Here is a 57,671-nt window from a genome sequence, read left to right as displayed (position 1 = left end):
GACTAACACCGATATGCTTCGGGGAGCTGTAAGCAAGCTTTGATCCGGAGATTTCCGAATGGGGGAACCCACTGCTCGTAATGGAGCAGTATCCTTATCTGAATACATAGGATAAGGAAGGCAGACCCGGGGAACTGAAACATCTAAGTACCCGGAGGAAGAGAAAGCAATTGCGATTTCCTGAGTAGCGGCGAGCGAAACGGAAGAAGCCCAAACCAAGAGGCTTGCCTCTTGGGGTTGTAGGACACTCTATACGGAGTTACAAAGGAACGGAGTAGATGAAGAGGTCTGGAAAGGCCCGTCAAAGAAGGTAACAACCCTGTAGTTGAAACTTCGTTCCCTCCAGAGTGGATCCTGAGTACGGCGGGACACGTGAAATCCCGTCGGAAGCAGGGAGGACCATCTCCCAAGGCTAAATACTCCCTAGTGACCGATAGTGAACCAGTACCGTGAGGGAAAGGTGAAAAGCACCCCGGGAGGGGAGTGAAAGAGAACCTGAAACCGTGTGCCTACAAGTAGTTAGAGCCCTGTGCATATTTTCCTTTGGAAAAATGCCGGGTGATAGCGTGCCTTTTGTAGAATGAACCGGCGAGTTACGATTTCATGCAAGGTTAAGCTGATGAGGCGGAGCCGCAGCGAAAGCGAGTCTGAATAGGGCGAACATAGTATGAGGTCGTAGACCCGAAACCAGGTGATCTACCCATGTCCAGGGTGAAGGTAAGGTAACACTTACTGGAGGCCCGAACCCACGCACGTTGAAAAGTGCGGGGATGAGGTGTGGGTAGCGGAGAAATTCCAATCGAACTTGGAGATAGCTGGTTCTCTCCGAAATAGCTTTAGGGCTAGCCTCAAGATGAAGAGTATTGGAGGTAGAGCACTGTTTGGACTAGGGGCCCTCATCGGGTTACCGAATTCAGACAAACTCCGAATGCCAAATACTTATGCTTGGGAGTCAGACTGCGAGTGATAAGATCCGTAGTCAAAAGGGAAACAGCCCAGACCACCAGCTAAGGTCCCAAAGTATACGTTAAGTGGAAAAGGATGTGGAGTTGCTTAGACAACCAGGATGTTGGCTTAGAAGCAGCCACCATTTAAAGAGTGCGTAATAGCTCACTGGTCGAGTGACTCTGCGCCGAAAATGTACCGGGGCTAAACGTATCACCGAAGCTGTGGATGGACACCGTAGGTGTCCGTGGTAGGAGAGCGTTCTAAGGGCGGTGAAGCCAGACCGGAAGGACTGGTGGAGCGCTTAGAAGTGAGAATGCCGGTATGAGTAGCGAAAGAAGGGTGAGAATCCCTTCCACCGAATGCCTAAGGTTTCCTGAGGAAGGCTCGTCCGCTCAGGGTTAGTCGGGACCTAAGCCGAGGCCGAAAGGCGTAGGCGATGGACAACAGGTTGATATTCCTGTACCACCTCTTTACCGTTTGAACGATGGGGGGACGCAGGAGGATAGGGTAAGCGCACTGTTGGATATGTGCGTCCAAGCAGTTAGGCTGGTTACGAGGCAAATCCCGTAACCGTGAAGGCGGAGCTGTGATGGCGAGGGAAATATAGTACCGAAGTTCCTGATTCCACACTGCCAAGAAAATCCTCTAGTGAGGTAAAAGGTGCCCGTACCGCAAACCGACACAGGTAGGCGAGGAGAGAATCCTAAGGTGAGCGAGAGAACTCTCGTTAAGGAACTCGGCAAAATGACCCCGTAACTTCGGGAGAAGGGGTGCTCTGGTAGGGTGCAAGCCCGAGAGAGCCGCAGTGAATAGGCCCAGGCGACTGTTTAGCAAAAACACAGGTCTCTGCGAAGCCGCAAGGCGAAGTATAGGGGCTGACGCCTGCCCGGTGCTGGAAGGTTAAGAGGAGGGGTTAGCGCAAGCGAAGCTCTGAATTGAAGCCCCAGTAAACGGCGGCCGTAACTATAACGGTCCTAAGGTAGCGAAATTCCTTGTCAGGTAAGTTCTGACCCGCACGAAAGGCGTAACGATCTGGGCACTGTCTCAACGAGAGACTCGGTGAAATTATAGTACCTGTGAAGATGCAGGTTACCCGCGACAGGACGGAAAGACCCCGTGGAGCTTTACTGCAGCTTGATATTGAATTTTGGTACAGCTTGTACAGGATAGGTAGGAGCCTTTGAAGCCGGAGCGCCAGCTTCGGTGGAGGCGTCGGTGGGATACTACCCTGGCTGTATTGAAATTCTAACCCGCACCCCTCAATCGGGGTGGGAGACAGTGTCAGGCAGGCAGTTTGACTGGGGCGGTCGCCTCCTAAAGAGTAACGGAGGCGCCCAAAGGTTCCCTCAGAATGGTTGGAAATCATTCGTAGAGTGTAAAGGCACAAGGGAGCTTGACTGCGAGACCTACAAGTCGAGCAGGGACGAAAGTCGGGCTTAGTGATCCGGTGGTTCCGCATGGAAGGGCCATCGCTCAACGGATAAAAGCTACCCCGGGGATAACAGGCTTATCTCCCCCAAGAGTCCACATCGACGGGGAGGTTTGGCACCTCGATGTCGGCTCATCGCATCCTGGGGCTGTAGTCGGTCCCAAGGGTTGGGCTGTTCGCCCATTAAAGCGGTACGCGAGCTGGGTTCAGAACGTCGTGAGACAGTTCGGTCCCTATCCGTCGTGGGCGTAGGAAATTTGAGAGGAGCTGTCCTTAGTACGAGAGGACCGGGATGGACGCACCGCTGGTGTACCAGTTGTCTTGCCAAAGGCATCGCTGGGTAGCTATGTGCGGAAGGGATAAGTGCTGAAAGCATCTAAGCATGAAGCCCCCCTCAAGATGAGATTTCCCATAGCGTCAAGCTAGTAAGATCCCTGAAAGATGATCAGGTTGATAGGTTCGAGGTGGAAGTGTGGCGACACATGGAGCTGACGAATACTAATCGATCGAGGACTTAACCAAAAAAACGATTCTCTTTACTTGATTCTTCTGCAGTATTTAGTTTTGAGGGAACAAACCCTTACAAAAAGAAAGTTATTTTGCTTTCAGCAAAAAACTGAGGTCTGGTAATAATGGCGAGAAGGTCACACCCGTTCCCATCCCGAACACGGAAGTTAAGCTTCTCAGCGCCGATGGTAGTTGGGGGCTCTCCCCCTGCAAGAGTAGGACGTTGCCAGGCAAACAGAAAAAGCCGCAGATTTGATTCTGCGGCTTTTTTATATACTTTTATTAGGTAAAGACCTGATTCGCGAGAATAAGTACAATTTTTGCGAGATTAAGAAAAAAAATTCATGAAATTAGTGTTAAATATAACAATATTAATCACAAAACTAACTTAAATTAGCAATAAAAGAATAATAATTCTATAGACATACACATGGAAACCTTAGAAAACATACAATATTAAATGAACTTTTATTTGTAACGACAATATTTAGAAAATTGTATATTAAAATAATTATTGGAAATAATATTGTGTATGGAGGTGGAGATTATGGGCCATATAGCAGCCGAGAGAACAATAGGGGAAACGTGTATTGTTTGTGAGCAGTTTAAAGAAAAAGGTATCCATCTGTATACATCATTTATATGTGAAGAATGTGAAAAAGATATGGTAATAACGGATACAAATGACCCTAAATATAAATATTATGTTGAACGATTGAAAATAGTCAGCTATAAGCAAAACATTTCTTAACCAAGCTATGGAAAGAGCTTGGTTTTTTGCATGTGTATAAATTCGCTTAAGCGAGCTTACACTTTTTTTATGAAGTTTCACTTTATTGCCCTGTATAGTACAATAAAATAAGATAAGCACTTCTCTTAGTGTTTGAAGTATTTTCGATTTAAAGAGTTTTCTTAAATGAACGAAAGGTAATTGTTAAATTGGATCAAAAATGTATACCCTTATATGAGGAATTAAACAATTTTAAAAGGAGTAATCCTATTTCTTATCATGTCCCAGGACATAAGAATGGTTTACTATATAAGGAATTTAATACTGAGTGGGCAAAGTTTCTTCAATATGATGTAACAGAGCTTAAGGGGCTGGATGATTTGCATGCTCCGGACGGGCCTATTAAGTACGCACAGGAATTATTAAGCTCTTTCTATAAAACTCAAAAAAGCTATTTTCTTGTTAATGGGAGCACTGTAGGAAATGTTGCAAGTATTTTGAGTTCCTTTGATACAAATGATTATGTTTTAGTACAACGAAATTGTCATAAATCCGTTTTAAATGCACTTTCTATAGCAAACGTAAATCCAATTTTTCTTTCACCTAAAGTGGATAAAGATTTAAGTATACCAACAGAAATAGAACCATCAATGGTAAGGAAGGCGTTTGAAAATTTTCCTACTTTAAGGGGTTGCATTCTGACCTATCCTAATTATTACGGATTTACATATAATTTAAAGGAAATTATAGAAATCGTTCACGAAAACAATGGTTTGGTTATTGTGGATGAAGCACATGGGCCTCATTTTCAATTGGGTAATCCATTACCAGATTCAGCTATAAAATTAGGTGCTGATATTATTATTCAATCTGCACATAAAATGCTTCCAGCTATGACAATGGGATCATATTTGCACATTAATAGCCAGCTGGTTTCGACTGAGCGAATGGAGCATTATTTGGGAATGCTTCAATCAAGTAGTCCATCTTATCCGATTATGATGTCTTTAGATATAGCTCGTCATTACATAGCGAACTTTACAAAAGAGGATTTGGAATATACTTTATCAAAGCGTGCTTATTTTATTTCTGAGTTATCAAAAATAGAAGGTTTATCGATACATACCAAATCCGGACAAGACCCACTTAAGATTATTGTATCTTATGATGGATATTCAGGGTTTGAATATCAGGATATATTAAATGAGCAAGGGGTCTATCCTGAGTTTGCGGATCAATACCATGTTGTTTTTGTTTTTCCGTTATTAAAGAAAAATATCCACTACCCTATAGATGATACTGTCGGGCGAATGAAAGCTTCCTGTAAATTAAGGACTCATAAATCCTGTATTAAAAGAAATGGATTTACATATAACCGGGGGTTCACCCAATTATCGCTGTCGTATGAAGAAATGAAGGGAAAACAAACACAATGGGTAGAAATATGTGAAGCACCCAATCGAATTGCTGCCAAAATGATTACCCCATACCCACCAGGTATACCATTGATTTTGCCAGGTGAAAAAATAACAGAGGAACAAATGGAAATGTTAAGTAAATTAATAAAGCTAAATGCAAAAATACAAGGAGATCTTTCCCGAATTAGAGAAGGATTAATTTCCGTATATATAGATTAGGGATTCATCGAAATGATATCGGAGGACATCTTATGAAAGGTTTATTTATTACATTTGAAGGACCAGAGGGCGCTGGAAAAACGACTATTTTACAAATGCTAGGAACAGAATTGCAGCAAAAAGGCTTAGACATTATTATGACTCGTGAACCTGGAGGTATCCGAATCGCAGAGCAAATACGGGAAGTTATATTAAATAAAAGAAATACGGAAATGGACTCTCGTACGGAAGCCTTATTATATGCTGCTGCCAGGAGGCAACATTTAGTGGAAAGAGTTTTACCAGCATTAGCTGAAGGCTCCATTGTATTATGCGACCGATTTATTGATAGTTCATTAGCATACCAAGGATATGCAAGAGGAATAGGAATTGATGAGGTATTTGCCATAAATCAATTTGCTATTCAGAATGTTATGCCGGATTTAACCATTTATTTTAATGTACCTGTAAAAATTGGGTTAAAAAGAATTCAGGAAAACAGTGGGAGAGAAGTAAATAGACTTGATCTAGAAGAGCTGGATTTCCATGAAAGGGTTAGTGAAGGATTTGCATTATTAATGGAAAAATTTCCAGAAAGAATTTATGAAATTGATGCAAGCAAGGATATCAATGAGGTTTATCAAATGGTTAAAGAAAAGGTTAATAATGTTCTAAAAGCAAAATGGAATCAATAATTACCTTGGAGGAAATTATTTCTCCAAGGTTTTTTGTGAATAAAGAGGATTATTAAGGCATTAGCGCAAATACATATATAATAATAAATGGTATAATAGAAAAAAGTTAATGTTCAAAACAAGAAGAAATAAATTTTAGGAGGGGAGTATTATGAAGCTAATATTAGCAGTTGTACAAGACCAAGATAGTTCTCGATTAATGAATGCGATGGTAGAACATAACTTTAGAGTTACGAAACTTGCAAGTACGGGCGGTTTTTTAAAGTCTGGAAATACAACATTTATGATTGGGACAGAAGATATTAGAGTGGAGAAAGCTCTGCAAGTAATTAAGGATAATTGCAAATCACGTGAACAGCTAATGGCACCGGTATCACCAATGGGTGGTAATGCAGATTCATATATCCCGTACCCTGTTGAAGTAGAGGTTGGAGGAGCAACTGTATTTGTTCTTCCTGTTGAACAATTTCATCATTTTTAATAGGTTTCTTTTCTCAGCGTGAGGAAAAATACTAACAAATTACGAATACTGCCTTTAAAGAGGAGAATGACGTGAAAATACATCAAGATTTAAGAGTTGGTCTTGAGAAATCCCGCCAAGATGCTAAACAGGTTGCGGCAGGGGGAACAAAATTTTCTGCTATTGTTCAAAAACAAGAAGAAAAGCTGCAAATGGATCAGCTCAATAAATTATTATCAGAAATTGAAAGTGCCGGTGAAAAATTAGCCAAATCCCGTACTTTTAAAGATTTGGCAAAGTATAAGGCTTTGGTGAAGCGCTTTGTTCGTGAAACCGTGGATTTTGGTATGAATTTAAAACAATCACATACATGGAATCAATATGGAGAAGGACGGAAGCTAAATATTATTGAAACGATTGATAAACAACTAGTCGAACTTACAGATGAACATATTAAAAAGGAAAGTTCTTCGATCGATATATTAGGTAAAATTGGTGAAATAAAAGGATTATTAATTAATTTATATACGTAAGAGAGTGATGCAGTTTGGCAGTAACATGGGATGGACTGGAAAAGGTTCAACCTCTTGCGACAAGGACATTAAAAAACAGTATTCAAAAAAATAGAATTGCACATGCCTACTTGCTCGAGGGTGAGCGTGGAACTGGCAAAAGGGATGTTAGTAATCTAATAGCTAAGACATTGTTGTGTCTGAATTTGCAGGATCAAATAATCCCTTGTGAAGCATGTATAAATTGTAAAAGAATTAATAATGGGAGCCATCCGGATGTCCATATAGTTGAACCAGATGGCTTATCCATTAAAAAGGATCAAATAAAAACTCTTCAGCAGGAATTTAGTAAATCGGCAGTAGAGTCAGAGAAGAAGCTATATACAATCATCCATGCTGATAAAATGACCGTCAATGCGGCAAATAGTTTACTTAAATTTTTGGAAGAGCCAAATGAAGGTACAACTGCGATATTAATAACAGAGCAAATACAGCAAATTTTGCCGACGATTATATCAAGATGCCAGGTCATTACCTTTAGAATGATTCCTACAGATGTATTAGTAAATAAGTTATTGGAAGCAGGCGTATCCTCTTCTAATGCACTAATATTAGCTAGCATTACCAATAATATTCATGAAGCTTTAGAGTTAAATAATGATGAGTGGTTTGCACAAGCTAGAAAATTAGTGTTAAAATTATATGAGGTCTTGAGAAAAAGTGCGGCTTCCGCAATGGTTGCACTTCAAGAAGATTGGTATCCTCATTTTAAAGAAAAAAGTCAAATAGACCGTGGTTTAGATCTATTGCTTTTTGTATATAAAGATCTTATTTCATTACGTTTAGGCAAAGATAAACAACAACTTCTATATCCGGATTTCCGTAATCAGTTAGAGATGGATGTATTGCAAATGTCCACACGTACGTTAACAGATAAAATGTCCTCTATTTTAGAGGCGAAACGCAAGCTAAATGCAAATATGAATCCACAATTATTGATGGAGCAGCTTGTTTTAAAATTGCAGGGGGGATCTACCTTTGTTTGATGTTGTAGGTGTAAGATTTAAAAAGGCCGGAAAAATATATTACTTTGATCCGGATGATCTCATAATTCAAAAAAATGACTCTGTAATTGTAGAAACAGTTCGGGGAATAGAATTTGGAAAAGTGGTTACAGATCGTAAGTCAGTTGATGAGAACGATGTTGTGTTGCCATTAAAGAAGGTCATTCGCATTGCTAATGAAAAAGATCAAATGATAGTAAGTGAAAATAAAGAAGCAGCTAGGGAAGCTTACGAGGTTTGCTCTGAAAAGGTAATAGAACATCAGCTCGATATGAAATTAGTAGACGTCGAGTACACGTTTGATCGGAATAAAGTAATCTTTTATTTTACTGCCGATGGACGCGTTGATTTTCGGGAGCTCGTAAAGGACCTTGCAGCGATTTTTCGTACTAGGATAGAATTAAGGCAAATTGGAGTAAGAGATGAAGCGAAAATGCTCGGCGGAATTGGACCATGCGGACGTATGCTTTGCTGCTCGACATTTCTAGGTGATTTTGAGCCGGTATCGATAAAAATGGCGAAGGACCAAAATTTATCTCTTAATCCTACCAAGATTTCTGGCTTATGTGGTCGGTTAATGTGCTGCTTGAAATACGAAAATGACGAGTACGAAGCAGCGAAGGAAAGCTTACCTGATATTGGTGAGACAATCCAAACCCCACACGGAATGGGGAAAATTATTGGATTGAATATACTTGAAAGAGTTTTGCAAGTAGAATTAGTTGGGCAAGAACGGATATTGGAATTTACGATGGATGAGATCCTGAATGAAGATGCCATATCAATCCAAGCCACGGAATAATGAGGTGGAGTTTATGGATAAAAACGAATTCTTCGATTCAGTCAGCAATATGGAAATACAAATTGGTGATTTGTATCAACAGCTGGGTGAATTAAAAAAATATTTAGCCAAAATGATAGAAGAAAACAATGCTTTAAGATTAGAAAATGAATATTTGCGAAAGCGGCTGGATAACGGAGGAAAATCCATAAACAACGAGACTACCACTTCTTCAACTGGATTGGATGGAAAGGATGACCCTACAAAAGCCGATAAAGAATTAGATATTGGTGAAGGTTACGATAATTTGGCTAGATTATATCAAGAAGGATTTCACATTTGTAATGTACATTTTGGAAGTCCGCGCAAAGATGAAGATTGTTTATTCTGCCTATCATTTTTAAATAAGAAATAAAATGTATATAAAGGTTGTTCCATAAGTATTTTTATTCTACTTTTTTGGGACAACCTTATTTTTAACGGAGGTTGACAGGCTTGTTATCGGGCGATGAGAGACTAGATTATTTACTAGCTGAAAATTTAAGGATTATTCAAAGTCCATCGGTATTTTCCTTTTCTCTAGATGCAGTTTTATTAGCTAGATTTTCCTATCTCCCTATACAAAAGGGAAATATTATTGATTTATGTACAGGTAATGGTGTAATCCCTCTCCTATTAAGCGGGAGAACTAAAGGTAAAATTACGGGAGTAGAAATCCAAGAACGACTTTACGACATGGCAGTTAGAAGCGTGGAATTAAACCAGCTCACAGATCAAATACATATAATACATGCAGACCTCAAGGATATGCCGAAACAACTAGGAACGGGGAAGTTTGATGTAGTAACGTGTAATCCACCCTATTTTGTAACTCCAGAAAAGGGAATTATAAATGAAAATGAACATTTGGCTATTGCTAGGCATGAAATATTATGTACGCTTGAGGATGTCGTGAAAACAAGTAGCTTACTCTTAAAGCAAGGTGGAAAGGCAGCTTTTGTACATAGACCAGGTAGACTGGTTGATATTTTAACATTAATGCAAAAATATCGAATTGAACCGAAGCGCCTTCGATTTGTATATCCGAAGCTGGGGAAAGAAGCCAATACTATACTGGTTGAAGGAATTAAAGATGGAAATCGTGATTTGAAAATACTACCTCCTTTAATTACTTATAAGGAAAATAATCAATATACAGAAGAGGTAGAAGAGATGCTATTTGGAAAGAGCAAATAGTTCTATGTTATTCAAAAAGAACAATCTTTGAAAGAGGCTGGTTTATCTAATGCAGCAGCAAAAAAGCTTTATTAATGAAGATAGTAAGGGTATTTTATATCTTGTCCCTACTCCAATTGGAAATTTAGAAGATATGACATTCAGAGCTATTCGAATGCTAAAGGAGGCTGCATTAATTGCAGCGGAGGACACTAGAAATACAAAAAAGCTATGTAATTATTTTGATATCCATACTCCTATTACAAGCTATCATGAGCATAATAAGGAGACAAGCTCGAAACAATTAATTTCCCGTTTAAAGGAAGGTGCAAAGATTGCGCTTGTTAGTGATGCAGGTATGCCTTCTATTTCGGACCCGGGATTTGAGCTGGTAGTTGCAGCAATCGAAGAGCAAATTAGTGTTGTTCCATTGCCTGGAGCGAATGCTGCGCTAACGGCATTAATTGCTTCAGGAATAAAGCCGCAGCCATTTTATTTTTATGGTTTTTTGACGCGAGGAAAGAAGGAAAGAATAGAGGAATTGGAGATATTAAAAAAACAGTCTTCCACTTTTATTTTATATGAAGCACCCCATCGTTTGAAGGATACGCTGTCTGCAATGAAAACAGTGCTGGGGAACCGTAATATTACATTGTGCCGAGAATTAACAAAAAAATATGAGGAGTTTATCCGAGGTACAATAGAAGAGGTATTCCATTGGGCTGAAAGTAATGAGATACGTGGAGAGTTCTGTATCATTGTTCAAGGAAATGAAAATGATGAATTGGAAGAGGAACTAAAATGGTGGGAGTCTCTTTCTGTTGTTGATCACGTTAATGCTTATATTCAAAAAGAAGGCTTTACCTCTAAAGATGCAATAAAACAAACCGCTAAAGATCGTGGAGTTCCAAAAAGAGATGTTTATCAAGAATATCATATCGAATAAGAAAACGGCATGCGTGGCTGCTTGCGGTAAACTTAATAAGTAAAACTGAAAACAATACAAAAATAAAAAAAGCATGACTGCTTGTAAATCTAAAGTGTACCCTTTGTAAAGGACATTTTAAAAAAGAGTTAAGCAATCTTAAGAAGATGATTCCTGTATTGAACAGGGGTCATCTTCTTTAAATTCCATTGGTATCTGAAGTTGTTATAATAAATCATATAAGAATTAATTTCTTTCTTCAGTTCCTCAAGTGTGTTACAAGGTTTGATAAAGGCTTCATCCTTAAAGTGGCCAAAAAATGATTCCTGGGGGGCATTATCCCAACAATTTCCTCTCCTTGACATTGACTGTCCAAGCTTATATTTTCTCACTCTTTTTTGATATAGGGGGCTGGTATAGTGAACGCCTTGGTCAGAGTGTATAAAAGCATCGGGTGCTAACTTAACCTTTCGATTTTGCTTTAGTTTACAAAGTGTGTCCATTGCTATATCTAAAGTGATACGATCAGAAACATTGTAAGCCAGGATTTCATTGGTTGATCCGTCTTTAATGGTCGATAGATAGGCTTTCTTTCCTTGTCCATACAATAAATAGGTAATGTCAGTAAGAAGGACTTTTCCAGGTGTTCCTTGCTTAAACTGTCGTTGTAACAAGTTAGGCAGAACCCTGTGTTCTTGCGTTGCTTTCATCATTTTTCGATAAGGATTCGATTTTCTAATCGGGCAGACTATACCATACTTCTTCATAATACGCCGTATACGTTTCAAATTGAAAACAACCTTAAATTGATCAGCCAATGTCATTTTAATCTGGCGAGCCCCTTTTTTGCGATTCTTAAATTTATATGCCTTTATGATAACGTCTCTTAGCTTCTCGTCCTTTTTTTCCCGTTCTTCTCTATTCTTGTGTGAGGATACAGTAAAGTAATTATAATATCCCGAACGGGATACGCCTGAGATGTCACACAAATAACGAAGCTTATTTTTAAGCTTATACTTTTCAATTATGGAGTGGATTAATAAGTACCTTTGTTCAGCTGAAAGTTTTATTTCTTCCCCTTTAGCCTCCTTTCGGCTAATTCTATCTTTTTTAACAATTCATTTTCAGCTTTCAATAAATTATTTTGAGCTTCTAGCCTTGCATATCTTTCTTCTAATTTAAGTTCACGTTCACTAGGTCTGCCAGTATTCTCTTTTCGGGTATCTGTTAAACCAGTGATACCATTCTTTCGATAAGCAGCACACCATCTACTAGTTGATGATCGAACCCTTCTTTCTCCAATTATTTCTATGTCAAACCCACATTCTTCAAAAATTTGTTTAGGCAGTTTACCATTCTCATATTCGGCAATAAAATAACGTTTGAATTCATCTCTATAAGTAATCCCTTTTGAGCTTACTGACTTTACATAGAAATTATTTGATAACTTCGAAATTTCTCCCTGTGTGAATGTTTTTTTACTCATATTTGATCCCCAATCCCCATTTTTCCTCATTATACATAAAAGTACCCTATAGGGCAGACTCTTTTTTTAAAGTGTCTACTCTATAGGGTACATTTTAATCAGTCATGCTTTTTTTATTTCTTTACTTTGCAGATTGGAAAGCATTTTGAATTTCTTGTAGTAATTGCTCTGCACCTTCACGGCTTAGAACTAATTTTCCGCCTGCTAATTGAACGTTATTATCAGATACTTCACCAGTAATATGGCAAGTCATGCTTGGCTTATATTTTTTTAAGATAATTTTCTCATCATCTACATAAATTTCTAATGCATCTTTTTCAGCAATTCCAAGTGTGCGACGAAGTTCAATAGGAATAACAACGCGACCTAATTCATCAACCTTACGAACAATACCAGTAGATTTCATTTTCTTTTCTCCTCTCGTTTACTCCGAATTATTTGTCGTCAATTTTCGACATTTTTTTTATAACTGTTTATATCATACCAAGCATTCCCATATCCGTCAATAATTATTTTGTATAAAATAGGAATTTATAAAACTCGTAAAATCATTGATATATAAGTAATTTTCAAAGAAAATATTGTTTCATTTAGAAGCAAAAATGTTTAAATAGTATAGTATTCGTAAAAAAATGTAAAATGATTCTCAACTAAATTTCGACAAAATTTGTATCACTAAATAAATTAAAAGTGGAGGAAGTCTATACTAGATAGTCAAAAGTTGCAGGTTGTTTCATTTTTATGTATATTTTGATGATATAAGAGGTTATCCTGTGATATAGAAGTTATATAAGAATTGCCCAAAATGGCATTTAGTAGCTCTCGTCCTTTGGGTGAGAGTTTTTACATGTTAGAAGGCAGTGATGGCAAGAATATTATTATTAAAAGGGTGGGATATATGTTGAGTGAACAGGCAAAAACATTTTATATTACGACTCCTATTTATTATCCTAGTGGGAATTTACATATAGGACATGCGTATACAACAGTCGCAGGCGATGCAATGGCACGATACAAAAGAATGCGTGGCTTTGATGTAATGTATTTAACTGGTACAGATGAGCATGGACAAAAAATTCAGCGTAAGGCTGAAGAGCAAAAGATTACACCACAAGCATACGTAGATAATATTGTGAATGGTATTCGCGTTTTATGGGACAAATTAGATATCTCTTACAATGATTTTATTCGAACAACAGAAGAAAGACATAAAAAAGTTGTGGAAAAGATTTTTAAAAGGCTGCTAGATCAAGGAGATATTTATTTGGATCAATATGAAGGCTGGTACTCTGTTCCGGATGAAACCTTTTATACGGAACATCAATTAGTTGATCCTATTATAGAAGATGGCAAGGTAGTTGGTGGAAAAAGTCCTGACAGCGGCCATCCTGTAGAATTAGTAAAGGAAGAATCCTATTTCTTTAAAATGGGTAAATATGTCGATCGTCTTTTACAATATTATGAAGAAAATCCGGAATTTATACAACCAGAGTCAAGAAAGAATGAAATGATTAACAATTTTATCAAACCTGGGCTTGAGGATTTAGCTGTTTCTAGAACAACATTTGACTGGGGGGTAAAAGTTCCCGGAAATCCGAAGCATGTTATATATGTTTGGATAGATGCTCTTTCCAATTATATTACTGCTCTTGGCTATGGCACGGAAGATAACTCAAAATATTTGAAATACTGGCCGGCGGATGTTCACTTAGTAGGGAAAGAGATTGTTCGATTCCATACTATCTATTGGCCAATTATGTTAATGGCACTGGATTTGCCGCTTCCAAAGAAGGTTTTTGCACATGGCTGGTTATTAATGAAAGATGGTAAAATGTCAAAATCAAAAGGAAATGTAGTAGATCCAGTTACATTAATCGATCGTTATGGCCTTGACGCCCTAAGATATTATTTATTACGCGAGGTGCCATTCGGCTCTGATGGAGTATTTACACCAGAAGGTTTTGTAGAAAGAATTAACTTTGATTTAGCGAATGACCTTGGGAACTTATTAAATCGTACAATTGCAATGATTAATAAGTACTTTGATGGGATTATTCCTAACTACAAAGGATCGAATAGTGATTTTGATAAGCAGCTTCTTCAAGTGAATCAAGCAACGGTCAAAAAGTATGAAGAAGCGATGGAAAAAATGGAATTTTCTGTTGCTTTGTCTTCCATATGGGAATTAATTAGTCGTTCAAACAAATATATTGATGAAACAACTCCATGGTCTTTAGCAAAAGACGAAGGTAGAAAAGAAGAATTGGCAACTGTAATGGTTCATTTGGCTGAATCTCTAAGAAGAATTGCAGTGTTATTACAACCATTTTTAACTAAAACACCTATGAAAATTTTTGAACAATTAATGATTCAAGACAGCAAAATTAGAAATTGGGATAGTCTCGACACATTTGGGTTAATTCCTGAGGGAACAAAAGTAGTTGAAAAAGGTGAGCCTATCTTTCCAAGATTAGAAATAGAAGAAGAAGTAAACTTTATTAAGCAAAAAATGGCAGGGTCAACTCCTAAAGAGGAAGAGCCATCGACAAAGAATGTGGATACTGAGGCAGATAAAAAGGAAGAAATCACTATTGATGATTTTATGAAAGTAGAACTCCGAGTAGCTCAAGTTCTTCATGCAGAGCCAGTGAAAAAAGCAGATAAGCTGTTAAAGCTGCAATTAGATCTTGGATATGAAAAAAGACAAGTTGTATCGGGTATTGCGGAATTTTACAAGCCAGAAGAATTAATAGGCCGCAAACTAATTTGTGTTGCAAATCTAAAACCTGTAAAACTCCGAGGAGAATTATCACAAGGTATGATTTTAGCGGGCAAACAAGACGGAGTTCTTTCCTTAGCTAGCGTAGATGAAAGCCTACCGAATGGAGCTATTGTAAAGTAATTGTAATATTAAATCAGCTTCAATTTCCAATAATCTTGACCAAAATAGTATAGGGGTGTTTCACGTGAAACATTTTTCGACGTGATTCCCTATGCTATTTTTATGTAGGCTCCATTTTTAAAATATTGCTGGTTATTTGCTTTTTATGAATTTGGTAAAAATAATGTTTTTTGACGCTGTCGAAATAAGTAAGGAATTAATACATAAAATATATACTGTTAATTTCCATTTTTGAGTTATTTTTGGCCTGGAAATGTGTAAAGCAAATGTTAAGTGAATGCAAAGCTTGTGTAGAATTTATATATTACAATACAAAGGAGAATCAATATGTTATTCGATACACATGTTCATCTTAATGATGAACAGTATGATCAAGATTTAGAGAAGGTTATAGAAAATGCATTAGCTGCTGATGTTGAAAAAATGATTGTGGTCGGATTTGACAGACCGACGATAACTAAAGCGATGGATTTAATTGAAAAATACGATTTCTTATACGCCAGTATCGGATGGCATCCAGTTGATGCAATCGATATGACAGAGAAGGATTTAAAATGGATTGAAGAATTATCATCTCATCCAAAAGTTGTAGCCTTAGGAGAAATGGGTCTTGATTATCATTGGGATAAATCTCCCGAGGACATTCAGAAGGAAGTGTTTCGTAAACAAATTCGTTTAGCCAAGAAAGTAAACTTACCAATTATTATACATAATCGTGAAGCTACCCAAGACATCGTAGAGATTCTAAAAGAAGAGAAGGCAAGCGAAGTGGGAGGAATTATGCATTGCTTTAGCGGTAGCGTTGATACTGCAAAAGAATGCATTAACATGAACTTTTTAATATCCCTCGGTGGACCTGTTACCTTTAAAAATGCTAAAAAACCAAAAGAAGTTGCTAAAGAAATACCACTAAGTCATTTATTAATTGAAACAGATTGTCCTTATCTTGCACCGCATCCATATCGCGGAAAAAGAAATGAACCTGCATATGTAAAGCTTGTTGCTGAGCAAATTGCGGAAATAAAAGGGGTGTCTTACGATGAAATAGCGACACAAACTAATCAAAATGCTAAAAGATTATTCGGCATAAATTGATAGAAGTAAGTGTCGAAATATTAGGGAGCTTGTCTTTATTTTATAAAATACCAAAAGGTTCTACATGTCTTTCCTCCTACATAGGATATTCATGTCGATAAGTCTCCCTTTTAATATTTTCGATAGTTTTGCATAATAAAAACTAATTTACATGGAAACATCAAGGGAAGACAGCGGCGTGATAGTCTATGTGATCTCACCAATGAGAAGGAGGCGAGTTACTTTCATGCTAGTGAATAACATGAAAAACCTGTTATCCAGGTCAGTGTGTAAGAAGAAGTGGACTATATTTATTGCTAGTTTCCTAGTCTTTGTGATCACCATTTGCTTAATTACCTTTGAAACTACAAAAAAGACAGTAGCTATGACTATAGACGGGAAAAGAAAGGTGATTAAGACACACGCAAATACGATAGGGGAATTGTTAGACGATCTTAAGATTAATTTAAAGCAACAAGACTACTTATCCCTACCTGTCGAGACAAAGGTTAAAAACCAATTATCTTTTGTATGGGATCCAGCCAAAAAGGTAACTATAACAATGGATGGGAAAAAGAACCAAGTTTGGACGACTGCCGATACTGTTCAGGAATTATTAGAGGATAAAAATATCGGTCTCCGTCTGGTTGATCAAATTAAACCAAAAAAGAACTCTAAAATCTATGAAAATATGAATATAACCATACAAAAGGCTTTTCCGGTTACATTCAATAATGGTGGTAAGAAGACAAAAGCATGGTCTACTTCGACTACTGTCGGTGACTTTTTAAAGCAGCAAGGCATTATACTACAAGATTTGGATCGGACCAATCCAAATACCAATCAATTAGTAAAGCCCAACGAAGTAATAAAAGTGATTCGAGTTAAAAAAGTCACCGATGTAGTGGAAGAACCAATCGAATTTCCTGTAGTTACCCAAAAAGATGCAAGCCTATCAATGGGTGAAGAAAGAGTTTTACAACAAGGCCAAAACGGTCTCGTTCAAATGTTATATGAGGTCATTATTGAAAATGGCAAAGAAGTGAGCAGAAGCCTGATAAAAAAAGACATATTGAAGGAAAGCAAATCAAAAATAGTTGCGGTAGGATCAAAAATGACCAACCAAGCTTCTAGAGGCAGTATGGAGACCGCCCGCGAGTTTTATGTCAACTCTACTGCGTATACTACCAATTGCAATGGCTGCTCAAGCCGTACTGCAACAGGAATTAATTTGAACGCAAATCCCAATATTAAGCTAATTGCGGTGGATCCGCGAGTCATTCCGCTCGGTTCAAAAGTTTATGTTGAAGGCTATGGATATGCAATTGCAGGTGATACAGGCGGTGCAATTAGAGGAAATACGATTGACGTATACTTCTCAAGCAAATCAGATGCGTATCGCTGGGGAAGACGGTCTGTAAAAATTCGTATATTAAAATAGTATGACAGAGGGCTATCCCTCTGTTTTTGTTATTTTTAAGGGATAATACATTTAAACAGTAAGTATTTTATGGGAAATTGTCTACATCAAGCTTCAGCGTCCCGTGTATTTGTTCATTTAATTAAACATGTTATATAATATGAAGGTGAATTCATACAATTAGACGATTCTGAATGAAGAATGTTTCAATAATTTGGAGGAAAGATGAAAATAAAAGAAATAATTGTTGTGGAAGGCCGTGACGATACAACTGCTATTAAAAGGGCAATTGATGCAGATACAATAGAAACGAATGGTTCGGCTATTTCGCAAGAAGTTATCGAAAAAATACGATTGGCTCAAGAAAAAAGGGGAGTAATTATTTTTACGGACCCTGATTTCCCTGGGGAAAAAATTCGAAAAACCATTGAAAATAAAGTTCCTGGATGCAAACATGCATTTTTAAAAAAGCAGGATGCAAAGCCTTCTTCCGGCAAAGGGATTGGCGTAGAGTACGCTAGTCCTGAAGCAATAAGGCAAGCATTAAGGGATGCCCATACAATGGAGACAGAAATAGTAGAATTAATTACACAAGAGGACCTGCTTACAGCTGGGTTAATTGGCGGAATAAGAGCTAAGGGAAGAAGAGAACGTTTAGGTGAATTGTTAAAAATCGGTTACACAAATGGTAAACAGCTTCACAAAAGGCTAATGATGTTTCAAATTAAAAAAGAAGAATTTGCTGCAGCCTTAACAAAAGTTTTGCAGGAGGAGCATAATGCATAAAGATATTGCAACACCACTAAGAACGAAGGAAATCCTTCATAAATACGGGTTTTCTTTTAAGAAAAGTTTAGGACAAAACTTTCTTGTTGATTCCAATATATTAAGAAAAATTACAGAGTTTGCTCATTTAACGAATGAAACAGGTGTCATTGAAATTGGCCCGGGAATTGGTGCTTTAACAGAGCATTTAGCAAGGACAAGCAAAAAAGTGGTGGCATTTGAAATAGACCAAAGGCTTTTACCAATATTAGAGGATACGCTATCACCATATAACAATGTAAAGATTATTCATCAAGATATCTTAAAAGCAGATGTACAAGAGGTTATCGCTGCAGAATTTGGTGATACAAAGGATATTATGGTAGTGGCAAACCTACCGTATTATGTGACTACCCCGATATTATTAAAATTACTTAATGAGCAATTACCGTTGCGAGGAATAGTGGTAATGCTGCAGAAGGAAGTTGCAGACCGTATCTCGGCAAGTCCGGGAACAAAGGAATATGGTTCGCTGTCGATTGCTATCCAGTATTATACACAAGCAGAAACAGTGATGATTGTACCTAAATCTGTTTTTACTCCGCAACCAAATGTTGATTCAGCGGTTATTCAACTCCTTAAACGCGATAAGCCTGTTGTAGAATTAGAAAACGAGGAATTTTTCTTTCATGTTACTCGCACTTCCTTTGCACAACGAAGAAAGACGATAATAAATAATCTAACAAGCGGATTGCAAAATGGAAAAGAAAATAAAGCAAAGATAATATCAGCTCTTGAAAAGGCAAACATCGATCCTACAAGGAGAGGTGAAACTTTGTCTATCCAGGAATTTGCCACATTAAGTAATATATTACTTGAAACCCTTCCTATTAATGAGAAATAAATCCTCTTTACATCAGTGGTCTTTATAAAGAAGACCACTGATGTAAAGCCCCTAATCTAAAATCCAAAGAATTGAAAAGCACAACTTTCCCAACTTCGCATAGCCTATATAGAAGTATCAACGAGTAATCTGACCAAGTGGAGTTGAAGACGGTGAATGTTCAAATAAATTCAATTGTTGGGCGCCAGTCTTATGAATGTGATCTTCTATTTAAAGTAATTGATATAAAAGTAATAGATGGAAAAAAAACAGCCGTTCTTTATGGAGAAGACTTTCGCTTGATTGCAGATGCCCCTATCGACGATTTAGTTTTAATTAATCGGGATGAACGCTCAAAAATATCTCGGGAGTATCGAACGCTGGAGGCGCAGTCCTTTGAATTGTTTCAGCAGGAAATGGAGTTAATAAAACAACGACAGGAATATCAAGCAACAAACAGCTACAGTAATGATTATAATTTTTTTCAAATACCTGGGCGTGTTCTTCATATAGACGGAGATCCATCATATTTAAAAAAGTGTTTGGATTTATATGAGAAAATTGGTCTTACCGTTTATGGAGTACATTGTCATGAGAAAGAAATGCCGAATCAGATTTCGTATTTGCTTGACCAATATCGTCCAGATATATTAGTAATAACCGGACATGATGCATATTCAAAGGCAAAGGGAAAAAAGTCGGATATAAACGCTTATCGGCATTCTAAATATTTTGTAAAAACTGTGAGTGAAGCCAGAAGGAAGATTCCGCATTTAGATCAACTCGTGATATTTGCAGGTGCGTGTCAATCTCATTTCGAATCGTTGATTTATGCAGGTGCCAATTTTGCGAGTTCTCCATTAAGAGTCAATATTCATGCACTTGACCCAGTTTATATTGTTGGAAAAATTTGCTATACCCCTTTTATGGATCAAATTAATGTTTGGGATGTATTACGTAATACTTTAACAGGCGAAAAGGGTATTGGGGGTATTGAAACAAAGGGAGTGCTAAGAACTGGGATGCCATACAAACCAGTTGAAGATTGAAACAAAAAGCCACTAATGGAAAAACATTAGGGCTTTTTGTTTTTTGTCTCTCTTTTGCTTTCCTTTATCTTTACATAATATAAAAAGAAATGGAAATACTAGTAAATGTAAAAAAAACAGTCATTTTGTTGATGAAAAAATATTGACACAGACTTTGTTTCATTGATAAAATTAATAATTTATGTTTGACGTATTTTTGATTTTGTGGTACACTAATACATAGTGAGGTGGAGCAAAATGCCAAAAACATTAACTGACATTAAAAAATCCCTTGACTCTAATTTGGGTAAACGATTAATGTTGAAAGCTAATGGTGGACGAAGAAAAACAATTGAGCGTTCTGGTGTTTTGGCAGAAACTTATCCATCAGTTTTTGTCATCGAATTAGATCAAGAGGAAAATGCTTTTGAGCGTGTTTCCTATAGCTATGCAGATGTACTTACTGAAACAGTACAACTTACCTTCATTGATAAACATCAAGAAATTTAAAATAGCTAGCAGTAGACAATTTTGTGTTTACTGCTATTTATTTTGTTTAAAAAACTTTTAACATTTTTCAACAAAATTCGTTCATTATTTACATATATAGCATTTTATTCTTCTTCCATCCAGAAAATAATCGAGGGCTTCTTGCAAATAATAATAATGCGGCATAACAAAGGGGGAAATCGTAATGGGCAGGAGAAGAGGTATTATGTCTCATCAGTTAAAAGAAGAATTAGCAAAGGAACTAGGATTTTATGATGTCGTAAAAGAAGAAGGATGGGGCGGCATCAAGGCAAGGGATGCAGGGAATATGGTTAAAAGAGCCATTGAGCTAGCAGAGAAGCAGCTTGCCAATAAGAATCAAATATAATATTAATAACCTAAAGCTCCATAACGAAATCTAAAACTATGCCGTAGACCGAGGTTATCTCGGTCTTTTTTTTTTAGAGATTATTCAAATTGTAAATAGTAAAGAAAGTAAAGAATCAATTCGAAAAACTGTTTTATTACAGGCTTTTTCATAAACTTTGTTTTTTTAGAAGAAAATCTTAGTTGTAATCTAATTTTTGTAATGAATAATCCTTTTAAGAAAAGATGCTCTAAGCTATGGCTATATTAGGATCTATAGCAATATACGGAAAAAATAATCAATACAAAACAGCATTATAAAAAAAACTTCCGACTTTTAAAGATTAGTGATAAAATACCGTATTTGTGGAGATTGTCATGTACATATCTATTTATGGTAAAATAGGACAAATAATATAGTGCTTAAACTTATGTAGAAATGTGTTTTAAGCTAAAGTAGGTGTAATGATTGAAGCTTTTAGTAAAAGCTCCGGCAAAAATAAATTTATCCCTTGATGTACTAAAAAAACGGGAAGACGGTTACCATGAAGTTGAAATGGTGATGACGACCATTGATTTATCGGACCGGATTGAGCTTACAGAAAGAAGAGACGGGGAAATTTTTATTATTTCACAAAGCCGTTTTGTACCAGATGATCAACGAAATCTGGCATATCAAGCAGCTAGGTTATTAAAGGAGAAATTTCAAATTAAGCAAGGTGTTTCCATAGCTATTGATAAAATGATTCCAGTTGCAGCAGGGCTGGCGGGAGGAAGCAGCGATGCAGCTGCAACACTTAGAGGCTTAAATCAGCTCTGGAATCTAGGGTTAACGATGGACCAATTAGCCGAAATTGGTGCAGAGATAGGTTCGGATGTTTCCTTTTGTGTATATGGAGGTACAGCATTGGCCAAGGGGCGCGGAGAAAGGATTATGGAATTACCCGCACCTCCGAATTGCTGGGTAATTCTTGCTAAGCCATCTATCGGCGTTTCAACAGCAGATGTTTATAATAATTTAGACATAGCGACGGTAAAACACCCAAATACAAAGGCGATGATTCAAGCCATTCAGCAAAAGGACTATGAGGGTGTTTGCAGGGAAACAGGGAATGTTCTTGAAAGTGTAACATTGAAGTTACATCCTGAGGTGTATCAAATCAAGGAACAAATGGAACGGTTTGGCGCCGATACTGTCCTTATGAGTGGAAGCGGTCCAACGGTATTTGGCCTCGTTCAATATGATTCTCGACTGCAAAGAATATATAACGGATTGCGAGGATTTTGTGATCAAGTATTTGCAGTAAGGCTGTTGGGAGAGCGTTTTCCATATTAAAAACAGACAATAGACATATTCCGTATATTAATGATATATTAAACGTATAATATTCGTGTTTAACGGAGGCTTGTTATATGAAGTTTCGTCGCAGTGAGCGTCTTATCGATATGACTCATTATTTATTAGAGCGGCCAAAGGAACTTGTTTCATTGACATTCTTTTCCGAAAGATATGGCTCTGCCAAATCTTCTATTAGTGAGGATTTAGCCATCATCAAGGAAACTTTTGAAAAGCAAGGAATCGGGACACTTCAAACTGTACCAGGAGCTGCAGGGGGAGTGAAATATATTTCAAAAGTAAATATCGGTGAAGCAAAGGAATTTATTAGTCAGCTTTGTAATCTTATTGCCAGTGAGGATCGATTACTTCCTGGAGGATATCTATATTTGACAGATTTGCTTGGAACCCCGCAAATCATGAATAAAGTCGGAAAGATATTAGCAACGGCATTTGCAGCATCTGACATAGATGTTATTATGACAGTTGCTACAAAAGGAATCCCTATTGCACATGCTATCTCGGAACATTTAAATGTGCCTTTTGTCATTGTTAGAGGGGATAGTAAGGTAACGGAGGGCTCAACGGTAAGCATTAATTATGTATCCGGGTCTACTAAACGGATCCAAACGATGGTGCTTTCCAAAAGAAGCCTTAATGAGGGTGCAAAGGTATTAATAGTGGATGATTTTATGAAAGCGGGAGGAACGATAACAGGAATGATGAATCTTTTAGAAGAATTTAAAGCCTCTGTTGCCGGAATCGCCGTTCTAGTCGAATCAGAAGATGCACAAGAGAGATTAGTGGACGACTATGTTTCTTTAGTAAAGCTTATGGATGTAGATATGAAGGAGAAGAAGATCAAGGTAGTTGAAGGAAATTATTTTTCTCAAGGGTCTGTAAAATAGTTAAACTGGAGGAGAAAATTATGAAAGTAGTTGCAACAAAGGAAGCACCTGCCGCTATAGGTCCCTACTCACAAGGAATTGTTGTAAATAATTTATTTTTTAGTTCAGGACAAATTCCTCTTACTGCAGAAGGTGTAGTCGTATCAAATGATATAAAAGAACAAACACATCAGGTATTTCGTAATCTTCAAGCCGTTTTAAAAGAAGCAGGAGCTTCCTTAGAATCGGTTGTTAAAGCAACTGTATTTATTAAAAATATGGATGATTTTGCAATGATAAATGAGGTATACGGGGAGTATTTTTCCTTACATAAGCCTGCCCGTTCATGCGTAGAGGTTGCAAGATTACCTAAAGACGTTTTAATAGAAATTGAAGTAGTAGCACTAGTAAAATAATCTAGCATGAAAACAAACCAATTTTGGTTTGTTTTTTTTTAATTTCAGTGAAACCTTTACGCTAACCATACGTATAAATATTTAGTTTCATGTCCATATTGTCTTAATATATGGGCTCTAAAACTATTAATTTTTTTACAAAACTGGGATTCATTAAATTTTTTAAAAAATTATACAATTAAAGAAGGAGTTTTCTAAAATCTGTTGAATACATTAACTAGATTCTATCTAGGGAAAAAGGTGGTGAACACAGATGGAAGTAACAGACGTTAGATTGCGCAGGGTTAATACGGAAGGAAGAATGAGAGCGATTGCCTCTATTACTTTGGATAATGAATTTGTTGTCCACGATATCCGTGTGATTGATGGAAATAACGGTTTGTTTGTAGCAATGCCAAGCAAACGTACTCCAGATGGAGAATTTCGTGATATTGCACATCCAATTAACTCTAATACGCGAAGCAAAATTCAAGATGCAGTATTAGCGGAATACAATAGATTGGGTGAGTTAGAAGAAGTTGAATTCGAAGAAGCAGGTGCTTCTTAAATAAATTATTACAACTAGAGCCTACTTCCATAGTAAGGCTCTTTTTCTATTAAGGCTCTTTCTTCAACTCTGATACATCCTTAAGAAAATAATAAAATGGAAGAATCGAAATTAAAAAGAGTTCCTTTATTTACCTCTAAAAACCACCTTTAGGAAAAAAAGAATATGTTTTCCTCCACTTTTCCCCATATTTCTTTACAATAATTTGTACTTCATGAAGATTCCTTGAAATAGTACATTATTTAAGATATATTTTTTATGGATAAATAGGTTTATTGGGGGCCCAAATATGACAAAACGATTTGCTGTTATTTTGGCGGCAGGACAAGGAACGCGAATGAAATCAAAGCTTTATAAAGTGCTTCATCCTGTTTGTGGAACACCGATGGTTGAACATGTTGTCGATCAAGTATCAAAGCTTAATATTGATAAGATGGTCACTATAATCGGACACGGAGCAGACCTGGTAAAAGCAAGGCTGGATGGTAAGACTCTTTTTGCTCTTCAAGAGGAACAATTGGGTACAGGACATGCAGTAATGCAGGCAGAGGAAGTCTTATCCTCGGAAGACGGAATTACTCTTGTTGTTTGTGGAGATACACCGCTTATTACAGCGGAGACCATCGAGGCATTATTAAAGCATCATGAGGAACAAAGCGCGAAGGCTACAATTTTAACAGCATATACGGAAAAACCAGATGGTTATGGACGTGTAATTAGGAATAAAGACGGTTTCGTCGAAAAAATTGTCGAGCATAAGGATGCATCTCAGGATGAACGGAAGGTAAATGAAATAAATACAGGTGTTTTTTGCTTTGACAATCAAAAACTGTTTGAGGCGCTTAAACAAGTCAAGAATGATAATGCTCAAAATGAGTATTACTTACCCGATGTGATTGCAATATTAAAGTCACAAGGTGAAATGGTTTCTGCTTATCAAACAAATGATATGGACGAAACGCTTGGAGTAAATGACCGTGTTGCGTTAGCAAGTGCAGAGCGGATCATGAGAAGAAGAATAAACGAAAAACACATGAGAAATGGTGTTACCATTATAGACCCTGATAACACGTATATACAATCAGAAGTGGTAATAGGCTCAGATACGACTATTCTACCAGGTACACAGCTTGCTGGGAAAACAGTAATTGGCGAAGATTGCGTGATAGGACCAAACTCGGAAATTAAAGATTGTCAAGTTGAGAATGGTACGAATATTAAGCAATCCGTAGCGCATCAAAGCTTCATTGGCTCCAATGTAAATATCGGCCCTTTCGCTCATATTCGCCCAGATTCACATATAGAAGAAAATGTAAAGATAGGTAATTTTGTTGAAATTAAAAAGGCTGTATTTGGAAAAGGAAGTAAAGCTTCCCATCTAAGTTATATTGGGGACGCAGAAGTAGGCTCCGACGTAAACATCGGCTGCGGTTCTATTACGGTGAATTATGACGGAAAAAATAAATTTTTGACAAAAATTGAAGATGGTGTATTTGTTGGCTGCAATTCTAATCTGATAGCACCTGTAACAATTGGAAAAAATGCATATATTGCAGCAGGTTCTACCATTACAGATGATATTCCTGCAGAAAGCTTATCCATTGCACGTGCAAGACAAGTGAATAAGGAAAACTATGTTAGTAAACTAAAACACAATCAATAATTGGAGGTCCATCATGTCTAACCAATATTTAGACCCAAATTTGAAGATTTTTACATTAAATTCCAATGTACAATTAGCTGAAGAAATTGCCCAAGTAGTAGGTGTTGAGCTTGGTAAATGTTCTGTAACCCGCTTTAGTGATGGGGAAATTCAAATTAATATTGAAGAAAGTATTCGCGGATGTGACGTTTATGTTGTCCAGGCAACAAGTTCACCTGTTAATGAAAGATTGATGGAACTTCTAATTATGATCGATGCTCTTAAACGAGCATCAGCTAAGACGATAAATATTGTAATGCCATATTACGGATACGCTCGCCAGGACAGAAAAGCTCGTGCACGTGAACCAATTACAGCTAAATTAGTTGCAAATTTAATTGAGACAGCCGGAGCGACGAGAGTAATTACATTGGATTTACATGCACCGCAAATCCAAGGATTCTTCGATATACCTATTGACCATTTGATGGGTGTTCCAATCTTGGCGGATTACTTCAAGAGTAAAAAATTCAATGATGAGATTGTCATAGTCTCTCCAGACCATGGCGGTGTAACACGAGCACGCAAGATGGCTGATCGCTTAAAAGCTCCGATAGCAATCATTGATAAGCGTCGCCCACGTCCAAATGTAGCGGAAGTGATGAATATTGTGGGGAATATCGAAGGCAAAATTGCTATCCTTATTGATGACATTATTGATACTGCAGGTACGATTACACTTGCGGCAAATGCATTAATCGAAAATGGAGCAAAGGAAGTATATGCGAGCTGTACTCATCCGGTATTATCTGGTCCTGCAATTGAAAGAATTGCAAATTCCAAAATTAAAGAATTAGTTGTTACAAATTCAATTACGCTTCCAGAAGAAAAGAAAATTGATAAAGTGGTCGAATTATCGGTTGCGGCATTGCTTGGCGAAGCGATTATTCGCGTCCATGAAAACCAATCTGTAAGTACATTATTTGATTAATATAGAAATAGAGCCCGTGTAAAGCGGGCTCTATTTTTTGTATAGCTAAGGAAAAGGACGGCCTTTTCATATTATTATGTTTAGATTGTACAAATTAAGGGGAATTTATATAGAGAGATTATTTACAAAGGCTATTTTCTTGAACTTTGTTGGTTTTGTAGATGAATACCTATTAGCATCCTTATTTCGGTTATGTTGGTTGTCTTCAAAGAGATGCCTCGAAATAAAAGCTACATTAAGATGTATGAACATTTACGAAAAGCAACAGGTTAGAATCGGTATTTGGATTTTAACAATTTATACGAGAACAGCCTTTATATAAGAATAGGAGGAATAGTTGGATGGTGGCGATATTAGATGCGAAAAGGAGAAATAATAAGCAACATTCGGAGCTCCAGCAGCTACGCAGAAATGGCAATATTCCTGCTGTAGTTTATGGCTATAAGTCGGAAAATACTCCTGTGTATGTAAGTGAGGCTGATTTTACCAGAACTATTAGGGAAGCAGGCAGAAATGGCGTCATATCATTAAATCTAGAGGGACAGAAACAGAATGTAATATTAAATGATTATCAAGAGGATTCTTTAAAGAAAACAATTGTTCATCTTGATTTTCTGGCGGTTGATTTATCTTCCGAAATTGAAGCAAATGTCCGTGTGGAATTAATAGGAGAAAGTTCCGGCGTGAAGGATGGTGGTGTCCTTCAGCAACCGATTCATGAGTTATCTGTGACAGCAAAGCCTAATGATATACCTGATGCGATAAGGGTGGATGTCAGCAATCTGCAAGTTGGTGAAACAGTTTCCATCTCTGATATAAAAGGTAATTATCCTTTCAGTATTAATCATGAAGATACAGAAACCATCGCTTCCATATTGCCTCCAAGACAAGAAGAGGAAATTAGTACAGGGGAGCAACAGGAGTCCGGAATGCCTGATAACCTTGAAGGAAGAGAAACAACGGAAACAGAAGGTGAATAGAATTATAATGGCATGTCTCAAAAAAGAGATATGCCATTTTTTCTTTATTGCCCTTGACCATTTGTTCCCTAAAAAATCCCCATGTATAATATTAAATATAAAATGTAATTGCAAAAAGGTGAGGATCATTTTTTGTGATATAGTTAAGTTGAGGTGTAATGAATGAAATTAATCGTAGGCTTAGGAAATCCCGGGTCACAATTTGATAAAACGAAGCATAATATAGGGTTTGAAGTAATTGATGAGTTAGCCAAGAGATATTCAACTAACTTAAATCAATCAAAATATAATGGTCTATATACAATAATTCATAATAATGGACAAAAATTCATGCTTCTAAAACCTTTGACTTACATGAATTTATCTGGTGAATGTATAAGACCGTTAATGGATTATTATGATATAGCTTTGGATGAATTATTAGTTATTTATGATGATCTTGATCTGCCTGTCGGAAAGATTCGTTTACGGCAAAAAGGCAGTGCTGGCGGACATAACGGTATTAAATCTACTATTGCCCATATAGGGACACAGTCCTTTAATCGCATTAGAATTGGGATAGGGCGTCCGGAAAATGGTATGTCTGTACCGGATTATGTACTTAGCAAGTTCAAAAAAGAGGAGTGGACAACACTTCAAATAGCGATAGGAAATTCGGCAGATGCATGTGAATCTTGGCTGGATAAACCGTTTATCGAGGTTATGAATCAATTTAATTAAGTTCAGAATGAATAACTCCTTATTAGCATGTTCATACTATTAAAAAAGTACTAATAAGGAGGCAAGCCAATGGCGATACACTATTTTTGCCGTCATTGCGGAACCAATATGGGGAGCATAGAAAGCTTGTCTGTTCATGCCGATCATCTTGGATTAAATACATTAACAAATGAGGAACGCCAAGACATGGTTTCTTATGAACAAGATGGAAGTATTCATATAAAAGCGATATGCGAAGATTGCCAAGATGCACTTACAAGGAACCCCGAACTGCATGCACATGATTACTTGATTCACTAATTTAGCTTTGGGAGAATCCAAAGCATTTTTCTATTGCCTTTAAAAATAGTAATTGTTTCATATAGAAATTAATAGTTATTTATTTAGAAGGGAGGGCTATTGATTGAAGGGATTAAAACAAGTTATCCTGCACCAAGATGAAATTCAATCGGTTATCACCGGAATTGAGGGAAACCTAAAAGAGCAACTAGTAGCAGGTTTATCAGGGTCCTCCAGAACGGTGTTTATTTCATCTTTATTCGAGAAATCAAATCAATCCATAGTGATCGTGACGTATAATCTATTACAAGCGCAGAAATTATATGATGATTTGTCACAACTAGTGGATGAGAATGTCGTGTACTTATATGCTGCAAATGAGCTGATTGCTGCGGAAATTGGTATAGCAAGCCCAGAATTAATGGCCCAGCGAATTGAAACATTAAATTTCCTTGTATCTAAACAAAAAGGAATTATCATTGTTCCAATGGCAGGCTTACGGAAAGTGCTGCCTACTCCTGAATTATGGAGAAAATATCAGCTGAATTTTGAGGTTGGAGAGGATATAGATCTCAAACATGTTTTAGATGCTCTTATTGCAATGGGATATAACCGCAATGAAATGGTAGGAACCCCGGGGGATTTTAGCTTACGTGGTGGTATTTTGGATATTTACCCTTTGACAGAGGCAAACCCTATTCGGATTGAATTATTTGATACAGAGATAGATTCGATTAGAACTTTTGCTGTAGAGGATCAGCGATCGGTAGAAAAAAGAAATAATATTTTAATTGGACCAGCAACAGAGTCTCCCGTTGAAGTGGAGATGTTGGGAAAGGTTGCAGAACGGTTGGAGAAGGAGCTCTCCAAAACTCTTAAAAAAGTGAAAACTGCAAAATCAAAGGAACTTTTAACGCAAAATATTGGGTATGCTATTGAAAATTTAAGAAACGGGCAAAAACCGGAGCAGTTTTTTAAGTTTCTATCATTAGCATACGAAACTCCTGCGAGTTTACTAGATTATTTAGATGGAAACGGGCTCGTTGTCTTAGATGAATATAGTCGTATTCAGGAGATGAATGACCGCTTAGAGAATGAAGAGGCAGAATGGTTTACTTCATTACTGGAGGAAGGTCAAATTGTTCATGAATTAGAGGTATCCCATAATTTATCAAAATTATTAATTCAAGCTAATTTACCAAGGCTGTATTTGTCCTTATTCTTGCGTCATATTCCAAATACGAATCCGCAAAATATCGTCAATATAACATGTAAGCAAATGCAAAATTTCCACGGGCAAATGCATGTCCTTAAGACGGAAATGGAGCGATGGAGAAAGGGAAGCTTTACCGTTGTTTTTCTGGCAACTGATGAAGGTCGTATCTCTAAATTACATAGCGTATTAGAGGATTATGAGATTGAGGCGGCAGTAGTGAATGATTCTAATAAGCTATTGCTGAATCATATACAAATAATTCAAGGAAATCTTAATACAGGATTCGAACTTCCAATGCAAAAATTGGCTGTCATTACGGAAGAAGAGCTTTTTAATAAGAAAACGAAAAAGTCTCCACGCAGGCAAAAGCTGTCAAATGCTGAAAGAATCAAAAGCTATTCAGAATTGAAAATTGGGGACTATGTTGTTCATGTTAACCATGGTATCGGTAAATACTTAGGAATCGAAACCTTAGTTATTAATGGGGTTCATAAGGATTATTTACATATAAAATACCAAGGAACCGATAAGCTATATGTCCCTGTAGAACAAATTGAGCTTGTTCAAAAATACGTAGGTTCTGAGGGGAAAGAACCAAAGGTATATAAACTTGGTGGCACTGAGTGGAAAAAAGTCAAGAAGAAGGTTCAATCCTCCGTACAAGATATTGCAGATGACTTAATAAAGCTTTATGCGGAGCGGGAAGCTGCCAAAGGCTATGCTTTTTCACCAGATGGGGATATGCAAAGGGAGTTTGAAGCTACTTTTCCATACGAAGAGACAGATGACCAGCTTCGTTCCATTCAAGAAATTAAACGTGATATGGAAAAAGAAAGACCAATGGACCGTTTATTATGCGGTGATGTAGGTTACGGTAAAACAGAGGTTGCCATCCGTGCGGCATTTAAGGCGATAGTGGATGGCAAACAGGTTGCATTTCTTGTTCCAACCACTATCTTAGCTCAGCAGCATTATGAAACGATGAAGGAACGTTTTCAGGATTATCCGATATCTATTGGGCTATTAAGTCGATTTAGGACTAGAAAGCAACAAACAGAAACGACAAAAGGATTAAAAAATGGAACGGTAGATATTGTTGTGGGAACCCATCGAATCTTATCAAAGGATATACAATTCCATGATCTTGGTCTGTTAATCATTGATGAAGAGCAGCGATTCGGTGTTACCCATAAAGAAAAAATCAAACAAATGAAAACGAACGTGGACGTTCTTACGCTAACAGCCACACCAATTCCAAGAACCTTGCATATGTCCATGCTAGGAGTACGGGATTTGTCTGTTATAGAGACACCGCCTGAGAATCGATTCCCAGTTCAAACTTATGTCATGGAATATAACGGTCATCTTGTACGCGAGGCAATTGAACGCGAATTAGCAAGAAATGGACAGGTATATTTTTTATATAATCGGGTAGAGGACATCGAAAGAAAGGCAGAGGAAATTTCTACACTTGTTCCGGATGCACGTGTAACATTTGCCCATGGGCAAATGACGGAAAGTGAGCTCGAATCTGTTATTTTAGGTTTCCTGGAAGGTGAGTACGATGTCTTAGTGACAACTACTATCATTGAAACAGGTGTCGATATCCCGAATGTGAACACCTTAATTGTATATGATGCGGACCGTATGGGATTATCGCAGCTATATCAGCTGCGTGGCCGAGTTGGGCGATCCAATCGGGTAGCTTATGCATATTTTACTTACCGAAAAGACAAGGTTTTAACGGAAGTTTCGGAGAAAAGACTGCAAGCTATTAAAGAGTTCACAGAGCTTGGATCCGGCTTTAAAATCGCTATGCGTGATTTATCCATAAGAGGTGCCGGGAATATTCTTGGTGCCCAACAGCATGGCTTTATTGACTCAGTTGGATTTGATTTATATTCTCAAATGCTGCAAGAAGCGATAGAAGAAAGAAAAGGCACCAACCACCTGGAAAAACGGCCTTCCTTTGAAATTGATTTTGAGATAGATGCCTATATTCCAGATACCTATATTAAGGATGGCCATCAAAAGATTGAGATGTATAAAAGATTTAGAGCAATTGAATCGATTGATGAAATGGAAGAATTACGGGAAGAAATGATTGATCGCTATGGTGAATATCCAGTACAGGTAGAATATTTATTCACCATAGCTGAAATGAAGTTATTTGCATTGGAGGCTAACCTAGAGTCTGTAAAGCAAATAAAAAATGGTATTTCCATTCTTGTTACAGAAAAAGGAACTCAGAATATTGATGGACCAAGAGTGGTGGAGGTTTGTAATCAATACGGCCGTGCTGTAGGATTTGGCATGGACGGCAATAAATTAAAAATCACATTAAATATAAAAGGGATTACAGAGGAAAGATGGCTCTCCATCATCATGGAAATAATAAAGGAATTGAAAAATGCAAGTAAGCAGCATGTTAGCTAAATGACAAATGGAAAGCGTCACATAAGAAAGATGTGGCGTTTTCCCTTTTTTTAACCATTGCTATGTTTATTTTTTCGTTCCTTGAGGTAAAGATACAATATCATCTTCAAGGATTTTAAGACAGAAATATTAACTCATATGTATAGAACTTCCTAGATGAAAGATACTAATGACAACGTTGGTAAAAGATTCATTCATTTACAAAATAGGCAGTGAGCTGCCGAATCAAATCATCTGATGAAAGTGAGGCAACATAAGATGAAAGCAACTGGAATTGTTCGTCGTATTGATGATTTAGGAAGAGTGGTTATTCCAAAGGAAATTCGCAGAACTTTACGTATCAGGGAAGGAGATCCATTAGAGATCTTCGTCGACCGCGATGGAGAAGTAATTCTAAAGAAGTATTCCCCAATTAGTGAATTAAGCGATTTTGCAAAGGAATACGCGGAGGCATTGTATGACAGTTTAACAAGCCAGGTTTTAATTTGTGACAGAGATGCAGTTATTGCTGTTGCAGGAGGATCGAAAAAGGATTACTTAAATAAAAGCATTGGCAGTGTTATAGAAAAGGTAATGGATGATCGAAATCCTGCACTCGTTACAAACAAAGGACAAGCTCAACTGGTAGATGGATACGAAGAAGAGATTGCCTCCTATGCTATTTCACCTATCGTTGCAAATGGAGATCCAATTGGTGCTGTTGTTATTTTTTCCAAAGACCGTACAATCGGAGAAGTAGAACAAAAAGCCACTGAAACAGCTGCAGGGTTTCTTGCAAGACAAATGGAACAGTAACATATGGAATGAACGGAAGCGGGTGAATATAACCTGCTTCTTTTCTTTGCAAGGAATTTATAAAAATTATCCTTGTGGATAATTTCGGGAAATTTGTCTACGTCTAGCTTTCAATTTCACTCGGTAAAATTACAATGCAAATTTCACTTGGTAAAATTACAATGCAAATTTCACTTGGTAAAATTACAATGCAAATTTCACTCATCTATACGCCGATGGGGAAGGCGCCCCGCGCATTTGTTCTTTATGGCTTTTTTCAAAAAGTCGTAAAGCTTCCCAGAATTTCCACCTTTGAAGGGATATGCTATAATACTAAATATTTTTATTATAGGAAGGTCGAAGTAATTTGACTCATGAGGATTCGAAGAAGATTGTTAAAGGTGCATTTATTTTAACTATTGCAGCTGCCATTACAAAAATATTAAGTGCTGTTTATCGTGTTCCATTTCAAAATATAGTCGGGGATGTTGGCTTTTATATTTATCAGCAAATTTATCCAATTTACGGGATAGCCATAGCATTAGCCACGTATGGATTTCCAGTAATCATTTCAAAGCTGGTTGCTGAGGGTGAAGCGGGTAATGATATAAATATAAGGCAAATGATGAAATCAATCTTTATTTTGTTAAGTATGTTGGGGATCTTCTTATTTTTGATTGTTTTCATTGGTTCTCCATTTATTGCTAAATTAATGGGCGATCAGAGATTAGAGCCTTTAATAAAAACGATTTCCTTTTCATTTTTACTCGTTCCTTTTGTTTCTATTATCAGAGGCTATTTCCAAGGGAAAGGTATGATGCTTCCCACAGGAATATCTCAGGTAACGGAACAATTTATTAGAGTTGCCTCAATATTAATTTTGACCTTTTTTTTAGTGAGAAAGGGCTATTCCCTTTATATCACTGGAGAAGGTGCCTTGATTGGGTCAATAGCGGGTGGAGTGGTATCTTTATTCGTTTTGATTTCCTTTTTTTGGAGGTTTAGAAGGAAGGGAAATCCAACGGCAATGGGAGGCACGCGAGTAAAGCTTGGGAAGACTTTCTTGCTTCATGGTATGGCCATTTGTATAAGTGGAATGCTTCTAGTTTTATTTCAATTAGTGGATTCCTTAAATATTTATGCCTTATTAACTAAATCAGGCGTATCTTTAGACGAAGCGAAGAAGCTAAAAGGCATATATGACCGAGGGCAGCCCCTGCTACAGTTAGGAACCATAGTTGCCACCTCTCTTTCCCTAACATTAGTGCCTGTTATATCCTCAGCATTTAAAATGGGTAATGACGCTATATTAAAGGAAAAAGTGCTAGGTGCCATGAAAATTAGCATTATTGTTGGGATGGGAGCTACGGTTGGATTAATAAATATTATGGAGCCTACGAATATGATGCTATTTAAAAATGATCAGGGCTCCATTGTTTTGGCTGTATTCTCCATATCTATATTATTTAGCTCTATTATTTTAACTATTACTGGGATTTTACAGGGAATTGGACGGGTATATACTCCTGCATTATATATGATAATTGGGGTTTTGATTAAATTTATCGCTAATCAATGGTTCGTTCCAATATTTGGAACCTTAGGCGCAGCGATAGCGACGGTTATCGCTTTAGGAATTGTTTCTGTATGCTGCATAGCAAGGCTTTCTGCCATTAATTTAGGAAAATTATCTTTTCAATATTATATTAAAGTTATTGCTGCCGCTTTTATCATGACAGCCGTCTTGCAGGGGTGGATAATATTTTGGAAAAACATCATCCCCTTACATCGTTCATCGAGTATTTTCTTTGCCCTTTCAGGCGTTATAGTGGGAGGAATTGCTTATTTGCTTTCTATTCTAGGATTAAAGCTTTTTAAAGGACACGAAATAGAAATGATACCTTTTGGAAATAAGCTATTCAAAAGGCATCAAAATTAGGAGTGATCAATCAGATGAGTAATTGTATTACTATAATTGGTTTAGGTGCAGGGGATCTTGACCAGCTGCCATTAGGAGTCTATAAATTATTAAAAAATGCCAGTACCGTTTTTTTAAGAACAAAGGAACATCCCGTTGTTAAGGATTTAGAAGCGGAAGGTCTAAACTTTATAAGCTTTGATGATATTTATGAACAGTATGACCGATTTGAAGAGGTGTATGAGGAAATTGTAAATCGTTTATTTATTGCCGCAAAACAGAAGGATATCATATATGCAGTTCCCGGACACCCTCTTGTAGCAGAGCGTACGGTTCAATTACTTCTCGAAGAAAGTGGGCAACATGGTTTACAAGTCCATATTGCCGGGGGACAAAGCTTCATTGATCCTTTATTTACTGCAGTGAAGGCAGATCCGATAGAAGGGTTTCAATTATTAGACGGAACCGACTTAAAGAGAGATGATATTCAAACCAATCAGCATCTTATCATTGGGCAAGTTTACGATGCTTTTGTAGCATCCAATGTAAAATTAACACTAATGGAAAAGTATCCGGATGATTATTCGATTATGATTGTTACGGCAGCCGGTACTACCGAGGAAAGAATAGAGCAGGTTCTCCTGTATGAATTAGATCGACAATTAGAAATGAATAACCTTACAAGTGTGTATGTACCGCCTATGAAGAAGCCTTCACTTACAGAATTTTCTTCATTGCGGTCGATTATTGCTGATTTAAGAGGTCCAAATGGCTGCCCTTGGGATAAAGAACAGACACATCTCACCTTGAAAAAATATTTAATCGAAGAATCATATGAACTATTGGAAGCAATTGACGAAGATGATATCGATCATATCATCGAGGAACTAGGAGATGTTCTTCTCCAGGTAATGCTGCATGCTCAGATTGGCGAAGATGAGGGCATGTTTACTATTGATGATGTGATTGAAAGAATTTCTGATAAAATGATACGCCGACACCCTCATGTGTTTGGAGATGTTGATGTAAATGATGTCGATGACGTCATAAAAAATTGGAGCGAAATAAAGGAACAGGAAAAAGGCAGAGAAAAGAAACAATCTATTTTGGATGAAGTAGCAAAGGGCTTTCCTGCTATTATGAAAGCTTACGAATATCAGAAAAAGGCTTCCAAGCTTGGCTTTGATTGGAATCAGCCAGATGAGGCATGGAAAAAAGTACTTGAAGAAATGAAGGAATTTCAAACGGAAATCACGAAGAATGATAGAGAGAAGCAGCTTTCCGAATACGGAGATCTCCTTTTTGCTATGGTGAATGTCGGGCGGTTGCTTTCCATTTATCCTGAAGAGGCACTTGAAATGACCAATCAAAAATTCAGGAGAAGATTTCGTTACATGGAAGAAGCAGTTGAAAATAGTGAACGGCCTTTCTCCCAATATACTTTAGCTGAATTAGATGAGCTCTGGGATAAAGCAAAAAAAGCGGGATTATAGAGGTGAAAGATAATGAGTACAATGCGATTGGATAAATTTTTAAAGGTTTCAAGATTAATTAAAAGAAGAACACTTGCGAAGGAAGTAGCAGATCAAGGACGAATTACAATAAACGGGATGCAAGCGAAAGCTAGCTCTAATGTAAAAATTGGTGATGAGCTAGTGGTACGTTTTGGACAGAGACTTGTAACAGTCAAAGTAGAAAATTTGCAGGAAAATACCCGAAAAGAGGACGCTGCAAATATGTATAGTGTTATCAAAGAAGAACGTATAAATCAAGAATAACCACTCCTTTTTATGGAGTGGTTATTTTTTTAATGATAAAAAGGTATTGCTTCACAATTTGAATCGTTGTCTAGCGCATCCGTTTGCCGTTTATCAAAACGTTTCCGCTTTTCTTAATAGGCTTGTTCTTTTTTAATAATCCCCATCATACACATGAATATATAGCATGGACTAGCCAATGATTAGTGAGAAATCTATGTGTGGAAGGAATATGGAAAGCGGGGGATTATGTTGAGTCAATATTATGATACACCTTCTAGTGGAAAAAATGTAAATCAAGAGCATGATGTGATTATGCGAGGGCGAAAACTTCTTGACATTACCGGTGTAAAACAGGTGGATAGCTTTGATAATGAGGAGTTCTTGTTGGAAACGGTTATGGGATTCCTTGCTATTCGAGGGCAAAATCTGCAAATGAAAAACCTTGATGTTGAAAAAGGGATTGTTTCCATTAAGGGGAAGGTATTTGATTTAGTTTACTTAGATGAACATCATGGGGAGAAGGCTAAAGGCTTCTTTAGCAAGCTATTTCGATGAGCCTAACCACGCAATTTTACACAATGCTTGCCATGATCGCAATGGGAAGCATTTTTGGTGCCTCCCTTGATACGTATAACCGTTTCCTTCAAAGGGGTAAAAGAAAAAGATGGATTGTGTTCGTCAATGATGTGATGTTCTGGATTATACAAGGACTAGCCATCTTTTATATTTTATTTTTAGTCAACTATGGCGAGATTCGCTTTTATATATTCATTGCTCTTGTTTGCGGTTTTGCTGCCTATCAAGCTTTAATGAAAAATATATACTTGAATTTACTAGAAATACTGATAAACACGATTATTGCAATCTATCAATTTTTGGTAAAATTATTCATGTCTTTAATTTATAATCCTATTAAATGGATCATTTTAGCCCTCATTACCATTTCCGTTGCTTTAGGAAAAGTTTTATTGTCCCTTGTGCAACTATTTGCAAAGATGTTATTATGGACTCTAAAGGTAATCTTTTATCCAATAAAATGGATTGGAACATTATTATGGAAACTAGTTCCTGTTGCTTTTAGAAAATTTATCGAAAAAATATTTCAAAGATTAGCAGGGATTTTAAAAAAAGCTAAGAATAAAATTATATATATATTTAAATGGATTCGGAGAATTTTTAACAAATAATATTTAGTTTTAGTTTTTTTAGAAGCGAAGAAGGAGGTTTAAGGGATGGGTGCCAGAATACAGAAAAATATTACACCGATGCAAAATGCATATACAAAACAACAAATGATGAAGGAAAAAGTATTAGCTCGAAGAAAAAAGCTGCTTTTTCGGAGATTAATTGCATTTAGTTTTATTGCATTGGCATCCGTATACTTACTGGTTTCTACACTCATCACTAGAAACCACCAATTGGCAGTTAAGCAGGAAGAAAAGGCTAAGCTTACAAAGTCTCTTGCGGAGCTTAGGAAAGAAAAGTCTTATCTTCAAGATGAAGTGGTTAAATTGAACGATGATAACTATATTGCGAAATTAGCCAGAAGTGAATATTTTCTTTCTGAAAAGGGAGAAATTATTTTTAATATCCCTGAGGATAAGAAGAAGGATGACGATAAAGACGTGTCTTATTGACACTCTTTTTTAACGTCCGATATAATATATAATAAGCTTTATCTTTTTAAGGAGGAAATTATTTTTTATGTCGATCGAAGTAGGCAGCAAGTTACAAGGGAAAGTAACAGGGATCACAAATTTTGGAGCGTTTGTTGAATTGCCTGAAGGCTCAACAGGTTTGGTTCATATTAGTGAAGTAGCAGATAACTATGTGAAGGATATTAATGAGCATTTGAAGGTTGGCGATGAAGTCCAAGTCAAGGTCATTAATGTTGAGAAAGATGGCAAAATTGGTTTATCTATTCGAAAAGCAAAGGAACAGGCACCACCATCACAGAAACCTCGTCATAATAAACCAAGTCATAACCAACGTCCAAAAGAAAATTTCGAGCAAAAAATGGCTCGTTTTTTAAAGGATAGTGAAGATCGTCTATCTTCATTAAAACGCCATACTGAATCAAAACGCGGTGGTCGAGGAGCAAGACGAGGCTAACTTGCTGTCTATTCAAATATAGCAGGTAGAAGGGAACCTTCATAAGAAAAGCATTCTTTTTGAAAAAGAATGCTTTTTTGTTTTTTAAAATAAAAAAATGGCTAGCAATTCTGCTAACCATCTGTGTCTGCTTGTTTCATATGACCCGTACGGGATTCGAACCCGTGTTACCGCCGTGAAAGGGCGGTGTCTTAACCGCTTGACCAACGGGCCAACTTAATATGGTAGCGGCGGAGGGGATCGAACCCACGACCTCACGGGTATGAACCGTACGCTCTAGCCAGCTGAGCTACGCCGCCATTTTATAAAAAGTTGCTTTAAAAGCACAAGTTCAATAATACATACGGATTAAATTTTTGTCAATATGTTTTTTGTGTTTTTTTAAACAGGAAAGCTAATTAATTATTTTGCTGTAAAAAATACTGTCGAAACCTTACTTTCTCTATAAAAATATGCTAATTACCTCTTTATCTGTATAGAAAATCCTTCGTATATTCCACTTTGGACAAAAAACATGGAGGTCCTTCCATAATTTCGCTGAAAGAAGTCGAACTTTTCTTTTAATTCACCTCTCAATTTTGACAAACTTTTAAACCTGTCCAATATATAATGGTTTGCAACTACAACGCCAAAGGAGTGTATAAATAATGGAAAAGGCGGATAGCTTTATGAATCAAGGAAGTAACTTAGAGGAAACAAAGCTTGAGGTTTCCAAAAGATTGACAAGACTTCAGGTAAAGCTAGATCAATTCTTTCTCCAGAAAGGTGTAGCTCTCATATTAATAGGTTTTTTACTTGGACGGGCTTTAATTTTATCTCATTTATCACCATTTGCATTACCATTTTTTGTTGCTGTTTACATGATGAGAAGAAAAAAGGCACCTTTAGTATTACTTGGGCTGCTTGCAGGGGCGTTAACACTATCCATTGCAAATGTTGTATATACCTTTTCATGTGCAGTTATTTTTTTAGTTGTATTTCGAATAATTGCCAGGGTTCATCATGATGAGATAAAAGCACTGCCTTATTATGTGTTTTTTACTTCTTTTATAGCCAGATGTGTTTTTTTGTACATTCAAAATCACGACAACATCACATTATATGATGGAATGATGGCGGGAGTAGAGGCGAGTCTTACTTTTATTCTTACCCTAATCTTTATGCAAAGTATTCCACTTTTATCACTAAAAAAAAGAAAAAAAAGCTTAAAAACAGAAGAGGTCGTCAGTCTTATCATTATGCTTGCTTCTGTTTTGACAGGGACTATTGGGTGGTCCATCTATAATTTGACGGTTGAGCATATTTTATCCAGATACTTGGTATTGTTATTTGCATTTGTTGGAGGAGCCACTGTGGGTTCCACCGTAGGAGTTGTAACGGGTCTTATTTTCAGTTTAGCTAATGTATCCAGCTTCTATCAAATGAGCTTGTTAGCATTTTCAGGGCTACTGGGAGGACTTTTAAAAGAAGGGAAAAAGATTGGTACCTCAATTGGCCTGTTAATCGCCACATTACTAATTGGAATGTATGGGGATGCACAAACATCTTTAATTCAAAATATTTACGAATCCTGCATTGCTATTTTGCTGTTATTTATAACTCCTCAACAATTAACCAATAAAATGGCAAGGCATATTCCAGGAACGTCGGAATTTGCCCAAGAGCAGCAGCAATATATGAGGAAAATCAGAGATATTACGGTTCACCGTGTAGAACAATTTTCCTCCGTTTTTCAAGCTTTATCCAATAGCTTCTCACAGTATGACGAATGGCGGGACGGAGATTATGAAGATCAGGAGTTTGATTATTTTCTAAGTAATGTTACAGAAAAGACTTGTCAATCTTGCTTTAAGAAAGAGCAATGCTGGGCAAAAAACTTTGATAAAACGTATGAGTTAATGAAAAAGGTAATGAATGAATATGATCTGGGTGAGGGAGTACTCTCACAACGTATGCATCGGGAGCTGGACAAGCATTGTGTTAAATCAAAAAAAGTGGAGGATGCTATATATCAGGAATTAACGTTCTTTCATGCTAACCAAAAATTGAAACAGCAAGTAAAGGAAAGCAGAAAGCTCGTTGCAGAACAATTATTGGGTGTTTCAGAGGTAATGGGGGATTTTGCAAATGAAATCAAAAGAGAAAGAGAAAATCATCAAAAACAAGAGGAAATGATATTAGACGCACTACAAGATTTTGGATTGGAAATAGAGCAGGTTGAAATTTATAGTCTTGAAGAAGGAAATATTGATATAGATATGACCATACCAACAAATAATAGTCATGGGGAATGTGAAAAAATAATCGCCCCATTACTTTCTGATATATTAGGAGAAACCATCGTTGTAAAGAAGGCGGAATATGTCAAATATCCAAATTGTTTTACCTACGTAACATTTAGGTCAGATAAGGCCTATGTCGTTAAAACAGGTGTTGCACATGCTGCCAAAGGTGGGGGCTTTGTATCAGGAGACAGTTACTCAATGATTGAATTAGGGGCAAGGAAATATGCTATTGCAATCAGTGATGGTATGGGAAACGGTGAAAGAGCTCATCACGAAAGTAATGAGACTCTTAAGTTATTACAAAAAATACTACAGTCTGGAATAGAAGAGAAAGTAGCAATCAAATCAGTAAATTCCATTCTTTCATTAAGAACGACGGATGAAATATTTTCAACATTAGACCTAGCAATGATTGATTTACAAGATGCTAGTGCGAGGTTTTTGAAGATAGGCTCCACTCCAAGCTTTATCAAAAGAGGCGACAAGGTACTAAAGGTTGAATCTAGTAATTTACCAATGGGAATCATTCAGGAATTTGACGTGGAAGTTGTTTCCGATCAACTGAAGGCAGGAGATCTGCTTATCATGATGAGCGACGGTATTTTCGAGGGTCCTAAACATGTTGAGAATTATGATTTATGGATGAAACGAAAAATACGAGAATTGCAAACAGAAGACCCACAAGAAATTGCGGATTTAATTATGGAAGAGGTGATTAGGACAAGGTCGGGATTAATTGAAGATGATATGACCATTGTTGTTGCCAAAATTGAACATAATACTCCGAAGTGGGCAGCGATACCGTTGAACAAGCGAAAGGCGCTAATATCCTAATAACAATTCGAATTTCCTAATAGACATTGCAAAGTAAACTAAAAAAATAGTAATCATTGAAAGTATAAAACCCCTTCAAATCGTCGAAGATGGTTAGTAACTATAGATTCTTTCACCTTTTGAAAGAAGGACTATTTGGAGGGGAAAAACTTTGAAAACAGGAACATTGAAGCAAATACTATTGATTACAGATGGTTGTTCAAATCAAGGAGATGATCCAGTTGCCATTGCTGCCTTGGCAAGAGAACAAGGAATTACGATTAATGTAATTGGAGTTATGGAAAATGATGTGATTGATGAAAAGGGTATGAAGGAAATTGAAGGAATCTCCATGTCGGGTGGGGGAGTAAGTCAAATTGTTTATGCCAAGAGCTTGTCGCAAACTGTTCAAATGGTAACTAGAAAAGCTATGACCCAAACTCTGCAAAGTGTTGTGAACCAAGAATTAAAACATATTTTAGGAAGAAATACCTCTATGGAGGAGCTTCCTCCTGACCAAAGGGGAGAGGTAATGGAGGTAGTAGACGAACTTGGTGAAACGGTAGACCTAGAGGTGTTGATTCTTGTCGATACGAGTGCCAGTATGAAGCACAAGCTTCCAACAGTGAAAGAAGCGTTGCTGGACCTATCATTGAGCTTAAATGCAAGAATGGGAAATAATCAATTTTCTGTTTTTGTATTTCCCGGGAAAAAGAAAGATGTCGAAAAATTGCTGGATTGGACACCTCGTTTGGAATCATTAGCCACGATATTTTCTAAATTAAGTGTAGGTGGTATTACTCCAACCGGCCCGGCTTTAAAAGAAGCGCTGGCATATTTCAATAAAAAACGTTCTTTAAGGGGATTTCTATCTCGTGATGATGAACAATACTTTGAAGAATCAATATAGGTTTCAATCAGGCACTGTTATAACCGGTAAATGGAATAAAAACCATTACACCTTAATTCGGGAGTTGGGATCCGGCGCAAATGGAGTTGTCTACTTAGCAGAAGGAAGACAAGGGTATATTGCATTAAAAATGAGTAATGATACTATGTCTATTACCTCAGAGGTAAATGTCCTTAAATCATTTTCAAAGGTCCAAGGGAGTACCCTCGGGCCTTCTTTGCTAGAAATAGATGATTGGGAAAAACAAGGAAAACGAGTTCCATTTTATGTTATGGAATATATCCATGGTCCTGATCTTTTAACATTTATTCAAAAGAAAGGTCATGCATGGACCGGTGTTTTAATGCTTCAACTTTTAAAAGATCTAGAAAGTCTGCATCGAGAAGGATGGGTGTTTGGAGATTTGAAACCCGAAAATCTAATTGTGACCGGTCCACCGACAAGAATACGCTGTATTGATGTAGGAGGAACTACTTTATTAGGAAGAGCTATTAAAGAGTATACAGAATTTTTTGATAGGGGTTATTGGCAGGCAGGTTCAAGAAAGGCAGAGCCAAGTTATGATTTATTTGCTGTAGCGATGGTAATGATCAATTTATATTATCCAAGACGGTTTTCTAAACAGGGTACTGGGCTTGGGCAGTTGAAAAAAGTCATAAGGGAAAAACCAGAATTAGCGAAATACCAGGATATTTTGTGTAAGGCTATTTCAAGTAAGTATAAATCTGCTATAGAAATGCGAGAGGATCTATTGAAAATATTGTCCAGTAGTGATGGAGATACGCAAAGAAATCATTACGTAAACCTAAGCACTTCCAAAACAAGAAAGCCGGTTTCAAGGGTGAAGAGAAGGAAATATAACAAAATTGCTGGTCTTTTAGAAACGATTATGATTATATTAGTCATTTCATTTTTGTATATACTATATGTATACGGTCATTTAATGTAAGGGAGTCAAACAATGTCTCCCTTTTCTGACGACCTTCAATTTAAAAAATAATGCTTAATTTTCGATGTGTATACAATTAAATGGTACTATATTTTTAATATTAGATATTTAAAGGAACGAATACATATGCTTTCATTTGAAGTAAAGGTAGCAGAATTTATAAAAAAACATGAACTGCTAAAAAAGGGAGACGCCCTTTTGATTGGAGTTTCAGGTGGACCAGACTCTTTAGCATTAGCCGATTTTTTATCCCGAAAGAAGGAATATTATTCTATTTCTATAACTGTTGCACATGTTGACCATATGCTGCGAGGAGAAGAGTCTTATAATGATTTGAAATTTGTACAAGAATTTTGCCGTGACCGTGGAATACATATTGCAACCGGGCAAATTAATATAAATGAATTAGCACATACAGAAGGAAAAGGAATAGAGGAAACTGCAAGAAAGTATCGATATCTATTCTTTGAAAAGACAATGGAAAAGTATAAGCTGAACAAGCTTGTCCTCGGTCATCATGGTGATGATCAAGTTGAAACCATTATGATGAGATTAACACGCGGGAGTTCAGGGAAGGGACGTGCAGGAATTCCACTTCGTAGAAAATTAGAATACGGAGAGCTTATTAGGCCGTTTCTTTGTATAACAAAAGAAGAAATAGAAGAATATTGTCATTTTTATGAACTAAGTCCTCGCAGGGACCCTAGTAATCAGTCAGAAGAATATACTAGAAATCGTTTTCGAAGGAGGGTGCTCCCATTCTTAAAAAAAGAAAATGGTCATGTGCATGAACATTTTCAACGATTCAGTGAGGAAATATTGGAAGATGAATCATTTTTGCAGGAATTAACAGTACGGGAAATGAATAAAGTATGGAATAAAACGGATGAAGAAATCTCCATTCATATTGGGTCCTTTTCAACAATGCCTTTGCCTTTACAAAGGAGAGGGATTCAACTAATATTAAACTATCTCTATAAAGAAAATCCTGGTACTTTTACAGCCGTTCATATGGAAGCGATTCTTAAATTATTGAAGAATCCCCATCAGCCTTCTGGAAAACTGCATTTACCATTAGGTTTAAAGGTAACCCGGTCTTATGAAACATGCCGTTTTTTATTTGAAAAGCAAGAAGAGAATGTTCCGTATGAATTCAGGATAAATGATGGTGATATCGTGAATCTCCCAAATGGATTCATGATTCATATGATCAAAGGGAAGCATCCGGAAAAGAATCAAGGGAATGATACGATTTGTATAGAAGTGAATGATATTGAACTTCCTCTTGTTGTTCGAACAAAACGGATTGGAGACCGAATGAAAGTAAAAGGATTAAATGGAACGAAAAAAGTGAAGGATATATTTATTGATAAAAAAGTTCCGATAGATGAACGGGAAAAATGGCCAATTGTAACAGACCGGAAAGGAAATATATTGTGGCTACCACAATTGAAAAAATCCTGTTACGACAAGCCACCTGTACCAAATAGGGTTTATTACATTTTAAAATACAGTAAACAATCATCTTCTAGGGGGCTGCCAAATTAATGAAAAAGGATATTGAAAAGGTATTAATATCAGAAGAAGAAATACAACATAAGACAAAAGAATTAGCTGCACAACTTACAAAAGAATACGAAGGACGTTTCCCATTAGCAATTGGTGTTTTAAAAGGTGCGACCTTGTTTATGGCTGACTTATTGAAGCAGGTTGATACTTACCTCGAAATGGACTTTATGGACGTATCAAGCTATGGGAAATCTACAGTATCATCAGGGGAAGTCAAGATTCTAAAGGATCTTGATACATCCGTTGAGGGGCGTGATATCCTTATTATTGAGGATATCATCGACAGTGGGCTGACTTTAAGTTATTTAGTTGAATTATTTCGTTACAGAAAAGCAAAATCCATTAAAATTGTAACATTGCTTGATAAACCAACCGGACGAAAGGCAAATATTGAAGCTGACTATGTTGGATTTATTGTTCCTGATGCCTTTGTAGTCGGATATGGTTTAGATTACGCTGAACGGTATCGAAACCTCCCATATATCGGGGTGTTAAAACCGGAAGTGTATACCAAGAATGAATAGGTTTACAATAGCTATATAAAGGAAATATTAATACGGTTTAGAAATGAGACTTTCCAAAAGTGTAAATTGTTGAAAAGTCAAGATTCTCTATGATACTATTTATTATAGTTTTCTGAACGTGGGAGGAGGTAAGGAATGAGTAGAATATTTAGAAATACCATTTTTTATGTATTATTATTCCTCGTTCTTATTGGTATCGTTAGTTACTTTAACAATAACAATGAGCCTACGAAGAATATATCATATGATCAATTTGTTTCTTCCTTAGAAAAGGGGGATGTCAAAAACTTCTCCATGCAGCCTGAGAGAGGCGTGTATGAAGTTAGAGGAGAGCTGAATAACAAAGAACAATTCCTTACATATGTAATGAATAGTCAAGCAGCGCTTGATCGCATCGATAAGGCAACTGCGAAAACAAAAGTGAATGTCATGATGGCAAAAGAAACCAGCGGTTGGGTATCCTTTTTCACTTCCATCATACCGTTTGTTATTATCTTTATTCTCTTCTTCTTCTTGCTAAACCAAGCTCAAGGCGGCGGTGGCCGTGTCATGAATTTTGGTAAAAGTAAAGCGAAACTGTACAATGATGATAAGAAAAAGGTACGTTTTCGTGATGTAGCTGGTGCAGATGAAGAAAAGCAAGAGCTTGTTGAAGTAGTCGAATTCTTAAAAGACCCTAGAAAATTTGCCGAGTTAGGCGCAAGAATTCCAAAAGGGGTACTGCTTGTCGGACCTCCTGGAACTGGTAAAACTCTTTTAGCTCGAGCAGTGGCTGGAGAAGCAGGTGTACCGTTTTTCTCCATAAGCGGTTCTGATTTCGTTGAAATGTTTGTCGGTGTTGGTGCTTCCCGTGTCCGTGATTTATTTGAAAATGCGAAGAAAAATGCACCATGTATTATTTTTATTGATGAGATTGATGCAGTTGGTCGTCAACGTGGTGCCGGTTTAGGTGGAGGACATGACGAACGTGAACAAACCTTGAACCAGTTACTGGTTGAAATGGACGGGTTTGGTGCTAACGAAGGAATTATTATCATTGCTGCAACAAACCGCCCAGACATTCTCGATCCAGCGTTATTACGTCCTGGTCGATTTGACAGACAGATTACAGTGGATCGTCCGGATGTTAATGGACGTGAAGCAGTACTGCGAGTTCATGCACGTAATAAGCCATTAGATCCAATGGTAGACTTGAAAGCAATTGCTGCCAGAACACCTGGGTTTTCAGGTGCAGACCTCGAAAACTTACTGAATGAAGCTGCTCTTGTTGCAGCTAGACAAGACAAGAAAAAAATCGATATGGAAGATGTAGATGAAGCTACAGACCGTGTAATTGCAGGTCCAGCTAAGAAAAGCCGTGTAATTTCTGAAAAGGAAAGAAATATCGTTGCTTACCATGAAGGTGGCCACACGGTTATCGGTTTAGTTTTAGATGAAGCGGAAATGGTTCATAAGGTTACGATTGTCCCTCGTGGTCAAGCAGGCGGTTATGCCGTGATGCTTCCAAAGGAAGACCGTTATTTTATGACGAAGCCCGAACTGCTTGATAAAATTACCGGGTTACTAGGCGGACGTGTCGCAGAAGAAATTACCTTTGGTGAAGTTTCAACAGGAGCTTCAAATGACTTCCAGCGAGCAACTAATATTGCTCGTAAAATGGTAACAGAATTTGGAATGAGTGATAAGCTAGGTCCATTACAATTTGGTCAAGCTCAAGGTGGTCAAGTATTTTTGGGCAGGGATTTGAATAATGAGCAAAACTATTCAGATGAAATTGCCTTTGAAATCGATCGGGAAATCCAAAGAATAATTAAAGAAAGCTATGAACGTGCGAAGAAAATTCTTACGGAAAACCGTGATAAGCTTGAACTTATTGCACAGACCTTACTAAAAGTAGAAACATTGGATGCGGAACAAATCCGTTCTTTATATGATCACGGAACATTACCTGATAGAAGTAGTTCCGTTTTATTAGAAAAAAAATCGGATACAGAATCTGATTCTTTAAAAGTAAATTTCCAAAAGAAACCTGAGGAGATTACGGAGAAAAAGGACGAAGTTGCAAAACCTGAAAAATTTGGACCAACCAAAACAAATAATCAGGATAACCCTGAAGAACCAAAAGAATAAAGGCGAATATACAAGGGGACATCGAATTCCTAGTGAACCGATGTCCCTTTTGCTTTCTTTATAAATGATTCCATTTCTAAATGTTTTTCAGTATAATCGTTTTTACGAAAGGTTGTTTCGTTTAGATTGTTAAAATCCAAAAGCTGATTTTAACTTGTTGCATTTTGCGAATTATACCAAATCCAAATTAGACGTGGTTCCGGGACATATTTTTATAAAAGTGTTTTTCTTCTTATCATATATGAATGATATAAAGCTTTTGTCTACTAATATTAACGAAGTTTATGGATAGAGCATTACGAAACAAAACCGTTCCAAATTTTTGATCGAAATATGGTATGATGTTGGCATGCAATGATACTAATTAAAGTGGTGATAGGATGTTATTTGTTTTAGATGTCGGAAATACAAATATTGTTTTAGGAATATATGATGACGAAAAACTTAAGCATCATTGGAGAGTGGAAACAGATCGCTTTAAATCTGAGGATGAATATGCAATGATTATTAATTCCTTATTTCAACATGTGGGAATTCATTTTAAGGATATCAATGGTGTTATTATTTCTTCCGTTGTTCCTCCTATTAATTATGCTTTAGAACGTATGTGCAATAAATATTTTAATGTGAAGCCATTAATTGTGGGTCCTGGTGTGAAGACAGGATTGGATATTAAATATGATAATCCTCGCGAGGTGGGAGCGGATCGCATAGTTAATGCAGTGGCTGGTATACATGAATATGGCAGTCCTCTCATTATAGTTGATTTTGGTACAGCAACAACCTACTGTTATATTAATGAGGATGGCCAATATTTGGGAGGTGCTATTGCACCTGGAATTGGCATATCTGCGGAAGCGTTATATTCTAGAGCTTCTAAATTACCTCGTATTGAAATTACACGCCCAGAGGGAATTGTAGGGAAAAACACGGTTGCAGCAATGCAGGCGGGCATTGTATATGGATATGTTGGACAGGTAGAGGGTATTGTTAAGAGGATGAAAGCAAACAGTAAGAAAGAGCCAATTGTTATTGCAACAGGGGGACACTCCAGTTTAATAGCAAGTGAATCAAAATTAATCGATATTGTGGATCCTTTTTTAACATTGAAAGGATTAAGCCTGATCTATAAAAGGAATACAAGCGAATAAAAAGGAGGCAGCAGAAGATTGAGTGATTATTTAGTTAAAGCTTTAGCTTTTAATGGGCAGGTCCGTGCATACGCGGTAAAAAGCACAGAAACTGTAGGTGAAGCACAACGCCGCCATTATACATGGCCAACGGCTTCAGCAGCACTAGGACGTGCAATGACAGCAGGTGTAATGATGGGAACCATGTTAAAAGGTGAAGAGAAGATAACAGTGAAAATAGAGGGTCATGGCCCTATTGGTGTGATAATTGTTGATAGTAATGCGAAAGGTGATGTTCGGGGATTTGTAACAAATCCACAAACACATTTTGATTTAAATGAACACGGGAAACTGGATGTACGACGTGCAGTTGGGACAGAGGGCACCTTAACAGTGGTAAAGGATCTAGGGTTGCGAGAACATTTTTCTGGACAAGTCCCCATTGTATCCGGTGAATTAGGAGATGACTTTACCTATTATTTTGCCAGATCTGAACAGGTTCCTTCCTCCGTCGGTGTAGGTGTGCTCGTGAATCCTGACAATAGTATTTTAGCGGCCGGTGGCTTTATTATCCAACTTTTGCCAGGTACTGGAGAAGAGGTTATTGATGAAATTGAAAAAAGTATTCAAGCAAGCCCGCCCATTTCAAAACTTATTCAGCAGGGATTAAATCCGGAGGAAATATTAACCAGAATACTCGGGGAAGGCAACGTAAAAATTTTAGAAAGAATGCCTATCCAATTCAAGTGCAACTGTTCGAAAGAAAGATTTGCAGCAGCTATTATCAGTTTAGGAAAAACAGAAATAGAAGAAATGATACATGAGGATGGACAAGCGGAGACGCATTGTCATTTCTGTAATTCGAAATATGTGTTTTCAAAGGAAGAGCTAGAAGAATTAGTAAAAGAAGCGAAATAAGGAGAGAGGGGCTTGGGGAAAAAGCAGCTTTTGTACATTATTGTAGGGTTAATCTTACTTAATATTTGTACCATCTTCTTATATATCTATAAGAACAATGAGAACAAATCAGTTTTGGCAAATAGTAATTTAAATGAAGTAGTTGCTACTATCGGTAATGAGAAGATTACGAGGCAGGAATGGCTTTTGGCAATGGAGCAGCAGAACGGAAAAGATGTTCTAAGAAATCTTATTGATGAAAAACTAATTAGTAAAATGGCCAAAAAATATGGAATATCTGTAAGTGAAGATGAAATGAATCAGGAAATGATGCTCGTGAAAACACTACGAGATCCTGATGATCAATCATTAGATGATGACCAATTAAAGAAAAATATTAAAGCGAATTTACTTTTCGATAAATTGATCACAAAAGATGTAAAGGTAACAGAAGCACAGTTGAAAAAGTATTATGATGATAATCAATATTACTATCAAATTCCAACCTCCTACAAAATTTCACTCATTGAAGTAAAAACAAGGGAAGATGCGCGACAAATAATTCAAGCTTTAAAAAGTGGATCCAGTTTTGATGCTTTAGCGATGGAGGCTTCTATTGATCCGGATACGAGTCCGCAAGGAGGGAATATTGGCTATATTTCTAAGGATTCGAAGGAATATTCGAAGGAATTTTTGAATATTATTGAAAATCTTAAGATAGACCAATATAGTAATCCGATCCCATTTAAAGAACATTTTGCAGTAGTACAATTAACCGATAGGATTAATGGTAAAGTTTATTCCTTTAAAGAAGTAAAAGACCAAATTAAACGGCAGGTTGCTTTAAATTCAATAGAAAATTCCATAACACCGGAATCATTTTGGAAAGAAAATCATGTAAAATGGTTTTATGGGAAATAATAGAGGCACAAGTTTTATGCTTGTGTCTTTTTATTGCTCTTTTTTAAAAAAATATAGAAAATATATGTCGAAGCATTTTCGTTGACATTAGTTTTAGCAAGTGATAATTTGAATTTATTAAACCAATAAAAATACTCGGAATTTGAGGTGGATGATCTTGGCTCGTATAGTAAATTCTGTAACAGATTTAATTGGTGAAACACCTATTGTAAAGTTAAATCGTACAGGCGGAGAAAATGATGCAGAAATATTTCTTAAGTTGGAATATATGAACCCTGGCAGCAGTGTAAAGGACAGAATCGCATTAGCTATGATTGAGGCAGCAGAAAAGGCTGGGGAGCTTAAAGCCGGTGATACTATAGTTGAACCAACCAGTGGAAATACCGGAATAGGCTTAGCGATGGTTGCCGCAGCAAAGGGATATAATGCTGTTCTGGTGATGCCTGATACGATGAGCTTAGAGCGTAGAAACCTTCTTCGTGCGTATGGAGCGCAGCTTGTATTGACACCTGGATCAGAAGGGATGAGAGGTGCCGTTAGCAAAGCGGAGGAACTGGTAAAAGAAAATGGATACTTCATGCCCCAACAATTCCAGAATAAGGCGAATCCTGAAGTCCATCGTCTTACAACAGGCAAGGAAATTGTGGACCAAATGGGAGACCAGCTTGATGCATTTGTTGCTGGAATTGGTACAGGAGGTACGATTAGCGGCGCAGGAAAAGTATTAAAAGAAACGTATTCAAATATTAAAATATTTGCAGTAGAGCCTGCGGATTCTCCAATTTTAGCGGGAGGAAAACCTGGTCCTCACAAAATCCAAGGGCTGGGAGCAAATTTTATTCCTGATACTTTAGACCGTGAGATTTTTGATAAAATTATTCATGTTAATACGGAAGAAGCGTTTGAGGCATCTAGAAAAGTTGCTAAACTGGAAGGGATTCTAAGCGGAATTTCCGGTGGTGCAGCAATTTATGCCGCACTACAGGTTGCGAAGGAATTAGGAAAAGGCAAAAAGGTACTAGCGATTGTTCCGGATAATGGAGAACGTTATTTAAGTACTGCTCTATATCAGTTTGAGGAATAAACAATAAAGCAGCCGGTTTATCTGGTTGCTTTTTTGTATGCGAAAAAATGGATTTTGGTTGTGGAGTAATGTAGAAAAGGTATAGACTATATGTATGTTTGGTGTGAAAGGAGTTTCAAGAATGGATCATGTAATTCAATGCGGACCATACCGCTTAGATTTCCAGCATAAGACGATGATCATGGGAATATTGAACGTGACACCTGATTCCTTTTCTGACGGAGGGAAATTTATTGACAGCGAAAAAGCATTGCTGCACGCTAAAGAAATGGTAAGTGACGGAGCAGATATTATAGATATTGGTGGGGAATCTACTCGCCCAGGACATGACCCCGTTAGTGCAGAAGAGGAAATAATGAGAATTGTACCTATTATTGAAACTTTAGTTAAGGAGCTAGAGATTCCTGTTTCTGTTGATACATACAAAGCGAAAACAGCAAAAAAAGCACTAGAAGCTGGTGCACACATCATTAATGATGTGTGGGGGGCGAAGAAGGACCCAGAAATTGCGAACGTAGCTGCTGAGCATGATGTTCCAATTATTTTGATGCATAACAGAGAGAACAGGAATTATACGAATTTCATTCGTGATGTGTTAAGTGATATTTACGAAAGTATATCCATTGCCAAAAAAGCTGGTGTTAAGGATGAAAATATTATTTTAGACCCGGGAATTGGATTCGCTAAAGATGTAAAGGAAAATATTGAAATGATGAAAAATCTGGACAAGTTGGTTGGTCTGGGATACCCCGTTCTATTAGCGACATCTAGAAAATCGATGATTGGCCAAATATTAAATCTGCCTGTAGAAGAGCGAATGGGAGGAACGGGTGCTACCATTTGCTATGGAATAGAAAAGGGATGCCATCTAGTTAGGGTGCATGATGTCAAAGAAATGAGCAGGATGGCTAGAATGATGGATGTGCTTGTAGGTAAAGGAGAGTATCATGGATAAAATCTATTTAAATGAACTAGAATTTTACGGATACCACGGGGTATTACCTGAGGAAAATAGATTGGGACAACGTTTTCGTGTTTCTTTAGTGCTCGAACTAGATTTAGCAAAAGCGGGAAAAAGCGATGATTTAAATGATACTGTAAGTTATGCAGAAATATATGAGCTCTGCAAAAACATTATGGAGGGGAAACCCTACAAATTGTTGGAAGCTGCAGCCGATAAAATAGCATATTCCATCTTGGAACAATTTCGCATGATTGACCAAGTAACTGTTAAAGTAATAAAGCCGGATCCGCCAATTCCCGGACATTATCAATCTGTAGCGGTGGAAATAACAAGGAGATTAACGAGATGACAAATATTGCTTATCTGTCGTTGGGCTCTAATCTTGGTGACCGAGCGGACTATTTGAAGAATGCCTTAAAAGAGCTTTCGAATCATCCGGAAATAGATTTATTAAAGATGTCTTCGATATATGAAACGGAACCGGTAGGATATACAGAGCAAGGTAATTTTTTGAATATCGTTGTGAAGATTGCAACGACCTTTTCCGCAGAACAACTACTGGATGTCTGCCAACATACCGAGAAGGAGTTGGGGAGAATTAGGGATATACGATGGGGACCTAGGACGGTAGACCTTGACATTTTGCTGTTTAATAACGACAATATAAAATCAGAGAAACTAATAATCCCTCATCCAAGGATGCATGAAAGAGCATTTGTCCTGATACCACTAATGGAGATCGAACCATCCATTCAGTTACCGACTTGGAAAGCCCCTTTAAATGAAATTCTAAACGGAATACCTGATAAAGAAGGAGTTCGCTTATGGAAACAGATAAATGGGGAAGACGCATTCGCGCTTTTCGAAAATTAAAAGGATATACGCAAGAAGAATTAGCAAGGAATTTGAAGATTTCTGTATCAATATTAGGAGAAATTGAAAGAGGCAGCCGTCTGCCAACGGAAAGCTTTCTTAAGGAAGTGGCGACCTTACTTGAGATAAAAGTAGATGAGCTTACCCCTCCGGAGGATTTAAACGAATAATTTAAGGAGGTAGACTATGTGCTAAAAATAGGAAATATCGAAATGAAAAATCGAGTTGTTTTAGCACCAATGGCTGGCATTTGTAATTCTGCTTTCCGCTTAACGGTAAAAGAGTTTGGTGCCGGGCTAGTTTGTGCTGAAATGATAAGTGATAAAGGAATTGTGCTTAAAAATGAAAAGACAATGAACCTTTTATATATAGATGAACGTGAAAAGCCCTTAAGTCTGCAAATTTTTGGCGGAGAAAAGGAAACTCTAGTAGAGGCGGCCAAATTTGTAGATAAAAATACAAATGCAGATATTATTGATATTAATATGGGCTGTCCAGTAAACAAAATTATCAAATGTGAAGCAGGGGCGAAGTGGCTGCTTGATCCTAATAAAATTTATGAAATGGTATCAGCTGTGGTAGATGTGGTCGATAAACCAGTAACAGTAAAAATGAGAACAGGCTGGGATGAAGATCATATATATGCTGTGCAAAATGCTCAAGCCGTTGAGCGTGCAGGCGGAGCAGCAGTTTCTTTACACGGCAGAACTAGAGTACAGATGTACGAAGGGGAAGCTAACTGGGATATCATACGGGAAGTGAAGCAATCCGTAGGAATTCCTGTCATTGGAAACGGAGATGTGGAAACACCCCAGGACGCTAAGCGTATGCTTGAAGAAACAGGTGTAGATGGTGTTATGATAGGGCGTGCTGCATTAGGAAATCCTTGGATGATTTACAGCACAGTAAAATATCTAGAAACTGGTGAATTATCGGGAGAACCATCTATACGTGAGAAAATCGACGTTTGTTTACTTCATTTGGACCGCCTAATTGCGCTTAAGAATGAATATATTGCAGTACGTGAAATGAGAAAACATGCTGCTTGGTATTTAAAAGGAATTAAGGGCAATGCTAAAGTAAGAAATGCGGTAAATAGCAGTAATACACGTGCGGAGTTAGTAGAGACTTTAACGAATTTCGTACAAGAAATGGAATCAAATGAAATTAAAGTTGGTTAAACGATGAAGAAACTGCCGGTTATTCTGGCAGTTTCTTCACTAATAATGAAAAAACTATACATAATAGATGTCTGAAAACTTAAGATTGTGTACAATAATAAGGTATATTTATTAAGCAGATATTATAGGGTACGAAATAATAGATTGGAGTGTTAATCGTGAGTAATGAGGAATTAAATGATCAAGTGCTCGTAAGACGAGAAAAAATGCAAGCTATTCGTGAGAATGGGATTGATCCGTTCGGAAAACGTTTTGATAGAACACATAACACTGAGCAAATTAAAGAACTTTATGAAGAGCTCTCAAAAGAAGAATTAGATGAGAAAAACGTTGAAGTCACTATTGCTGGCCGTATCATGACAAAGCGTGGTAAAGGGAAAGCTGGTTTCGCTCACATTCAGGATCTACAAGGTCAAATTCAAGTATATGTTCGTAAAGATGCTGTAGGTGATGAGAGTTATGATCTATTTGATTCACTAGATCTTGGTGATATTATCGGAGTGACGGGTACGGTCTTCAAAACAAAGGTTGGAGAGCTTTCTATAAAAGTTGGAAGCTTTGTTTTATTAACAAAATCTTTACGTCCTTTACCAGATAAGTTTCATGGATTAAAGGATATTGAACAGCGTTATCGTCAACGTTATTTAGATTTAATTATGAGCGATGAGAGCAAAAAAACATTCATTACCCGCAGTTTGATTATTCAATCAATGCGCAGATATTTGGACAACCATGGATATTTAGAGGTAGAAACACCAATGATGCATGCTATTGCTGGTGGAGCATCTGCCCGTCCGTTTATTACTCATCATAATGCATTAGATATCCCTCTCTATATGCGAATTGCAATTGAACTGCATTTAAAAAGACTTATTGTCGGTGGCTTAGAAAAGGTATATGAAATAGGACGTGTATTCCGAAATGAAGGAGTTTCAACTAGACATAATCCGGAATTTACAATGATTGAATTATATGAGGCTTACGCTGATTATAAAGATATTATGAGTCTTACAGAAAACCTGATTGCCCATATTGCAAAAGAGGTTCTAGGAAGTGCAACTGTTCAATATGGTGAATATGAGGTTAATCTTGAGCCTGAGTGGCGTCGTCTACATATGGTTGACGCTGTAAAGGAAGTAACTGGTGTTGACTTCTGGAAAGAAATGTCCGTAGAAGAAGCTCGCAGTTTAGCGAAGGAACATGGGATAGAGATAACAGAGCATATGGAATTTGGCCATATCGTAAATGAGTTTTTTGAGCAAAAAGTTGAAGAAACGCTTATTCAGCCAACTTTTATTTATGGACACCCTGTGGAAATTTCTCCTCTTGCAAAGAAAAATGATGAAGATCCACGTTTTACTGACCGTTTTGAATTATTTATTGTTGGCCGTGAACACGCAAATGCCTTTACAGAATTAAATGATCCAATCGATCAGCGTCAACGTTTCGAGAATCAATTAAAAGAACGTGAACAGGGAAATGACGAGGCACATATGATGGATGAGGATTTTGTGGAAGCTTTAGAATATGGTATGCCACCAACAGGGGGATTAGGTATTGGGGTAGACCGTTTGGTTATGTTATTAACAAACTCAGCATCAATTAGAGATGTATTATTGTTCCCATTAATGAAAAATAGAGATTAAATTATATTTAAAAAGCTCCTTGTTTATAAGGAGCTTTTTATATTTAGTGTTATAAAGCCGAGAGGTGATAAGTTATACACTAAATATATTATTCTAAAATATTAATATGTGAAATAAAGTTTTAAAAAACTATTGCATCTTCAAAAGAATGGTGGTATATTTATATTCGTTGTCCGGTAAGGAACAACAAAACGAAGAGCAAGAAATGAAACAAAAAAGATGTTGACAACAACATCAAAATATTGTAGAATAGAAAAGTCGCTGATAAACAGTGATTGATGTTGATCTTTGAAAACTAAACAGAACAAAACGTCAATGTTTTAAATTTTTATGAGCTATATCAAACACTTTTTTGGAGAGTTTGATCCTGGCTCAGGACGAACGCTGGCGGCGTGCCTAATACATGCAAGTCGAGCGAATCAGATGGGAGCTTGCTCCCTGATGATTAGCGGCGGACGGGTGAGTAACACGTGGGTAACCTGCCTG

The 57,671-nt window shown here is 37.1% G+C and carries 54 protein-coding genes, 2 tRNA genes and 2 rRNA genes (1 of these 58 running past the window's edge); 54 read left to right on the top strand and 4 right to left on the bottom strand.

Annotated features, from left to right (window positions below):
• From KHA87_RS21340 to rsmI, 12 genes are all read left to right on the top strand, one after another.
• A 23S ribosomal RNA gene (locus KHA87_RS21340) occupies positions 1-2,899 on the top strand; it begins 59 nt to the left of the window's first position.
• 100 nt (positions 2,900-2,999) lie between these two features.
• A 5S ribosomal RNA gene (rrf, locus tag KHA87_RS21335) occupies positions 3,000-3,116 on the top strand.
• A gap of 315 nt (positions 3,117-3,431) precedes the next feature.
• Positions 3,432-3,635, top strand: coding sequence for a sigma factor G inhibitor Gin (locus tag KHA87_RS21330; RefSeq protein WP_213096150.1), 204 nt, complete (start codon positions 3,432-3,434; stop codon positions 3,633-3,635).
• A gap of 188 nt (positions 3,636-3,823) precedes the next feature.
• Complete coding sequence (locus KHA87_RS21325; protein ID WP_213096149.1) at positions 3,824-5,251, top strand: aminotransferase class I/II-fold pyridoxal phosphate-dependent enzyme; 1,428 nt, start codon at positions 3,824-3,826, stop codon at positions 5,249-5,251.
• Between the two features lie 32 nt (positions 5,252-5,283).
• Positions 5,284-5,925: a dTMP kinase gene (gene tmk / locus KHA87_RS21320; protein ID WP_213096148.1), complete on the top strand. Its 642-nt coding sequence runs from the start codon at positions 5,284-5,286 to the stop codon at positions 5,923-5,925.
• A 151-nt stretch (positions 5,926-6,076) separates the two neighbouring features.
• Positions 6,077-6,406 carry a cyclic-di-AMP receptor gene (locus tag KHA87_RS21315; RefSeq protein ID WP_213096147.1) on the top strand — a complete coding sequence of 110 codons (330 nt, stop codon included), beginning with the start codon at positions 6,077-6,079 and terminating at the stop codon, positions 6,404-6,406.
• Between the two features lie 71 nt (positions 6,407-6,477).
• Positions 6,478-6,918, top strand: a complete 441-nt coding sequence (locus KHA87_RS21310; RefSeq protein ID WP_213096146.1) for a YaaR family protein — start codon at positions 6,478-6,480, stop codon at positions 6,916-6,918.
• 14 nt (positions 6,919-6,932) lie between these two features.
• A complete protein-coding gene (gene holB, locus KHA87_RS21305) occupies positions 6,933-7,943 on the top strand; it encodes a DNA polymerase III subunit delta' (protein WP_213096145.1) in 1,011 nt (336 codons plus the stop codon).
• Positions 7,936-8,763 carry a PSP1 domain-containing protein gene (locus KHA87_RS21300; protein WP_213096144.1) on the top strand — a complete coding sequence of 276 codons (828 nt, stop codon included), beginning with the start codon at positions 7,936-7,938 and terminating at the stop codon, positions 8,761-8,763. Before holB ends, KHA87_RS21300 begins: the two co-directional genes overlap by 8 nt.
• 13 nt (positions 8,764-8,776) lie before the next feature.
• Complete coding sequence (gene yabA, locus KHA87_RS21295) at positions 8,777-9,157, top strand: DNA replication initiation control protein YabA (RefSeq protein ID WP_213096143.1); 381 nt, start codon at positions 8,777-8,779, stop codon at positions 9,155-9,157.
• A gap of 80 nt (positions 9,158-9,237) precedes the next feature.
• Positions 9,238-9,978, top strand: coding sequence for a tRNA1(Val) (adenine(37)-N6)-methyltransferase (locus KHA87_RS21290; protein ID WP_249310725.1), 741 nt, complete (start codon positions 9,238-9,240; stop codon positions 9,976-9,978).
• Between the two features lie 49 nt (positions 9,979-10,027).
• Positions 10,028-10,903 (top strand): 16S rRNA (cytidine(1402)-2'-O)-methyltransferase, encoded by an 876-nt coding sequence (rsmI, locus tag KHA87_RS21285; protein WP_213096141.1) that lies wholly within the window; start codon positions 10,028-10,030, stop codon positions 10,901-10,903.
• Between the two features lie 128 nt (positions 10,904-11,031).
• Here the strand turns inward: rsmI and KHA87_RS21280 are convergent.
• Together KHA87_RS21280 and KHA87_RS21275 are read right to left on the bottom strand one after the other, a co-directional pair.
• Positions 11,032-12,368 (bottom strand): IS3 family transposase gene (locus KHA87_RS21280; RefSeq protein WP_213093067.1). Its coding sequence is split into 2 segments (ribosomal slippage): positions 11,032-11,981 and positions 11,981-12,368, totalling 1,338 coding nucleotides; the frame shifts between segments, so codons are not numbered across the junction.
• A 121-nt stretch (positions 12,369-12,489) separates the two neighbouring features.
• Positions 12,490-12,774 (bottom strand): AbrB/MazE/SpoVT family DNA-binding domain-containing protein, encoded by a 285-nt coding sequence (locus tag KHA87_RS21275; RefSeq protein ID WP_213096140.1) that lies wholly within the window; start codon positions 12,772-12,774, stop codon positions 12,490-12,492.
• A 492-nt stretch (positions 12,775-13,266) separates the two neighbouring features.
• On the opposite strand from KHA87_RS21275, the gene metG reads away from it, so the two are divergent.
• The 26 genes from metG to KHA87_RS21145 all read left to right on the top strand — a co-directional run bounded on the left by metG (position 13,267) and on the right by KHA87_RS21145 (position 39,309).
• Positions 13,267-15,270 (top strand): methionine--tRNA ligase, encoded by a 2,004-nt coding sequence (gene metG, locus KHA87_RS21270; RefSeq protein ID WP_481748390.1) that lies wholly within the window; start codon positions 13,267-13,269, stop codon positions 15,268-15,270.
• A 327-nt stretch (positions 15,271-15,597) separates the two neighbouring features.
• On the top strand, positions 15,598-16,365 hold the full coding sequence (locus tag KHA87_RS21265; RefSeq protein WP_213096139.1) for a TatD family hydrolase: 768 nt from the start codon (positions 15,598-15,600) through the stop codon (positions 16,363-16,365).
• A 226-nt stretch (positions 16,366-16,591) separates the two neighbouring features.
• Positions 16,592-17,785: a G5 and 3D domain-containing protein gene (locus KHA87_RS21260; RefSeq protein ID WP_249310722.1), complete on the top strand. Its 1,194-nt coding sequence runs from the start codon at positions 16,592-16,594 to the stop codon at positions 17,783-17,785.
• 204 nt (positions 17,786-17,989) lie between these two features.
• A complete protein-coding gene (gene rnmV / locus KHA87_RS21255; RefSeq protein ID WP_213096138.1) occupies positions 17,990-18,550 on the top strand; it encodes a ribonuclease M5 in 561 nt (186 codons plus the stop codon).
• Positions 18,543-19,433: a 16S rRNA (adenine(1518)-N(6)/adenine(1519)-N(6))-dimethyltransferase RsmA gene (gene rsmA, locus KHA87_RS21250; RefSeq protein WP_213096137.1), complete on the top strand. Its 891-nt coding sequence runs from the start codon at positions 18,543-18,545 to the stop codon at positions 19,431-19,433. The genes rnmV and rsmA overlap by 8 nt, the downstream gene beginning before the upstream one ends.
• 152 nt (positions 19,434-19,585) lie before the next feature.
• On the top strand, positions 19,586-20,461 hold the full coding sequence (gene yabG, locus KHA87_RS21245; protein WP_213096136.1) for a sporulation peptidase YabG: 876 nt from the start codon (positions 19,586-19,588) through the stop codon (positions 20,459-20,461).
• Positions 20,462-20,698: 237 nt separating this feature from the next.
• Positions 20,699-20,950: a biofilm formation stimulator Veg gene (gene veg / locus KHA87_RS21240; RefSeq protein ID WP_213096135.1), complete on the top strand. Its 252-nt coding sequence runs from the start codon at positions 20,699-20,701 to the stop codon at positions 20,948-20,950.
• Positions 20,951-21,134: 184 nt separating this feature from the next.
• Entirely contained in the window at positions 21,135-21,317 is a 183-nt protein-coding gene (locus KHA87_RS21235; protein WP_213096134.1) for a small, acid-soluble spore protein, alpha/beta type, read from the top strand.
• Positions 21,318-21,764: 447 nt separating this feature from the next.
• Positions 21,765-22,631: a 4-(cytidine 5'-diphospho)-2-C-methyl-D-erythritol kinase gene (ispE, locus tag KHA87_RS21230; RefSeq protein WP_213096133.1), complete on the top strand. Its 867-nt coding sequence runs from the start codon at positions 21,765-21,767 to the stop codon at positions 22,629-22,631.
• Positions 22,632-22,708: 77 nt separating this feature from the next.
• Complete coding sequence (purR, locus tag KHA87_RS21225; RefSeq protein WP_213096132.1) at positions 22,709-23,539, top strand: pur operon repressor; 831 nt, start codon at positions 22,709-22,711, stop codon at positions 23,537-23,539.
• A gap of 17 nt (positions 23,540-23,556) precedes the next feature.
• Entirely contained in the window at positions 23,557-23,934 is a 378-nt protein-coding gene (locus tag KHA87_RS21220; RefSeq protein ID WP_213096153.1) for a RidA family protein, read from the top strand.
• 253 nt (positions 23,935-24,187) lie between these two features.
• Entirely contained in the window at positions 24,188-24,481 is a 294-nt protein-coding gene (gene spoVG / locus KHA87_RS21215; RefSeq protein ID WP_213096131.1) for a septation regulator SpoVG, read from the top strand.
• A gap of 289 nt (positions 24,482-24,770) precedes the next feature.
• Complete coding sequence (gene glmU / locus KHA87_RS21210) at positions 24,771-26,144, top strand: bifunctional UDP-N-acetylglucosamine diphosphorylase/glucosamine-1-phosphate N-acetyltransferase GlmU (protein WP_213096130.1); 1,374 nt, start codon at positions 24,771-24,773, stop codon at positions 26,142-26,144.
• Between the two features lie 13 nt (positions 26,145-26,157).
• On the top strand, positions 26,158-27,114 hold the full coding sequence (locus KHA87_RS21205) for a ribose-phosphate diphosphokinase (protein ID WP_213096129.1): 957 nt from the start codon (positions 26,158-26,160) through the stop codon (positions 27,112-27,114).
• 341 nt (positions 27,115-27,455) lie between these two features.
• Entirely contained in the window at positions 27,456-28,094 is a 639-nt protein-coding gene (locus KHA87_RS21200; protein ID WP_213096128.1) for a 50S ribosomal protein L25/general stress protein Ctc, read from the top strand.
• Between the two features lie 162 nt (positions 28,095-28,256).
• A complete protein-coding gene (pth, locus tag KHA87_RS21195) occupies positions 28,257-28,814 on the top strand; it encodes an aminoacyl-tRNA hydrolase (RefSeq protein ID WP_213096127.1) in 558 nt (185 codons plus the stop codon).
• Between the two features lie 69 nt (positions 28,815-28,883).
• Positions 28,884-29,114: an anti-sigma-F factor Fin gene (gene fin, locus KHA87_RS21190; protein WP_213096126.1), complete on the top strand. Its 231-nt coding sequence runs from the start codon at positions 28,884-28,886 to the stop codon at positions 29,112-29,114.
• A gap of 103 nt (positions 29,115-29,217) precedes the next feature.
• Complete coding sequence (gene mfd / locus KHA87_RS21185) at positions 29,218-32,745, top strand: transcription-repair coupling factor (protein ID WP_213096125.1); 3,528 nt, start codon at positions 29,218-29,220, stop codon at positions 32,743-32,745.
• Positions 32,746-33,003: 258 nt separating this feature from the next.
• Positions 33,004-33,540 (top strand): stage V sporulation protein T, encoded by a 537-nt coding sequence (spoVT, locus tag KHA87_RS21180; protein ID WP_213096124.1) that lies wholly within the window; start codon positions 33,004-33,006, stop codon positions 33,538-33,540.
• A 346-nt stretch (positions 33,541-33,886) separates the two neighbouring features.
• Positions 33,887-35,458 (top strand): putative polysaccharide biosynthesis protein, encoded by a 1,572-nt coding sequence (locus KHA87_RS21175; protein ID WP_213096123.1) that lies wholly within the window; start codon positions 33,887-33,889, stop codon positions 35,456-35,458.
• 14 nt (positions 35,459-35,472) lie between these two features.
• Positions 35,473-36,930 (top strand): bifunctional methyltransferase/pyrophosphohydrolase YabN, encoded by a 1,458-nt coding sequence (yabN, locus tag KHA87_RS21170; RefSeq protein WP_213096122.1) that lies wholly within the window; start codon positions 35,473-35,475, stop codon positions 36,928-36,930.
• A gap of 21 nt (positions 36,931-36,951) precedes the next feature.
• Positions 36,952-37,215: an RNA-binding S4 domain-containing protein gene (locus tag KHA87_RS21165; RefSeq protein ID WP_213096152.1), complete on the top strand. Its 264-nt coding sequence runs from the start codon at positions 36,952-36,954 to the stop codon at positions 37,213-37,215.
• 231 nt (positions 37,216-37,446) lie between these two features.
• A complete protein-coding gene (yabP, locus tag KHA87_RS21160) occupies positions 37,447-37,752 on the top strand; it encodes a sporulation protein YabP (protein WP_055741688.1) in 306 nt (101 codons plus the stop codon).
• The gene (gene yabQ / locus KHA87_RS21155) at positions 37,749-38,384 is read left to right on the top strand and encodes a spore cortex biosynthesis protein YabQ (RefSeq protein WP_213096121.1); all 636 of its coding nucleotides are present in this window, start codon (positions 37,749-37,751) and stop codon (positions 38,382-38,384) included. The genes yabP and yabQ overlap by 4 nt, the downstream gene beginning before the upstream one ends.
• Positions 38,385-38,429: 45 nt before the next feature.
• Positions 38,430-38,834 carry an FtsB family cell division protein gene (locus KHA87_RS21150; protein ID WP_213096120.1) on the top strand — a complete coding sequence of 135 codons (405 nt, stop codon included), beginning with the start codon at positions 38,430-38,432 and terminating at the stop codon, positions 38,832-38,834.
• A gap of 67 nt (positions 38,835-38,901) precedes the next feature.
• Positions 38,902-39,309 (top strand): S1 domain-containing RNA-binding protein, encoded by a 408-nt coding sequence (locus KHA87_RS21145; RefSeq protein ID WP_213096119.1) that lies wholly within the window; start codon positions 38,902-38,904, stop codon positions 39,307-39,309.
• Between the two features lie 141 nt (positions 39,310-39,450).
• On the opposite strand, the gene KHA87_RS21140 is transcribed toward KHA87_RS21145, so the two are convergent.
• Both KHA87_RS21140 and KHA87_RS21135 read right to left on the bottom strand, forming a co-directional pair.
• Positions 39,451-39,522 (bottom strand) — tRNA-Glu (locus KHA87_RS21140).
• A 9-nt stretch (positions 39,523-39,531) separates the two neighbouring features.
• Positions 39,532-39,608: transfer RNA gene (locus KHA87_RS21135), tRNA-Met, on the bottom strand.
• Positions 39,609-39,956: 348 nt separating this feature from the next.
• Here KHA87_RS21135 and spoIIE point away from each other — a divergent pair.
• The 16 genes from spoIIE (at position 39,957) to lysS (ending at position 57,185) form a co-directional block, all read left to right on the top strand.
• Positions 39,957-42,428 (top strand): stage II sporulation protein E, encoded by a 2,472-nt coding sequence (spoIIE, locus tag KHA87_RS21130; RefSeq protein ID WP_213096118.1) that lies wholly within the window; start codon positions 39,957-39,959, stop codon positions 42,426-42,428.
• A gap of 151 nt (positions 42,429-42,579) precedes the next feature.
• Positions 42,580-43,317, top strand: a complete 738-nt coding sequence (locus tag KHA87_RS21125) for a vWA domain-containing protein (protein WP_213096117.1) — start codon at positions 42,580-42,582, stop codon at positions 43,315-43,317.
• Positions 43,286-44,266 carry a serine/threonine protein kinase gene (locus KHA87_RS21120; RefSeq protein WP_213096151.1) on the top strand — a complete coding sequence of 327 codons (981 nt, stop codon included), beginning with the start codon at positions 43,286-43,288 and terminating at the stop codon, positions 44,264-44,266. The genes KHA87_RS21125 and KHA87_RS21120 overlap by 32 nt, the downstream gene beginning before the upstream one ends.
• Before the next feature lie 198 nt (positions 44,267-44,464).
• Entirely contained in the window at positions 44,465-45,814 is a 1,350-nt protein-coding gene (gene tilS, locus KHA87_RS21115) for a tRNA lysidine(34) synthetase TilS (protein WP_481748389.1), read from the top strand.
• Positions 45,814-46,359 carry a hypoxanthine phosphoribosyltransferase gene (hpt, locus tag KHA87_RS21110; RefSeq protein ID WP_213096115.1) on the top strand — a complete coding sequence of 182 codons (546 nt, stop codon included), beginning with the start codon at positions 45,814-45,816 and terminating at the stop codon, positions 46,357-46,359. Before tilS ends, hpt begins: the two co-directional genes overlap by 1 nt.
• 135 nt (positions 46,360-46,494) lie before the next feature.
• Positions 46,495-48,489 carry an ATP-dependent zinc metalloprotease FtsH gene (gene ftsH / locus KHA87_RS21105; RefSeq protein WP_213096114.1) on the top strand — a complete coding sequence of 665 codons (1,995 nt, stop codon included), beginning with the start codon at positions 46,495-46,497 and terminating at the stop codon, positions 48,487-48,489.
• Positions 48,490-48,869: 380 nt separating this feature from the next.
• Positions 48,870-49,640, top strand: coding sequence for a type III pantothenate kinase (locus tag KHA87_RS21100; protein ID WP_213096113.1), 771 nt, complete (start codon positions 48,870-48,872; stop codon positions 49,638-49,640).
• 18 nt (positions 49,641-49,658) lie between these two features.
• Positions 49,659-50,537: an Hsp33 family molecular chaperone HslO gene (gene hslO, locus KHA87_RS21095; RefSeq protein WP_213096112.1), complete on the top strand. Its 879-nt coding sequence runs from the start codon at positions 49,659-49,661 to the stop codon at positions 50,535-50,537.
• A 12-nt stretch (positions 50,538-50,549) separates the two neighbouring features.
• Positions 50,550-51,437, top strand: coding sequence for a peptidylprolyl isomerase (locus KHA87_RS21090; protein WP_213096111.1), 888 nt, complete (start codon positions 50,550-50,552; stop codon positions 51,435-51,437).
• A gap of 157 nt (positions 51,438-51,594) precedes the next feature.
• Complete coding sequence (gene cysK / locus KHA87_RS21085; protein WP_213096110.1) at positions 51,595-52,521, top strand: cysteine synthase A; 927 nt, start codon at positions 51,595-51,597, stop codon at positions 52,519-52,521.
• Between the two features lie 121 nt (positions 52,522-52,642).
• A complete protein-coding gene (folP, locus tag KHA87_RS21080) occupies positions 52,643-53,476 on the top strand; it encodes a dihydropteroate synthase (protein ID WP_213096109.1) in 834 nt (277 codons plus the stop codon).
• Complete coding sequence (folB, locus tag KHA87_RS21075; RefSeq protein ID WP_213096108.1) at positions 53,469-53,834, top strand: dihydroneopterin aldolase; 366 nt, start codon at positions 53,469-53,471, stop codon at positions 53,832-53,834. The genes folP and folB overlap by 8 nt, the downstream gene beginning before the upstream one ends.
• The gene (folK, locus tag KHA87_RS21070) at positions 53,831-54,358 is read left to right on the top strand and encodes a 2-amino-4-hydroxy-6-hydroxymethyldihydropteridine diphosphokinase (RefSeq protein ID WP_213096107.1); all 528 of its coding nucleotides are present in this window, start codon (positions 53,831-53,833) and stop codon (positions 54,356-54,358) included. The genes folB and folK overlap by 4 nt, the downstream gene beginning before the upstream one ends.
• Positions 54,310-54,528, top strand: a complete 219-nt coding sequence (locus KHA87_RS21065) for a helix-turn-helix domain-containing protein (protein ID WP_213096106.1) — start codon at positions 54,310-54,312, stop codon at positions 54,526-54,528. The genes folK and KHA87_RS21065 overlap by 49 nt, the downstream gene beginning before the upstream one ends.
• 18 nt (positions 54,529-54,546) lie before the next feature.
• Positions 54,547-55,539 carry a tRNA dihydrouridine synthase DusB gene (dusB, locus tag KHA87_RS21060; RefSeq protein WP_213096105.1) on the top strand — a complete coding sequence of 331 codons (993 nt, stop codon included), beginning with the start codon at positions 54,547-54,549 and terminating at the stop codon, positions 55,537-55,539.
• 158 nt (positions 55,540-55,697) lie between these two features.
• Positions 55,698-57,185, top strand: coding sequence for a lysine--tRNA ligase (gene lysS, locus KHA87_RS21055; protein ID WP_213096104.1), 1,488 nt, complete (start codon positions 55,698-55,700; stop codon positions 57,183-57,185).
• Positions 57,186-57,671: the final 486 nt, after the last annotated feature.

Origin of the sequence: Bacillus sp. FJAT-49736, assembly GCF_018343615.1 — a bacterium.
Taxonomy (GTDB): Bacteria; Bacillota; Bacilli; order Bacillales; family Bacillaceae_C; genus Margalitia.
Note: the sequence above shows the minus strand (reverse complement) of the source record. Positions and strands in the feature narration are given on the sequence as shown.

Excerpts from the sequence above, each read along its gene's own strand:
- KHA87_RS21165 (WP_213096152.1), top strand. The coding sequence starts at position 36,952 with ATGCGATTGGATAAATTTTTAAAGGTTTCAAGATTAATTAAAAGAAGA.
- KHA87_RS21235 (WP_213096134.1), top strand. The coding sequence starts at position 21,135 with ATGGGCAGGAGAAGAGGTATTATGTCTCATCAGTTAAAAGAAGAATTA.
- folK (WP_213096107.1), top strand. The coding sequence starts at position 53,831 with ATGACAAATATTGCTTATCTGTCGTTGGGCTCTAATCTTGGTGACCGA.
- spoVT (WP_213096124.1), top strand. The coding sequence starts at position 33,004 with ATGAAAGCAACTGGAATTGTTCGTCGTATTGATGATTTAGGAAGAGTG.
- KHA87_RS21120 (WP_213096151.1), top strand. The coding sequence starts at position 43,286 with ATGATGAACAATACTTTGAAGAATCAATATAGGTTTCAATCAGGCACT.
- KHA87_RS21145 (WP_213096119.1), top strand. The coding sequence starts at position 38,902 with ATGTCGATCGAAGTAGGCAGCAAGTTACAAGGGAAAGTAACAGGGATC.
- KHA87_RS21200 (WP_213096128.1), top strand. The coding sequence starts at position 27,456 with ATGGTGGCGATATTAGATGCGAAAAGGAGAAATAATAAGCAACATTCG.
- tmk (WP_213096148.1), top strand. The coding sequence starts at position 5,284 with ATGAAAGGTTTATTTATTACATTTGAAGGACCAGAGGGCGCTGGAAAA.
- rsmA (WP_213096137.1), top strand. The coding sequence starts at position 18,543 with ATGCATAAAGATATTGCAACACCACTAAGAACGAAGGAAATCCTTCAT.
- KHA87_RS21275 (WP_213096140.1), bottom strand. The coding sequence starts at position 12,774 with ATGAAATCTACTGGTATTGTTCGTAAGGTTGATGAATTAGGTCGCGTT.
- ftsH (WP_213096114.1), top strand. The coding sequence starts at position 46,495 with ATGAGTAGAATATTTAGAAATACCATTTTTTATGTATTATTATTCCTC.
- KHA87_RS21260 (WP_249310722.1), top strand. The coding sequence starts at position 16,592 with ATGCTAGTGAATAACATGAAAAACCTGTTATCCAGGTCAGTGTGTAAG.
- KHA87_RS21205 (WP_213096129.1), top strand. The coding sequence starts at position 26,158 with ATGTCTAACCAATATTTAGACCCAAATTTGAAGATTTTTACATTAAAT.
- veg (WP_213096135.1), top strand. The coding sequence starts at position 20,699 with ATGCCAAAAACATTAACTGACATTAAAAAATCCCTTGACTCTAATTTG.
- yabA (WP_213096143.1), top strand. The coding sequence starts at position 8,777 with ATGGATAAAAACGAATTCTTCGATTCAGTCAGCAATATGGAAATACAA.
- rnmV (WP_213096138.1), top strand. The coding sequence starts at position 17,990 with ATGAAAATAAAAGAAATAATTGTTGTGGAAGGCCGTGACGATACAACT.
- folP (WP_213096109.1), top strand. The coding sequence starts at position 52,643 with ATGGATCATGTAATTCAATGCGGACCATACCGCTTAGATTTCCAGCAT.
- KHA87_RS21065 (WP_213096106.1), top strand. The coding sequence starts at position 54,310 with ATGGAAACAGATAAATGGGGAAGACGCATTCGCGCTTTTCGAAAATTA.
- KHA87_RS21150 (WP_213096120.1), top strand. The coding sequence starts at position 38,430 with ATGGGTGCCAGAATACAGAAAAATATTACACCGATGCAAAATGCATAT.
- KHA87_RS21330 (WP_213096150.1), top strand. The coding sequence starts at position 3,432 with ATGGGCCATATAGCAGCCGAGAGAACAATAGGGGAAACGTGTATTGTT.
- pth (WP_213096127.1), top strand. The coding sequence starts at position 28,257 with ATGAAATTAATCGTAGGCTTAGGAAATCCCGGGTCACAATTTGATAAA.
- KHA87_RS21265 (WP_213096139.1), top strand. The coding sequence starts at position 15,598 with ATGTTATTCGATACACATGTTCATCTTAATGATGAACAGTATGATCAA.
- KHA87_RS21315 (WP_213096147.1), top strand. The coding sequence starts at position 6,077 with ATGAAGCTAATATTAGCAGTTGTACAAGACCAAGATAGTTCTCGATTA.
- folB (WP_213096108.1), top strand. The coding sequence starts at position 53,469 with ATGGATAAAATCTATTTAAATGAACTAGAATTTTACGGATACCACGGG.
- spoVG (WP_213096131.1), top strand. The coding sequence starts at position 24,188 with ATGGAAGTAACAGACGTTAGATTGCGCAGGGTTAATACGGAAGGAAGA.
- hpt (WP_213096115.1), top strand. The coding sequence starts at position 45,814 with ATGAAAAAGGATATTGAAAAGGTATTAATATCAGAAGAAGAAATACAA.
- yabN (WP_213096122.1), top strand. The coding sequence starts at position 35,473 with ATGAGTAATTGTATTACTATAATTGGTTTAGGTGCAGGGGATCTTGAC.
- rsmI (WP_213096141.1), top strand. The coding sequence starts at position 10,028 with ATGCAGCAGCAAAAAAGCTTTATTAATGAAGATAGTAAGGGTATTTTA.
- glmU (WP_213096130.1), top strand. The coding sequence starts at position 24,771 with ATGACAAAACGATTTGCTGTTATTTTGGCGGCAGGACAAGGAACGCGA.
- metG (WP_481748390.1), top strand. The coding sequence starts at position 13,267 with ATGTTGAGTGAACAGGCAAAAACATTTTATATTACGACTCCTATTTAT.
- purR (WP_213096132.1), top strand. The coding sequence starts at position 22,709 with ATGAAGTTTCGTCGCAGTGAGCGTCTTATCGATATGACTCATTATTTA.
- yabQ (WP_213096121.1), top strand. The coding sequence starts at position 37,749 with ATGAGCCTAACCACGCAATTTTACACAATGCTTGCCATGATCGCAATG.
- spoIIE (WP_213096118.1), top strand. The coding sequence starts at position 39,957 with ATGGAAAAGGCGGATAGCTTTATGAATCAAGGAAGTAACTTAGAGGAA.
- fin (WP_213096126.1), top strand. The coding sequence starts at position 28,884 with ATGGCGATACACTATTTTTGCCGTCATTGCGGAACCAATATGGGGAGC.
- KHA87_RS21100 (WP_213096113.1), top strand. The coding sequence starts at position 48,870 with ATGTTATTTGTTTTAGATGTCGGAAATACAAATATTGTTTTAGGAATA.